The 55004-nt window shown below is 69.6% G+C and carries 64 protein-coding genes and 4 tRNA genes (1 of these 68 running past the window's edge); 66 read left to right on the top strand and 2 right to left on the bottom strand.

The window, feature by feature from the left end:
* The 8 genes from E1166_RS06625 to E1166_RS06590 all read left to right on the top strand — a co-directional run.
* On the top strand, window positions 1–391 hold the 3' portion of the coding sequence (locus E1166_RS06625) for an NADH-quinone oxidoreductase subunit I (RefSeq protein ID WP_132336664.1). 200 nt of this gene lie to the left of the window's left edge; the window shows 391 of its 591 coding nt (coding positions 201–591); its start codon lies off the left edge, out of view; it ends in the stop codon at window positions 389–391.
* Window positions 391–981 carry an NADH-quinone oxidoreductase subunit J gene (locus E1166_RS06620; protein WP_132336662.1) on the top strand — a complete coding sequence of 197 codons (591 nt, stop codon included), beginning with the start codon at window positions 391–393 and terminating at the stop codon, window positions 979–981. The genes E1166_RS06625 and E1166_RS06620 overlap by 1 nt, the downstream gene beginning before the upstream one ends.
* Entirely contained in the window at window positions 978–1403 is a 426-nt protein-coding gene (gene nuoK / locus E1166_RS06615; RefSeq protein ID WP_132336660.1) for an NADH-quinone oxidoreductase subunit NuoK, read from the top strand. The genes E1166_RS06620 and nuoK overlap by 4 nt, the downstream gene beginning before the upstream one ends.
* The gene (locus E1166_RS06610; protein WP_132336658.1) at window positions 1400–3331 is read left to right on the top strand and encodes an NADH-quinone oxidoreductase subunit L; all 1932 of its coding nucleotides are present in this window, start codon (window positions 1400–1402) and stop codon (window positions 3329–3331) included. Before nuoK ends, E1166_RS06610 begins: the two co-directional genes overlap by 4 nt.
* A gap of 40 nt (window positions 3332–3371) precedes the next feature.
* Window positions 3372–4874, top strand: a complete 1503-nt coding sequence (locus E1166_RS06605; protein ID WP_132336656.1) for an NADH-quinone oxidoreductase subunit M — start codon at window positions 3372–3374, stop codon at window positions 4872–4874.
* Window positions 4875–4917: 43 nt separating this feature from the next.
* Entirely contained in the window at window positions 4918–6378 is a 1461-nt protein-coding gene (locus tag E1166_RS06600) for a proton-conducting transporter membrane subunit (protein ID WP_132336654.1), read from the top strand.
* Window positions 6379–6524: 146 nt separating this feature from the next.
* Complete coding sequence (gene htpX, locus E1166_RS06595; protein ID WP_132336652.1) at window positions 6525–7403, top strand: zinc metalloprotease HtpX; 879 nt, start codon at window positions 6525–6527, stop codon at window positions 7401–7403.
* A 156-nt stretch (window positions 7404–7559) separates the two neighbouring features.
* Window positions 7560–8819, top strand: a complete 1260-nt coding sequence (locus E1166_RS06590) for an MFS transporter (protein WP_132336650.1) — start codon at window positions 7560–7562, stop codon at window positions 8817–8819.
* 236 nt (window positions 8820–9055) lie between these two features.
* Here E1166_RS06590 and E1166_RS06585 read toward each other — a convergent pair whose 3' ends face one another.
* Window positions 9056–9550, bottom strand: a complete 495-nt coding sequence (locus tag E1166_RS06585) for a YajQ family cyclic di-GMP-binding protein (protein ID WP_132336648.1) — start codon at window positions 9548–9550, stop codon at window positions 9056–9058.
* A gap of 147 nt (window positions 9551–9697) precedes the next feature.
* Between E1166_RS06585 and E1166_RS06580 the strand changes: the two genes are divergently transcribed.
* The 58 genes from E1166_RS06580 (at window position 9698) to truA (ending at window position 54014) form a co-directional block, all read left to right on the top strand.
* A tRNA-Tyr gene (locus E1166_RS06580) sits at window positions 9698–9781 on the top strand.
* A gap of 353 nt (window positions 9782–10134) precedes the next feature.
* A complete protein-coding gene (locus E1166_RS06575) occupies window positions 10135–10368 on the top strand; it encodes a hypothetical protein (protein ID WP_132336646.1) in 234 nt (77 codons plus the stop codon).
* 289 nt (window positions 10369–10657) lie between these two features.
* Window positions 10658–11191: a GDSL-type esterase/lipase family protein gene (locus tag E1166_RS06570; protein ID WP_132336644.1), complete on the top strand. Its 534-nt coding sequence runs from the start codon at window positions 10658–10660 to the stop codon at window positions 11189–11191.
* Window positions 11192–11990: 799 nt separating this feature from the next.
* Window positions 11991–12221 carry a zinc-binding dehydrogenase gene (locus E1166_RS06565; protein WP_279433212.1) on the top strand — a complete coding sequence of 77 codons (231 nt, stop codon included), beginning with the start codon at window positions 11991–11993 and terminating at the stop codon, window positions 12219–12221.
* Between the two features lie 424 nt (window positions 12222–12645).
* Window positions 12646–12798 carry a hypothetical protein gene (locus tag E1166_RS30775; protein ID WP_165942728.1) on the top strand — a complete coding sequence of 51 codons (153 nt, stop codon included), beginning with the start codon at window positions 12646–12648 and terminating at the stop codon, window positions 12796–12798.
* Between the two features lie 70 nt (window positions 12799–12868).
* Window positions 12869–15397, top strand: coding sequence for a bifunctional diguanylate cyclase/phosphodiesterase (locus tag E1166_RS06560; protein WP_132336640.1), 2529 nt, complete (start codon window positions 12869–12871; stop codon window positions 15395–15397).
* A gap of 96 nt (window positions 15398–15493) precedes the next feature.
* Window positions 15494–15566, top strand: a tRNA-Thr gene (locus tag E1166_RS06555).
* A gap of 26 nt (window positions 15567–15592) precedes the next feature.
* Window positions 15593–15665: transfer RNA gene (locus tag E1166_RS06550), tRNA-Met, on the top strand.
* Window positions 15666–15797: 132 nt separating this feature from the next.
* Complete coding sequence (gene rpmG, locus E1166_RS06545; protein WP_132270267.1) at window positions 15798–15965, top strand: 50S ribosomal protein L33; 168 nt, start codon at window positions 15798–15800, stop codon at window positions 15963–15965.
* 119 nt (window positions 15966–16084) lie between these two features.
* Window positions 16085–16531, top strand: a complete 447-nt coding sequence (locus tag E1166_RS06540) for a MaoC family dehydratase N-terminal domain-containing protein (RefSeq protein WP_132270270.1) — start codon at window positions 16085–16087, stop codon at window positions 16529–16531.
* A 1-nt stretch (window position 16532) separates the two neighbouring features.
* Window positions 16533–16925 carry a MaoC/PaaZ C-terminal domain-containing protein gene (locus tag E1166_RS06535; protein ID WP_132336638.1) on the top strand — a complete coding sequence of 131 codons (393 nt, stop codon included), beginning with the start codon at window positions 16533–16535 and terminating at the stop codon, window positions 16923–16925.
* Window positions 16926–17041: 116 nt separating this feature from the next.
* Window positions 17042–17114, top strand: a tRNA-Trp gene (locus E1166_RS06530).
* 213 nt (window positions 17115–17327) lie between these two features.
* Entirely contained in the window at window positions 17328–17717 is a 390-nt protein-coding gene (gene secE, locus E1166_RS06525) for a preprotein translocase subunit SecE (protein WP_132270275.1), read from the top strand.
* A 38-nt stretch (window positions 17718–17755) separates the two neighbouring features.
* Window positions 17756–18478, top strand: a complete 723-nt coding sequence (gene nusG, locus E1166_RS06520; RefSeq protein ID WP_132270278.1) for a transcription termination/antitermination protein NusG — start codon at window positions 17756–17758, stop codon at window positions 18476–18478.
* A gap of 196 nt (window positions 18479–18674) precedes the next feature.
* On the top strand, window positions 18675–19106 hold the full coding sequence (rplK, locus tag E1166_RS06515; RefSeq protein ID WP_132270280.1) for a 50S ribosomal protein L11: 432 nt from the start codon (window positions 18675–18677) through the stop codon (window positions 19104–19106).
* An 83-nt stretch (window positions 19107–19189) separates the two neighbouring features.
* Window positions 19190–19906, top strand: a complete 717-nt coding sequence (gene rplA, locus E1166_RS06510) for a 50S ribosomal protein L1 (RefSeq protein WP_132270282.1) — start codon at window positions 19190–19192, stop codon at window positions 19904–19906.
* Between the two features lie 348 nt (window positions 19907–20254).
* Window positions 20255–20800, top strand: a complete 546-nt coding sequence (rplJ, locus tag E1166_RS06505) for a 50S ribosomal protein L10 (RefSeq protein WP_132270151.1) — start codon at window positions 20255–20257, stop codon at window positions 20798–20800.
* A 55-nt stretch (window positions 20801–20855) separates the two neighbouring features.
* Window positions 20856–21242: a 50S ribosomal protein L7/L12 gene (gene rplL / locus E1166_RS06500; RefSeq protein ID WP_132270149.1), complete on the top strand. Its 387-nt coding sequence runs from the start codon at window positions 20856–20858 to the stop codon at window positions 21240–21242.
* 587 nt (window positions 21243–21829) lie between these two features.
* On the top strand, window positions 21830–25261 hold the full coding sequence (locus tag E1166_RS06495) for a DNA-directed RNA polymerase subunit beta (protein ID WP_132336636.1): 3432 nt from the start codon (window positions 21830–21832) through the stop codon (window positions 25259–25261).
* Window positions 25262–25384: 123 nt separating this feature from the next.
* A complete protein-coding gene (locus tag E1166_RS06490; protein WP_132336634.1) occupies window positions 25385–29272 on the top strand; it encodes a DNA-directed RNA polymerase subunit beta' in 3888 nt (1295 codons plus the stop codon).
* 81 nt (window positions 29273–29353) lie between these two features.
* On the top strand, window positions 29354–29722 hold the full coding sequence (locus E1166_RS06485) for a hypothetical protein (RefSeq protein ID WP_132336632.1): 369 nt from the start codon (window positions 29354–29356) through the stop codon (window positions 29720–29722).
* 646 nt (window positions 29723–30368) lie between these two features.
* Window positions 30369–30749 carry a hypothetical protein gene (locus tag E1166_RS06480; RefSeq protein WP_132336668.1) on the top strand — a complete coding sequence of 127 codons (381 nt, stop codon included), beginning with the start codon at window positions 30369–30371 and terminating at the stop codon, window positions 30747–30749.
* Window positions 30750–31221: 472 nt separating this feature from the next.
* Entirely contained in the window at window positions 31222–31596 is a 375-nt protein-coding gene (rpsL, locus tag E1166_RS06475; RefSeq protein WP_007465318.1) for a 30S ribosomal protein S12, read from the top strand.
* 1 nt (window position 31597) lies between these two features.
* Window positions 31598–32068 carry a 30S ribosomal protein S7 gene (gene rpsG / locus E1166_RS06470; RefSeq protein WP_132265321.1) on the top strand — a complete coding sequence of 157 codons (471 nt, stop codon included), beginning with the start codon at window positions 31598–31600 and terminating at the stop codon, window positions 32066–32068.
* A gap of 75 nt (window positions 32069–32143) precedes the next feature.
* The gene (fusA, locus tag E1166_RS06465) at window positions 32144–34240 is read left to right on the top strand and encodes an elongation factor G (protein WP_132265323.1); all 2097 of its coding nucleotides are present in this window, start codon (window positions 32144–32146) and stop codon (window positions 34238–34240) included.
* Between the two features lie 222 nt (window positions 34241–34462).
* The gene (gene tuf, locus E1166_RS06460; RefSeq protein WP_132265325.1) at window positions 34463–35656 is read left to right on the top strand and encodes an elongation factor Tu; all 1194 of its coding nucleotides are present in this window, start codon (window positions 34463–34465) and stop codon (window positions 35654–35656) included.
* Window positions 35657–36011: 355 nt separating this feature from the next.
* Window positions 36012–36320 (top strand): 30S ribosomal protein S10, encoded by a 309-nt coding sequence (gene rpsJ / locus E1166_RS06455; protein WP_007073037.1) that lies wholly within the window; start codon window positions 36012–36014, stop codon window positions 36318–36320.
* Between the two features lie 11 nt (window positions 36321–36331).
* The gene (rplC, locus tag E1166_RS06450) at window positions 36332–36997 is read left to right on the top strand and encodes a 50S ribosomal protein L3 (protein ID WP_132265327.1); all 666 of its coding nucleotides are present in this window, start codon (window positions 36332–36334) and stop codon (window positions 36995–36997) included.
* On the top strand, window positions 36994–37644 hold the full coding sequence (rplD, locus tag E1166_RS06445; protein ID WP_132265329.1) for a 50S ribosomal protein L4: 651 nt from the start codon (window positions 36994–36996) through the stop codon (window positions 37642–37644). The genes rplC and rplD overlap by 4 nt, the downstream gene beginning before the upstream one ends.
* Complete coding sequence (gene rplW, locus E1166_RS06440; protein ID WP_067301418.1) at window positions 37641–37943, top strand: 50S ribosomal protein L23; 303 nt, start codon at window positions 37641–37643, stop codon at window positions 37941–37943. The genes rplD and rplW overlap by 4 nt, the downstream gene beginning before the upstream one ends.
* Window positions 37944–37955: 12 nt before the next feature.
* The gene (gene rplB / locus E1166_RS06435; RefSeq protein WP_132265331.1) at window positions 37956–38795 is read left to right on the top strand and encodes a 50S ribosomal protein L2; all 840 of its coding nucleotides are present in this window, start codon (window positions 37956–37958) and stop codon (window positions 38793–38795) included.
* A 12-nt stretch (window positions 38796–38807) separates the two neighbouring features.
* Complete coding sequence (gene rpsS, locus E1166_RS06430) at window positions 38808–39089, top strand: 30S ribosomal protein S19 (protein WP_088647003.1); 282 nt, start codon at window positions 38808–38810, stop codon at window positions 39087–39089.
* Window positions 39090–39129: 40 nt separating this feature from the next.
* Entirely contained in the window at window positions 39130–39585 is a 456-nt protein-coding gene (gene rplV, locus E1166_RS06425; RefSeq protein ID WP_132265333.1) for a 50S ribosomal protein L22, read from the top strand.
* Window positions 39585–40454 (top strand): 30S ribosomal protein S3, encoded by an 870-nt coding sequence (rpsC, locus tag E1166_RS06420; protein WP_132336630.1) that lies wholly within the window; start codon window positions 39585–39587, stop codon window positions 40452–40454. Before rplV ends, rpsC begins: the two co-directional genes overlap by 1 nt.
* 3 nt (window positions 40455–40457) lie before the next feature.
* The gene (rplP, locus tag E1166_RS06415) at window positions 40458–40883 is read left to right on the top strand and encodes a 50S ribosomal protein L16 (protein WP_007465292.1); all 426 of its coding nucleotides are present in this window, start codon (window positions 40458–40460) and stop codon (window positions 40881–40883) included.
* Window positions 40883–41119 (top strand): 50S ribosomal protein L29, encoded by a 237-nt coding sequence (gene rpmC / locus E1166_RS06410; protein WP_013288628.1) that lies wholly within the window; start codon window positions 40883–40885, stop codon window positions 41117–41119. The genes rplP and rpmC overlap by 1 nt, the downstream gene beginning before the upstream one ends.
* The gene (rpsQ, locus tag E1166_RS06405) at window positions 41116–41391 is read left to right on the top strand and encodes a 30S ribosomal protein S17 (protein ID WP_091262798.1); all 276 of its coding nucleotides are present in this window, start codon (window positions 41116–41118) and stop codon (window positions 41389–41391) included. The genes rpmC and rpsQ overlap by 4 nt, the downstream gene beginning before the upstream one ends.
* 98 nt (window positions 41392–41489) lie before the next feature.
* Window positions 41490–41858 carry a 50S ribosomal protein L14 gene (gene rplN, locus E1166_RS06400; protein ID WP_007073026.1) on the top strand — a complete coding sequence of 123 codons (369 nt, stop codon included), beginning with the start codon at window positions 41490–41492 and terminating at the stop codon, window positions 41856–41858.
* A complete protein-coding gene (gene rplX, locus E1166_RS06395; RefSeq protein ID WP_207914040.1) occupies window positions 41855–42175 on the top strand; it encodes a 50S ribosomal protein L24 in 321 nt (106 codons plus the stop codon). The genes rplN and rplX overlap by 4 nt, the downstream gene beginning before the upstream one ends.
* Window positions 42175–42744 (top strand): 50S ribosomal protein L5, encoded by a 570-nt coding sequence (gene rplE, locus E1166_RS06390; protein ID WP_132265337.1) that lies wholly within the window; start codon window positions 42175–42177, stop codon window positions 42742–42744. Before rplX ends, rplE begins: the two co-directional genes overlap by 1 nt.
* A gap of 4 nt (window positions 42745–42748) precedes the next feature.
* Window positions 42749–42934: a type Z 30S ribosomal protein S14 gene (locus tag E1166_RS06385; protein WP_007073023.1), complete on the top strand. Its 186-nt coding sequence runs from the start codon at window positions 42749–42751 to the stop codon at window positions 42932–42934.
* 96 nt (window positions 42935–43030) lie between these two features.
* Window positions 43031–43438 carry a 30S ribosomal protein S8 gene (rpsH, locus tag E1166_RS06380; protein WP_013288624.1) on the top strand — a complete coding sequence of 136 codons (408 nt, stop codon included), beginning with the start codon at window positions 43031–43033 and terminating at the stop codon, window positions 43436–43438.
* Between the two features lie 16 nt (window positions 43439–43454).
* Complete coding sequence (rplF, locus tag E1166_RS06375; protein ID WP_132336628.1) at window positions 43455–43997, top strand: 50S ribosomal protein L6; 543 nt, start codon at window positions 43455–43457, stop codon at window positions 43995–43997.
* Window positions 43994–44383 (top strand): 50S ribosomal protein L18, encoded by a 390-nt coding sequence (gene rplR / locus E1166_RS06370; RefSeq protein ID WP_132265341.1) that lies wholly within the window; start codon window positions 43994–43996, stop codon window positions 44381–44383. Before rplF ends, rplR begins: the two co-directional genes overlap by 4 nt.
* A 33-nt stretch (window positions 44384–44416) precedes the next feature.
* A complete protein-coding gene (gene rpsE, locus E1166_RS06365) occupies window positions 44417–45031 on the top strand; it encodes a 30S ribosomal protein S5 (RefSeq protein WP_132265343.1) in 615 nt (204 codons plus the stop codon).
* Window positions 45031–45213, top strand: a complete 183-nt coding sequence (gene rpmD, locus E1166_RS06360; protein WP_007073018.1) for a 50S ribosomal protein L30 — start codon at window positions 45031–45033, stop codon at window positions 45211–45213. Before rpsE ends, rpmD begins: the two co-directional genes overlap by 1 nt.
* Window positions 45213–45656 carry a 50S ribosomal protein L15 gene (gene rplO, locus E1166_RS06355; protein WP_132265345.1) on the top strand — a complete coding sequence of 148 codons (444 nt, stop codon included), beginning with the start codon at window positions 45213–45215 and terminating at the stop codon, window positions 45654–45656. Before rpmD ends, rplO begins: the two co-directional genes overlap by 1 nt.
* A gap of 232 nt (window positions 45657–45888) precedes the next feature.
* Entirely contained in the window at window positions 45889–47220 is a 1332-nt protein-coding gene (secY, locus tag E1166_RS06350; protein ID WP_132265347.1) for a preprotein translocase subunit SecY, read from the top strand.
* Window positions 47221–47874: an adenylate kinase gene (locus tag E1166_RS06345; protein ID WP_132265350.1), complete on the top strand. Its 654-nt coding sequence runs from the start codon at window positions 47221–47223 to the stop codon at window positions 47872–47874.
* A 96-nt stretch (window positions 47875–47970) separates the two neighbouring features.
* A complete protein-coding gene (gene map / locus E1166_RS06340) occupies window positions 47971–48822 on the top strand; it encodes a type I methionyl aminopeptidase (RefSeq protein WP_132265352.1) in 852 nt (283 codons plus the stop codon).
* A gap of 359 nt (window positions 48823–49181) precedes the next feature.
* Window positions 49182–49403: a translation initiation factor IF-1 gene (infA, locus tag E1166_RS06335; protein ID WP_007073013.1), complete on the top strand. Its 222-nt coding sequence runs from the start codon at window positions 49182–49184 to the stop codon at window positions 49401–49403.
* Window positions 49404–49496: 93 nt separating this feature from the next.
* Window positions 49497–49610 (top strand): 50S ribosomal protein L36, encoded by a 114-nt coding sequence (rpmJ, locus tag E1166_RS06330; protein ID WP_073834917.1) that lies wholly within the window; start codon window positions 49497–49499, stop codon window positions 49608–49610.
* A 265-nt stretch (window positions 49611–49875) separates the two neighbouring features.
* The gene (gene rpsM / locus E1166_RS06325; protein WP_007073012.1) at window positions 49876–50256 is read left to right on the top strand and encodes a 30S ribosomal protein S13; all 381 of its coding nucleotides are present in this window, start codon (window positions 49876–49878) and stop codon (window positions 50254–50256) included.
* Window positions 50257–50343: 87 nt separating this feature from the next.
* Window positions 50344–50751: a 30S ribosomal protein S11 gene (gene rpsK / locus E1166_RS06320; RefSeq protein ID WP_007073011.1), complete on the top strand. Its 408-nt coding sequence runs from the start codon at window positions 50344–50346 to the stop codon at window positions 50749–50751.
* A 14-nt stretch (window positions 50752–50765) separates the two neighbouring features.
* Window positions 50766–51392 (top strand): 30S ribosomal protein S4, encoded by a 627-nt coding sequence (gene rpsD, locus E1166_RS06315; protein WP_091594961.1) that lies wholly within the window; start codon window positions 50766–50768, stop codon window positions 51390–51392.
* A 95-nt stretch (window positions 51393–51487) separates the two neighbouring features.
* On the top strand, window positions 51488–52510 hold the full coding sequence (locus E1166_RS06310; protein WP_132265354.1) for a DNA-directed RNA polymerase subunit alpha: 1023 nt from the start codon (window positions 51488–51490) through the stop codon (window positions 52508–52510).
* A 34-nt stretch (window positions 52511–52544) separates the two neighbouring features.
* Window positions 52545–53117 carry a 50S ribosomal protein L17 gene (rplQ, locus tag E1166_RS06305; RefSeq protein ID WP_132336626.1) on the top strand — a complete coding sequence of 191 codons (573 nt, stop codon included), beginning with the start codon at window positions 52545–52547 and terminating at the stop codon, window positions 53115–53117.
* Window positions 53118–53183: 66 nt separating this feature from the next.
* Window positions 53184–54014: a tRNA pseudouridine(38-40) synthase TruA gene (gene truA / locus E1166_RS06300; protein WP_132336624.1), complete on the top strand. Its 831-nt coding sequence runs from the start codon at window positions 53184–53186 to the stop codon at window positions 54012–54014.
* 55 nt (window positions 54015–54069) lie between these two features.
* Here truA and E1166_RS06295 read toward each other — a convergent pair whose 3' ends face one another.
* On the bottom strand, window positions 54070–54816 hold the full coding sequence (locus tag E1166_RS06295; RefSeq protein ID WP_207914039.1) for a hypothetical protein: 747 nt from the start codon (window positions 54814–54816) through the stop codon (window positions 54070–54072).
* Window positions 54817–55004: the final 188 nt, after the last annotated feature.

Below are 55004 nucleotides of genomic sequence, written 5' to 3'. Positions count from 1 at the left end.
CCCGGACTGGTGCATCTACATCGACTCGCACAAGGAGGAGGTGGCGGTGCCCGGGGCCGCCCGCCCCCGCCAGCGCAACGTGCTCGACAAGTTCGACATCGACTTCTCGCTCTGCATGTACTGCGGCATCTGCGTCGAGGTCTGCCCGTTCGACGCGCTCTACTGGTCGCCGGAGTTCGAGTACGCCGAGTACGACATCAAGGACCTGCTGCACGACAAGGACCACCTCGGCGAGTGGATGGGCACCGTCCCACCGCCGCCCGCGCACGACCGCAACGGCGAGCCGGCCAAGGAGGAGGCCACCGCCGCGCGCAAGGCCGCGGCCCCCAGCAGCCCTCCCACCGGGGTACGCCCCGAGCCGGGCCCCGCCGCCGACCGGGGTACGACCTGATGACCGGGGCGGACGTTCTGCTGCTCGCCCTCGGCGCGGTGGCGGTCGGCGCGGGGGTGCTCGTGGTCGCGACGAAGCACCTGGTCCGGGCCGGCCTCTACCTGGTGGTCTGCCTGGGCGCGCTGGCCGGCGACTACCTGGTGCTCACCGCAGAGCTGGTGGCCTGGGTGCAGGTGCTGATCTACGTCGGCGCGGTGGTGGTGCTGCTGCTGTTCGCGGTGATGCTGACCCGCGCCCCGATCGGCGCCTCCGACGACCTGGACCGTCCCGGCTGGCCCGCCGCCCTCATCGGCGGCGGTGCCGGGCTGGGGCTGGCCGTGCTGCTGGTGGACGCGTTCCGCTGGTCCCGGGTGGAGCTGCCCGCCGCCGGCACCGCCGAACGCCTCGGCGAGCAGGTGTTCCGCGCCTGGGTGCTGCCGTTCGAGGTGCTGTCGGTGCTGCTGCTGGCCGCTCTGGTGGGGGCGATCGTGCTCTCGCGTCCCGACATCGGCCGCCGCCCCGACGCCACGTCCGGCGGTCCGGACCGCAACGCCGCGACGCCGGCCCCCGGGGCCGTGGCCGGCGCCGTCGACGAGGGCGGTCGCGGGTGAGGCCGGTCATCCCGTACCTCACCGCCGCGTTCCTGTTCGGCCTCGGCGTGTACGGCGTGCTGCGCCGGCGCAACGCGGTGCTGGTGCTGATGGCGGTCGAGTTGATGCTCAACGCCGTCAACCTGGTGCTGGTCACCGCGGACACCACCGCGCGGGCCGTGTTGCCGCACGGCGGGCAGGTCTTCGCGCTGTTCGTGATCGTGCTGGCCGCCGCCGAGATCGGCGTCGGTCTGGCCATCGTGCTCCAGCTCTACCGGATGCGCGCCAGTGTGGCGGTCGACGAGGTCCCGCTGGCCGAGCCACCGGCACCGGTCCTCGCCGCCGGGCCGGGTGCCCGGGCGGCCACGGCGCACGGTGGCGTCGGTGTGGACGGCCCGGGCACGGACGCCGGGGCCGCCGACCGGACGGAGGAAAGCCGGTGACCGGGCTGCTCGGGGTCGCGCTGCCGACCGTACCGCTGGTCGCGGGACTGGCCGGGTTGCTGCTGCCACCGTCGCCGAAGGGCGCGACCACCGGGCAGGACCGGGCCCGGCGGGCGGCGATCGGCCTGGGTGTGGCGGGCGCGGCCGGCGCGCTGGTCGTCGCGCTGGCCCTGCTGGCCCGGGTCGGCGAGCCGGTGGAGACCTCGACCACCTGGATCGACCTGGGTGGCCTGCGGGTCACCCTGGGTGTCCGGCTGGACGGGGTGGCCGTGCTGGTGGCGGTGGCGGTGGCGGCGGTCGCCCTGGCCGTGCAGGTGTACTCGACCGCCTACCTGCGCCGGGGGCCGCACGACGACGTCGAGGTGGACCACCGCTACCCGCCGTACGCGGCACAGATCAGCCTCTTCACCGCCGCGATGCTGCTGGTGGTGGTCGCCGGTGACCTGATCCTGCTGCTGGTCGGCTGGGAGGTGATGGGGCTCTGCTCCTACCTGCTCATCGCACACGACCGGCGGCTGCCCGAGGCGCCGGCCGCCGCGATGAAGGCGTTCCTGGTGACCCGGGTGGGGGACGTCGGTTTCCTGCTCGGCATCGCGCTGCTCGGCGTCTCGGCGGGCAGTTTCCGGATCGCCGACGTGCTCGCCCACGACCACGCCACCGGCCCGCTCACCGTCGCCTGCCTGCTGCTGCTCGCCGGGGTGGCCGGCAAGAGCGCGCAGTTCCCGCTGCACACCTGGCTGCCCGACGCGATGGCCGGCCCCACCCCGATCTCCGCGCTGATCCACGCGGCCACCATGGTCGCCGCCGGCGTGTACGCGGTCGCCCGGCTCTTCCCGCTGTTCGAGGCGGCTCCGGTGGCGCTGGCCGTGCTCGGTGTGCTGGGCGCGACGACCCTGCTGCTGGGCGCGCTTGCGGCCACCGCGCAGGACGACCTCAAACGGGTGCTCGCCTGGTCGACGGTCTCCCAGATCGGGTACATGACCGGGGCACTCGCCGTCGGTGCGCCGGCCGCCGCGCTGTTCCACCTGCTCACCCACGCCGCCTTCAAGGCGCTGCTCTTCCTCGCCGCCGGTGCGGTGATCCACGCCGTGGGCACCACCCTGATGTCCCGGATGGGCGGGTTGCGGCGGGACATGCCCGTCACCTTCTGGTGCACCCTGGTCGGGCTCGGCGCGCTGGCCGGGGTGCCGCCGCTGTCCGGCTTCTGGAGCAAGGACGGCGTACTCGCGGTCGCCCGGGCCGCCGCGCTGGACGGCACCGGACCGGCCCCGGCCTGGGTGGGCTGGCTGGTCTGGCTGGCCGGACTGCTCGGGGTGGTGGTCACCGCCTGGTACGCCACCCGCCTGCTGCTGCGTACCTTCCTCGGCGAGCGCCGGCTGCCGCTGCTGCGTCCGCACGATCCGACGGCGGCGATGCGCTGGCCGGTGCTGCTGCTGGCCGTTGCGGCGGCGCTGCTGGGGCTGGCCGGCTTCGTCCAGCCCTTCGCCGACCGGTTGCTCTTCCCGGTGGCGCCGACGGTGCCGCCGGACGACGTGCTGCTCGTGCACGTCGGTCCGGAACTGGTGCTGCCCACCGTGCTGCTGCTGGTCGGGGCGGCGCTGGCCTGGGCCGGCTGGCGGCGGGCGCCGGCAGGTGACCCGGCGACCGTGCTGGGCCCGCTGCGGCCGGTGTTCGCCCGCGCGCTCCGGCTCGACGACGTCCAGCACGCCCTGGTCGTACGACCGGTCACCGCCCTGGCCCGGCTGGCCCGTACCGGGGACGAGGTCGGGGTGGACGGGCTGGTGGAGGCCACCGGACGCGCGGCGCGCGGCCTCGGTGGCGTACTCGCCGCGGGGCACCGGGCGGCACTGCCTCGCGCGGCAGGCGCGGTGCTCGCCGGAGCCCTGCTGATCGGCCTCGCGGCCGTCCTGATCGGTGGTGCGCCATGACCGTTTCGCGAGCCGCGCAGTCGCGAGCCGAGGGGAAACCGTGAGTTTCGGAGAGTTCCTGCTGGTCGCGGTGTTGGCGCTGCCGGCGGTCGGGGCGGTGCTGGTGGCGGCGACCCCCCGGGACCGGGCCGCCCGGCTGGTCGGTACGGCGGTCGCCGGACTGACCCTGGTCGCCGCGGTGCTGCTGGCCGTCGGCGACCGTGGCTGGGTCGGCTACGGCCCGGCGCCGGCCGTGCTGCCCTGGCACCGGCTCGACCTGCCCTGGGTGCCGGGCCTCGACCTGCGCTTCCATCTCGGGGTGGACGGCCTCTCCTGGCCGCTGGTGGTGCTGACCGCGCTGCTCACCGTGCTCTGCTGCGGCTACACCGTCTGGCGGGTGCCGGCGGGCGGCAGTGGCCGGGCCCTGGTGGCGTTGCTGCTGGTGGTCGAGGTCGGCATCCTCGGTACGTTCCTCGCCCTGGATCTGGTGCTGTTCTTCGTCTTCTTCGAGGTCGTCCTGCTGCCGATGTACGCGATCATCGCGGGTTGGGGCGGCGACGGGCGGCGGCGGGCGGCCCGCAGGTTCGCGCTCTACACCCTGCTCGGTTCCGTGTTGCTGCTCGTCGGCGTCTTCGTGGTGGTCGCCGACGCCGGGACCGCCGACGTGGTGGCCCTCACCGGTGGCACGGGCCTGTCCCGGGGCACCCAACTGGCCGCGTTCACCCTGCTGGCGCTCGCCTTCGCGGTGAAGAGCCCACTCTGGCCGCTGCACTCCTGGCTGCCCGACGCGCACACCCAGGCCCCCACCGTGGGCAGTGTCATCCTCGCCGGGGTGCTGCTCAAGATGGGCACGTACGGTCTGGTGCGGATGGCGGTCGGGGTGGCGCCGGAGGGGGCGCGGTGGGCTGCCCCGGTGCTCGGCGTGCTCGCCGTCGCCGCGATCATCGTGGGTTCGCTGGTCTGCCTCGCCCAGGACGACCTGAAGCGGCTCATCGCGTATTCCAGCGTCGGGCACATGGGTTTCGTGCTGCTCGGGGTGGCCACGCTGACCGCCACCGGCATCCAGGCCGCGCTGATCGGCAACATCGCGCACGGCGTGATCACCGGCCTGCTCTTCTTCCTCGCCGGCGCGATCAAGGACCGCACCGGCACCGGCTCGCTGGCCGAACTGTCCGGGTTGCGGGAGACCGCGCCCCGGCTCGCCGGGCTGCTCGGCTTCGCGGCGGTCGCCTCGTTGGGCCTGCCCGGGCTGGCCGGTTTCTGGGGGGAGGCGTTCGCCGTCGTCGCCGCCGTCCAACGCGGTGGTGGGCTCTGGACCACGCTGGCCGTCCTGGCCGCGATCGGCGGCGCGCTCACCGCCGCGTACTTTCTGCGGCTGCTGCGGCAGGTCACCCACGGGCGGCCCACCCCGGCGGTGGCCCGGGTCGCCCCCGGCCTGGCCGGGGCGGAGTTGGCCGCCTGGACGCCGCTGGTGCTGCTGGCCCTGGCGGTGGGGCTGGTACCGGCACTGGTGCTCGGCTACGCCACCGCTCCGGTGGACGCCCTGACAGCGGTGCTCCCATGAGCGCGGGCGGTGGCCTGGTGGAGGTGCGGCGGAAGTGGGCGGCATGAGTCTGGTGCAGAGCGTCGACAACGTGGCGCTGCTGCCGGCGTACCTGGCGGCCGGCACCGCCGTCCTGGTGCTCCTGGCCGACCTGCTGCTGGCCCGGGCGGGCGCGACCGTGGCGGTGGCCGCCGCGGGCGCCATCGCCACGGTGGCCGGCGCGGCGGCGGTGGGCGCGGTGGGAACCCGGCGCACCTTCTGCGTCGGGGGCGACTGCTCCTGGGTGTTCGACGCTCGTGCGGCTCTGGTCGCTGCCGTCTTCGGTCTGCTCACCCTCGGGGTGCTCGGGCTCTCCGGACCGCTGCTGGGCACGGGCCCGACCCCGGTGGGGGAGTACTGCTTCCTGCTCGCCTGCTCGATGACCGGCGGCGTGGTGCTCGGCGCGGCCGGTGACCTGATCACCCTGATCGTCGCGTTGGAGACCCTCACCCTGCCGCTGTACGTCCTGGTCGGGCTGCGTCGGGGCAGCCTCGCCAGCGCCGAGGCGGCGGTCACCTTCTTCGTGGTCAGCGTGGTGGCGACCACGCTGACCCTGCTCGGCGCGGCGCTGCTGTACGCGGTCACCGGCGCTCTGCACCTCGACCGGCTCGGTGCGCTGCTCGGCGCCGCCGGCGACCTGCCGTTGACGACCGCCGCGGTCGCGCTGGTGGTGGCCGGGCTCGGCTTCAAGGTGGCGGCGGTGCCGTTCCACGCCTGGGCCCCGGCCACCTACGACGGCGCACCGCTGCCGGTGGCGGCGTACCTCTCCACCGCCTCGAAACTCGGTGGGGTGGTCGCGCTGCTCGCCGTGGTGCAGCGGGCGTTGCCGGCCGAGGTCACCGGCCCGGTGCTCGCCGGGCTGGCCGTGCTCACCATGACCGTCGGCAACCTGGTGGCGCTGCGCCAGCGGCGTACCGTCCGGTTGCTGGCCTGGTCGTCGGTGGCTCAGGCCGGCTACATCCTGGCGCCGCTGGGCGCGCTGGCGCTGGCCACCGGCCGCACCGCGGACGCCCGTGCCACCGCCTACGCGGCGGTGGTCGCGTACGCGGTCTTCTTCGTGGCGCTGGAACTGGTCGCGTTCGCGGCGCTGGTGGCGTTGCGGCCGGTGGGCACGGACGGCGGCACGCTCGACGACCTGCGCGGCGCGGCCCGCCGGCAGCCCTGGATCGGTGCGGCGTTCGTACTGGCGCTGACCGGTCTGGCCGGGCTGCCACCGGGCCTGGCCGGCCTCTTCGCCAAGGTGATAGTGGTCCGTTCGGTGCTGGACGGCGGCGCGGGCTGGCTGGCCCTGGTGGTGGCGGTCAACGCGGTGGTCGGTCTCGCGTACTACCTGCGTCTCACCGCCGTCCTCTACGCCGACGCCGCCCACGCCGTCCCGGCCGGCCGACCGGCCTGGCCGGTGAGCGCGGCGTTGGCGGTCGCGACCGCCGTGACCGTGGTGCTCGGCTTCGCTCCCCAACTGGTCCTGGCCCTCGCCGCCGGCTGACCACTGCCCCACAGGCGGTGGCCGCGCTCCCAGCGGGCGCACAGGATGCTCCAGGCAACTCCCAGTCATGAGCAGGATGGTTGCGGGGTACCGGTGATGTTGTACGGGTCGGCGGGTCCCGCGACCCGCGCACCGAAGGAGTGACCGTGCATCACAACCGTCTGAAGACCGCCGCGCTGCTCGGCCTGCTCACCTCGCTGATCCTGGCGGTGGGCTACTGGTTCGGCGGCAGCGGTGGTCTGGTCATCGCCGTCATCGTCTCGCTGCTGATGAACGGCATCACCTACTTCTACTCCGACAAGCTCGCGCTGCGGTCGATGCGGGCGCAGCCGGTCAGCGAGGCGGAATTCCCCGAGCTGTACCGGATGGTCCGGGAGTTGGCTACCGAGGCACGGCAACCGATGCCTCGGCTGTACGTCAGCCCCACCTCGCAGCCCAACGCGTTCGCCACCGGGCGTAACCCGCAGAACGCGGCGGTTTGCGTGACACAGGGGATCACCGAGATCCTGGACTACCGCGAGCTGCGCGGCGTGATCGGCCACGAGCTGTCGCACGTCTACAACCGGGACATCCTGATCTCCAGTGTGGCGGCGGGTTTGGCCGGCATCATCACCATGCTGGCCAACATCGCCTGGTTCATCCCGTTGGGTGGCGGCGACGACGAGGACGCCCCGAACCCGGCGGTGTTGCTGCTCACGTTGATCCTCGGGCCGATCGCGGCCACCCTGATCCAGTTGGCGATCAGCCGCAGCCGCGAGTTCCAGGCCGACGCCTCCGGTGCCCAGCTGACCCGGGACCCGCTGGCCCTGGCCAGCGCGCTCCGGAAGATCCACATGGGTACGCAGATGCGTCCGCTGCCCGCGCAGGGCCAGCTGACCAGCACCGCCCACCTGATGATCGACAACCCGTTCAAGCGGGGTGGTGCCATCGCGGCGCTCTTCTCCACCCACCCCCGGATGGAGGAGCGGGTCGCCCGGCTGGAGCAGATGGCCGTCAACAGCGGCCCGGTGCGGTTCCAGCGCTGACCCCGTAGAGCCCGAATCCGCCCGGGGCCGGTTCGCCGGCCCCGGCGGATCGCGCTGCGCACAGGCGTATACCGGCATAATCGGTTCCCGGCGGCGGCACCCCGGCGTTAGGGTCGGCACGGCTTCTCACCCATTACCCCCTTCCGGAGGTCGGCCGTGGTCGCACTGCGCCAGTACCTGGGCGTCTGGCGGATTCCCGGTGCGCCGGTGCTGCTGCTCCTCGGCATCCTCGGGCGGCTCGGGATCGGCATGACGCCACTGGCGCTGCTGCTGGTGGTGGAGCAGGTGACCGGCCGATACTCGCTGGCCGCCGTCGCCGGCGGCTGCTACGCCCTCTCCGGGGCCGCGTTCAGCCCGGTCGCCGGCCGGATCGCCGACCGGCTCGGCCCGACCCCGGTCCTGCTGACCACCGCCGTGGCCCACCCGCTCGCCCTGGCCGGGCTGCTCTGGGCCAGCCGTGCCGACCGGGGCAACATCGCGATCTACCTCGCCGCCGGTCTGGCCGGCGCCACGTACCCGCCGCTGACCGCGGCGCTGCGGGGCGCCTGGAACGACCTCACCGACCCGGCCTCCGGCCGGTACCACCTGCGCAACACGGCGCTCGCCGCGGAGACCACGCTCTTCGAGCTCGTCTTCGTGCTCGGTCCCCTGCTGGTGGCCGGTTTCGTGCTGGTCGCCGACGCCGCCGCCGCACTCGTCGGCGCCGCCGTGGTCACCCTGGTCGGCACCACGGCGGTGGCACTCGGGCAGGTAATGCGTGGCTGGCGGCCACATCCGCGTGAGCACCACGCCCGAGGGCTCGGCCCGCTCCGGGTCGGCGGCTTCCCCGCCCTGCTGGTCTGCGTCGCCGGCCTCGGCATCGCGTTCGGAGCGGCCGGCGTGACGGTGCCGGCCTTCGCCGCCGACCGGTCCACCGGCGGCGACCCGGAGAGCCTCGCCGGCCTGCTGCTGGCCGTCTGGGGCGTTGGCAGCGCCCTCGGTGGCCTCTGGTTCGGCCTGCGCGAGCCGTCAACCGCCATGACCCGACAGTTCGCCTGGCTGCTCGGCGCAGTGGCCGGCAGCTTCGCGGTCTTCGCGGTGATGCCCACCCCACTGGCGCTCGGCATTGCCCTGGTGGCCGGTGGGGCCACCATCGCGCCCGCACTCACCCTGGAGAACACCCTGGTCGGGCGGATCGCCCCGACGAGCATGCTGAACGAGGCGTACACCTGGGTCGTCACCATGTCGGTCGCGGCTAGCGCCGCGGGCGGTGCCGTCGCCGGACTGATCGTCGACCACGGCGGCGGGACGACCTGGGCGTTCCTGTTCGCCGGGGCGGCGGTCGCCGTCGGGGCCGGGGTCGCCGCCCTGCCGGCCGGGCCGATCGCCCGAGCGGAGGCCGACGCGGTACGCGTCGAGCAACCGGTTGCGGTCTGACCGGTTTCTGGCCTGCCTTGCTGCTGTCGGGGTAGCCGTCAGGTGTGCGGGTCGGGGTGACGGGTACCCCGGCGATCATGTTCCTCTTCTTCTCGAACCGGATCGGCTGCCTTGGTTCGATCCTGGTGAGCGCGATCCTGACCGTGCTGCTGTTGCTGATCTTCTCGCGCTGAGCGGAGCGCGCGCCGCTGGGTCCGCCCGCCGACCGGCCCGGGGAGCCGGCCGGCGGTCGGGGCTTACCGGTAGTTGGTGAACTGGAGGGCGACGCCGAAGTCCTCACCCTTGAGCAGGGTGATGACGGCCTGGAGGTCGTCCTTCTTCTTGCCGGTGACCCGCAGCTGGTCGCCCTGGATCTGGGCCTGCACGCCCTTGGGGCCTTCGTCGCGGATCTTCTTGCTGATCGCCTTGGCTTTGTCGGAGTCGATGCCCTGGATCACCTTGGCGTCGATCTTGAAAATCTTCCCCGAGGCGCGGGGGTCACCGGCGTCCAGCGACTTCAGCGAGATGTTCCGCTTCACCAGCTTCTCCTTGAAGACCTCCAGGGCGGCCCGGACCCGCTCCTCGGTCTCTGCCTGGAGGCTGATCGCCTCCTCACCCGACCAGGAGATCTCGGCGCCGGTGCCCCGGAAGTCGAACCGCGTCGCGAGCTCCTTCTCCGCCTGACGGAGGGCGTTGTCGACCTCCTGGCGGTCGACCTTGCTCACGATGTCGAACGACGGGTTCGCTGCCATGCTCATGCTCCTGCTGTCCGGCGGTCTGTGCTCGTATGTCCCCCGCTGAGCAGCGGTGCGACCCCCTGACGGTACCCGGTTGCGACGTACCCGGGAGCAACCGCTATCCTTGGCTCCGCTGCTGCGCGACGCGCGGTGGCACGCCCTGGCGGGTTGCCCGAGCGGCCAATGGGAGCGGACTGTAAATCCGTCGCGAAAGCTACAGAGGTTCGAATCCTCTACCCGCCACCAGGTGCAGAAACGGCCCTTGACCAGCAGGAATGCTGATCAGGGGCCGTTGTCGCTCGTTCGGTGGAGTCCGGCTGCGTCCAGCGGTTAACGACTGGTTGTGGGCAGATCGTGGGCGGGTTGATCTTGCTTCTGGCGGTCTGGTGGCTCCCGCCCGGGGTCTCGGGTGGGTAGCTGCCCGGCGCGGGCGTACGGGCTGGCTGAGGGGCGTTGGCTGGCGGTCCACGGCGGCTGCGGGAGGCGGTCCGGGGGGCAAGCCAGTCCCGGGGTTGGACTGGCGCGGCAGCCGGAAGCCCCGACCACGACGGAGGCTGGGGCGACGGCTTTCGTAGCGGGCTTCGTGGTCCAATCCGTGGATGGGGTGGGACGAGCGGGTGCCGGAGTTGCTGGCGCGCCTGGGGGAGCTGGGCCTGGTTGGGATCGTCAAGATTGACGGGGAGCGGGACCACAAGCCCTGGACGGTGGTGATCTCGGGCCAGCGGCTCGGCGGGGCGTCGATCAGGTGCGACGGCAACAGCCTGGACTACTGCTTGCGGAGTGCGGTTGCCGCGCTTTGTGAACGCTACCCTGACGAGCTCGTCCTGGACTGACTGTGCCTGTTGCGGGGCGGGTCCCGGCGGCTGTCGGTGGCTGACCGCCCCGGCGCCGTGGGCGGCCGGGGCGGCTTGCCGCCGGCCGGGCTTGCCGCCCCGCACCGCGCGGAGCGCGGTGCCTTGATCATCACTAGGACAATTCAGCAAACCGTTCGGACAGGAGCCCGTGCTCCGTCGGGAGGTGCGCGACAGTCTTCCGCCAGGTGATGCGCGACAGTGGTTCATGATCGGTCAGTCTGGCCGGCCACCGAGGCTAAATGTCGGTGGCCGGGGGCAGGATGCTCGCATGACTGTTCTACTGCTCGGTGACAGCAACCTCGTGCTGCTCCAGAACCAGCACCCGGACCTGATGCCGGTCGCCTTCGGTGCCGATGTCGAGTCTCGGGCTGTTGGTGGCGCCTGGTCGGGGTCCCTGCGCGGCCAGGTCGGCGATCGGAATCCGGCGGCGTATGACGCGGTCGTGCTGTCGATCGGGAGTAGCGACAGCCATCCCGACTACTCGAGCTCCCCAGACCTCTTCCGGGAGAACGTGACCCGAGAGTTGGAACGCGGGGGTCGGTGGGTCGCCCTCGTGCCGCCGGGCGTGGCTCGCGCGCACGGGCCGTTCGACACCGGCGAGGTCAACGCCCTGATAAAGGAGTACGCCGCGGTGCTGGCCGAGTTGGTCACGACGCATGGCGGTACGGCGATCGAGGTGCGGGCGGTGACCGACCGGCTCGGGTCGGCCGCGTTCGATCCCGACGGCAGGCACCTGTCGCGCGCGACCTACGAGGCCCTGGTACCGCAGATCGCCGCAGCGCTCGACACCATGTCCCGGTGACCGGTCAGCCGGCCCGATAACGTCCTGCCGGCACACGACGACCGGCCCCGGCTCGGGAACGCCGAGCCACGGACCTTCGTCTGCGACCCACAACCGCAGCCGCGAGCCCAGCGCTATCGGCTGTCGGCGGTGTCCTACCTTGAACCAGCCGCCCCAGGGACGGCACCCTCGGCTTCCTAGACCATCTGTCGTACTTCAGGTGACGGAGATCCGTCGCACCTCTCCTGTCGGATCACAATCACAGGAGGCGATTGTCTTGTCACGGGACATGCTTGACACTCCCCGTCCCACTACATGCCTGACATGATCGATTGCGGTTGCCTTCATCGCGTGATGGTTGCGGTCATCGCGGGCTGGGGAGGTCGGGATTGGCGCTGGTGGAGTTGTCGATCGTTGAGCAGCGGTATCGGGCGGTCCTCCGTCCGGGGGCAGATGGTGGGCGGCCCTCCTGCAAATCCGTCGCGAAAGCTACAGAGGTTCGAGACCTCTCCCCGCCATCATGTGCACCAAAGGTTCCTGAACAGCAGGAATCCTGATCAGGAACTGTCGGCGTTGATCCTGCGGAGGTCCGGCTGAACCGGCGCATGCTCGGTTTCCGGCTATCCACGAGCTGTGGTGGAGGGAGCTTCCGTGTCTACATGCGCGCTTGGTCGCGGCCTACGGCCGTTCCGGCTGCGATCGTGATCACCATGGCCGCCGTGAGGACGAGGCTCGCGGTAATAGAGGTTTCGACTTCCCACCCTGCTTGTAGGGAACACAGCAGGGTGGTGGCTTGTGCCAAGGCTGGCGCTCCGCCACTGTGATCGATCCGGGGGAGGCGCGACAGCGCGGAGTGGAGGTGATCGGGATCGAGCAGCTCTTCGGGTTCGGGCCCCATATGCGGCGGTGGGCCGAGCAGATGATGTCGTACGCGGTGGCGGACCGGGTTCGGCCGGTCATCGGGCAGACCTTTCCGCTGGAGCGCGCCTCCGATGCGCATGCCGTGATCGAGGCCCGCAACGGCCTGGGTAAGACTCTGCTCCTGGTTTGACTGTGAGGCCCGGCCCGTCGTGCCGACGACTGATGCGGCGCAGGGTTGGTCGGCCGGCGGAAGAGGGTGCAGTGGTCGGGGAGGGCCTTGCGGGCCTGACTCAGGACGGCAGCGAACGGTATGGTGGTCGATGTGTCATCCAGTGGCGATCAGATGGCTCTCCGTGGGTCGACTCTTCCGTCAGGCGAGACGTGCCGCTATGCTCGGTACCACCCCTTTGCGACCTTGGTCGTTTCTCCCGCCCGGGGAGGGCTGGCCGGGCCGGGAATGACCTGGCCACACGGCCCATTGTCGGCAACCGGACGGTTCGCTCTTCCGGCGCGGGCGGTCCGACCTCGGCCGTCACGACTTCTCACGCCCGATGCGCCTGTGGCACCATCGTGGAATCTCCATCGTCTTCCCCCCTGCCGACAGGAGCGTACTGATGTCTGGTCGTCGTAGGCTTGGCCGGCTGCTCGGCACGACTCTCGCGACACTCACCCTGGCTGCGCTCGCTCTCGGGGTTCTTCCCTTCAGCGGCGAGCCGATGCTCGACTACGACTGGACGGCCGCCGTGACGCAGGCCGTCGTCAGGTGACCGTTCGTCCCTGAAGGGCCGCTCGTACACACGTGCCCGGGCGGCCCGGGCGAGCCTACGAGGGAGCGGGATGGCTCGGCGTCAACCCCCGGCACGTAGGCCGACCGACTCGGCCTGGCTGATCACCGGCCCGCTGGCCCTTTTCGCCGTCGCCTGTTGCGCCGTGCTTCTCGCCTTCCGGCCACCGGGCCCAGGCGATCTGCTGCCGGGAGCGCTCCTCCTGGTCACGATGGTCACCGCCGGGACCCAGGTCCTGCACTTCGTCGTACGGCGGCACACGTTCTCGGTCACTCTCACCGAGATTCCGCTGGTCCTCGTCTTCTACTATCTCGAACCGGCGTCGGTCATCATCGTCGTGACCCTCGCGGCGGGGATCGGTCACCTACGCCGGCGGATCAGCGCCGCGAAGACCTGGTTCAACATCGCCAAGGCGGGGGCGGCCGGTTCGTTGGCCAGCCTCGTCCTGCTCGCCCTGCCGCCCATCGACGGGGTGGGGCCGGTCACCTGGGGCGCGCTCTTCGTGGCGGTCGGCACCTACACGCTGTTCGCCCTCGCCGCGGTCAGCGGAGTGATCAGTCTGATCCAGGGTTGGCAGGCGGGCTGGGACATGGTCCGCGCGGCGGCGCCGACACTGCTCGCCCCGGCGGTCAACGTCGCCATCGGACTCGTCGTCCTGATCGTGGTGGAGAGCAACGCGTGGGCGAGCCTGCTGCTCGCGGCGGTGGCGGTCGCGGTCACCCTGGTCTATCACTCGTACTCGCGGTTCTTCCGCCAGCACCGGACGCTGAGTGACCTGTACGAACTGACCCGGGCGATGACGCAGAGCGGCCAGGACGGCACGCTCGTCGACGCTCTGCTCGGCCGGGTCCGCGGCCTGATGCAGGCGGAGTTCGCCACGCTCTGGCTCCCGCCGCAGGGCCGGCACCCGGAGGTGCTGCTCACCGCCCGGGTCGATGACCCGGGGCTGCTGGACTTCGCGCCGGCGCCGATGGAGATCCGGGAACAGGTACGCCGGACGGGGGAGACCGCGACCGCGGGCCGCCGGCTCGGCACCGAGGTCGACCAGCGGACCGTCGTCGGTGACCACCCCGTCAAAGAGTTGATCGTCGCCCCGCTGCGGTCCGGGCAGGCGGTGATCGGCACCCTCGAGGTGGTCAACCGGCTCAGCGACACCAACCACTTCACCTCCGCCGACATCCCCGTCTTCGAGACGGTCGCCGCGCACGCCGCGGTCGCGCTGGAGAATTCCCGCCTGGTCGACCGGCTACGGCATGACGCGTACCACGATGCGCTGACCAAGCTGCCGAACCGGCGGCGGATCACCGCGGCACTGGACGAGGCCGTCAAGATCAGGGCACCGGGCGAGGTGGTGGCGCTGCTGCTGTTCGACGTGGATCGGCTGCGGCGGGTCAACGAGTCGCTCGGGCACGCCGCCGGGGACAAGGTCCTGGTCGAGGTCGCCGACCGGTTGCGCGCGTACGCGCCCGCCGGCGCACTGGTCGGCCGAGCCGGCGGGGACGAGTTCCTGGTCACACTTCGGTTGGAGAGCGCCGAGGCGGCCCTGGAGTTGGCCGGGCAGATCCGCGAACAGATCCGAGACGAGATGGTTTTCGACGCGCTCACCCTGGACGTCGACACGGCCGTCGGCGTGGCGGTCCATCCGGAGCACGGCAGCGACGCGGCGACGCTGTTGCAGCGGGTGGACCTGGCGGCGACGGCGGCGAAGTCGGTGCCGGGCAGCGTGCAGCTGTTCAATCCCGCGCTGGAGTCCCGGTCGCTGCGCCGGCTGGGGCTCGCCGGTGACCTGCGCCGGGCGCTGGACGAGGGCGGCTTGGACGTCTACTTCCAGCCCAAGGTGACCCTGCGGGACCGCCGGCTGGTGGGGGTGGAGTGCCTGGCCCGGTGGGAGCATCCGGCGCACGGCACGGTCGCACCGGACGACTTCGTCCCGGTGGCCGAGCACACCGGCCAGATGGGTCGGCTGACCGAGGTCGTGCTCCGCGAGGGGTTGCGCCGCAGCCGGGACTGGGGCAACGCCGACCAGGCGCTTGCCGTGGCGGTGAACATCTCTGCCCGTACGCTCACCGACCAGCACTTTCCCGCCCGGGTCCGGGAACTGCTCGACGAGTACGGCGTGCCGCCGCAGCGACTCACGCTGGAGATCAAGGAGTCGGGGGTGCTGGACGGCACGGACCGGCCGATCCCCGCCCTGCGCCGTCTGCGGGATCTCGGGGTACGGCTCTCGGTGGACGACTTCGGCACCGGTGACTCGTCCCTGGCCCACCTGCGCCAACTGCCGGTGCACGAGGTGAAGGTGGACCGCTCGTTCGTGCAGGGCATGGCGACCGACCCCGGTGACCTGGCGATTGTCAACGCGGTGGTCACCCTCTCCCAGCAGTTCGGGCTGGCCGTGGTGGCCGAGGGGGTGGAGAGCGAGTTGACGCTGGAGTTGCTGCAGGACATCGGCTGTGAGATCGGCCAGGGTTTCCTGTTCAGCCGTCCGTTGCCGTACGAGCGACTGGAGGCGTGGTTCGGTGCCCAGGTGGACCCGGAGACGCTGCACGGCGACGAGTTGCCGCGCCTGCGGGTGGTGCCCTGACCAGGGCGGAGGCCGTACGAGGGGAGTCGATTTCGTGCCCGGCCCGAGGCCGTGTAATGTGTCTCCTGCGCGACGCCCTCCGGGGTGATCGGGTAGGCCCCCTTAGCTCAGTCGGCAGAGCGTCTCCATGGTAAGGAGAAGGTCTACGGTTCGATTCCGTAAGGGGGCTCAGAGGGTCCGGCTGGACCCGCCTGCGGCGGTGTAGCTCAGATGGCAGAGCAAGCGGCTCATAATCGCTGTGTCGCCGGTTCAAGTCCGGCCACCGCTACTCTCGTCCTCCGGGCACATCCCGGTGGTCGGTGAAACGGGCGCCATGGGCGCCCACTTTGCATGTCCGCGCATTGACCGCGTAGGCTGATGCGCTGTAGTTGTCACCCGTTAGCGAGGAAGGCACTCCGCCGTGGCGAAGGCGACCGATGTCCGGCCGAAGATCACTTTGGCGTGTGTGGAGTGCAAGGAGCGCAACTACATCACGCGCAAGAACCGCCGCAATGACCCGGACCGCATCGAGCTGAAGAAGTTCTGCCCCCGGGAGGGCAAGCACACGCTCCACCGCGAGACCCGCTGACCGTCGGGCCTCGGCCCGGTCCCGCGACAACACCCGAACGCCGATCCGTACGACGGCGTGGCGACAGCCGCGCCTCCCGTACGGATCGGCGTTCGTGCTGTGCGTGTAGGTTCGGCGGCATGTCCCTGGACCCGTCGTTCGTCGGCCGGACCTATCCGCCGACCGCCCCCTACCAGGTGGGCCGAGAAAAGATCCGCGAGTTCGCCACCGCCATCGGCGCCACCGATCCCGCCCACCACGACCCGGCGGCGGCCCGGGCGCTGGGTCATCCGGACGTGGTCGCCCCGCCGACCTTCCCCGTGCTGATCACCATGGCGGCCAGCCGGCAGATCGTCGAGGACCCGGAGCTCGGCGTCGACTACAGCCGGGTCGTCCACGGCGACCAGCGCTTCGCGTACACCCGACCGGTGGTGGCCGGGGACGAACTGGTCTGCGTCAACACCATCGAGGAGGTCACCAACCGGGGCGGGCACGGCTTCCTGACCACCCGCACCGAGGTGACCGACGCCGCCGGTGAGCCGGTGGTCGCCGTCTGGTCCAAGCTCGTCGTACGCGGAGAGGCCTGACATGGAGTTGCCCACCCAGACCTTCCGGGTCACCCGGGCGGACCTGGTCCGCTACGCGGGTGCCTCGGGTGACTTCAACCCGATTCACTGGAGCGACCGGATCGCCACCGCGGTGGGCCTGCCCGGGGTGATCGCCCACGGGATGTTCACCATGGCGCTGGTCGGCCGGGCCGTGACCACCTGGGCCGGCGCGGCCGACGCGGTGGTCGACTTCGGGGTGCGGTTCACCCGGCCGGTCGTGGTGCCGGACGACGACGAGGGCACCGAGATCGAGGTCGCCGCCGTGGTGAAGGAGGTCACCGAGGCGGGCCTGACCAGGCTCGACGTGACGGCGACCTGCCGTGGTGAGAAAGTCCTGTCGCAGGCCCGGGCGACGGTGAGGACGCCGCGCTGAGCGGTGATGGGCGGTACCGGTTGGGAAAGTCGGGGCACTACCCGTACACTGGTCCGCCGTGGGGCAAGTGAACCCTGCCCGGCCGCGTAGGTCGAGCGGGGCGAGCGTCGCCGCACAGGGGTGTAGCTCAATTGGCAGAGCAGCGGTCTCCAAAACCGCAGGCTGCAGGTTCAAGTCCTGTCACCCCTGCGCCTCAGGCCTGACCGTTCCCGTGGGTCGCGCCGCCAAACGGCGGCGTCCGGCCCGTGGTGGTGGCATCGGCGGGGTGGCTCCGAGGCATTCGGGGCACCTTCGTCCGGTCCGCCGGCCGCGGCCCGTCGCGGGACGGTTGGTCCGGCCGGCGTGACCAGCGCCGCGTACGCCGCATCGGCGTACGACCCGATACCCGCGACGGAGGGCGAAGTGGCCGACAGCAAGCGGCGCGGCGAGGACGCCGGCGACGACGGTCTGCGCGACGGCGACGAGATCGTTGACGAGGTGGCCGCCGACGACGACGCCACCGGCGCGGACGAGCCAGTCTCCCGGGGCGGTACCGCGACCCGTGAGCGGGCGGCCGACAGCAAGCCGAAGACCCGCACCGAGACCGACAAGGTGGGGCTCTTCGCCCGCATCGCGCGTTTCTTCCGCGAGGTGGTCGCCGAGCTGCGTAAGGTCATCTGGCCGACCCGCAAGGAGCTGCTGACCTACACGGCCGTGGTGGTGACGTTCGTCGCGGTGGTGCTGACGATCGTGGGCCTGCTTGACTTCGCGTTCGCGAAGGGCGTGCTGTGGGTCTTCGGCAACCCCAGCTGACCGGCCGACTGAGCCGATAGTGACGGAAGTGAGCGAGCGTGCCTGAGTACGACGAGACCGCCGAGACCACGGGCGAGCAGTCCACGGTGGCGACGGCGGCCAGTGACGAGTCGGTCGAGGCCGCCAGCGAGCCGGAGTTCCCGGCCACCGAGCCGGCGCCGGAGGAGGATTACGACCCGGTCGCCGAACTGCGCCAGAAGCTGCGCTACGCGCCCGGCGACTGGTACGTGGTGCACTCGTACGCCGGTTATGAAAACAAGGTGAAGACCAACCTCGAGACCCGGATCACGTCCCTCGACATGGAGGACTACATCTACCAGGTCGAGGTGCCGACCCGGGAAGAGGTCGAGGTCAAGAACGGCAAGCGGTCCCAGGTCCAGGCCAAGGTCTTCCCCGGCTACATCCTGGTCCGGATGGAGCTGACCGCCGAGTCCTACTCCTGCGTGCGCAACACCCCCGGGGTCACCGGCTTCGTGGGTGCGACCGATCGGGCCGACCGACCCGCGCCGCTGAGTCTGGACGAGGTGCTGAAGTGGCTGGCTCCGACGGTCGAGGCCGTGGAGAAGAAAGCCAAGCCCGAGGTCAGGGTTCTCGACTTCGAGGTCGGTGACTCGGTCACCGTCACCGACGGCGCGTTCGCGTCGCTGCCGGCGACGATCAGCGAGATCAATGCCGACCAGCAGAAGCTCAAGGTGCTGGTGTCGATCTTCGGCCGGGAGACTCCGGTCGAGCTGAACTTCAACCAGGTCACCAAGATCTGACACGCCCGGTCGCCGGCGGTGGGCAGCAGCCCTCCGCCGGCGTACTCGTTCCGGCTGCTGGCGGCGAAGCTGGACGGACCTCGACGGACGGGCGGCGGAGTGTTGCGCTAGGCTAGAACGTCGCCGTTGTCGTACCGCGTTGACCGTGCGCGTCCGCGGCCGGTGAATATTCCAGTTCCAAGCCCCAGGAAGAGACATGCCTCCGAAGAAGAAGCTCGTCAAGACGTTCACGCTTCAGCTGCCGGCGGGCCAGGCCACTCCGGCGCCGCCGGTCGGTCCCGCGCTCGGCCAGCACGGCGTGAACATCATGGAGTTCTGCAAGTCCTACAACGCGCAGACCGAGTCCCAGCGGGGCGACATCGTCCCCGCCGAGATCAGCGTGTACGAGGACCGGACCTTCACCTTCGTGCTGAAGACCCCGCCCGCCGCCCGGCTGCTGATCAAGGCCGCCGGTGTGCAGAAGGGCTCGGGCGTCCCGCACAAGGAGAAGGTGGGCTCCGTGACCCGCGCCCAGCTGCGTGAGATCGCCGAGAAGAAGATGGCCGACCTCAACGCCAACGACGTCGACCAGGCCGAGAAGATCATCGCCGGCACCGCCCGGTCGATGGGCCTGAACGTCACCGACTGACCTCGGTCATCGCTCTTTCCGATCAGTTCGTGGGAGGGTTCGCGGACGCCGCGGCCCGCCAGAGACCACAGGAGTAACCAGAGATGCAGCGCAGCAAGAGCTACCGCAAGGCCGCCGAGGTCATCGACCGGTCGAAGCTCTACACCCCCGCCGAGGCCGTCAAGCTGGCCAAGGAAACCACCAACGTCAAGTTCGACGCCACGGTCGAGGTCGCGATGCGCCTCGGCGTCGACCCCCGCAAGGCGGACCAGATGGTCCGCGGCACGGTCAACCTGCCGCACGGCACCGGCAAGACCGCCCGCGTGATCGTGTTCGCCGCCGGCGCGAAGGCCGAGGAGGCCGCCGCCGCCGGTGCGGACGAGGTGGGCACCGACGAGCTCGTTGCTCGGATCCAGGGTGGTTGGCTGGACTTCGACGCCGCGATCGCCACTCCGGACCAGATGGCCAAGATCGGCCGGATCGCGCGGATCCTGGGCCCGCGCGGCCTGATGCCGAACCCGAAGACGGGCACGGTGACCATGGACGTCACCAAGGCCGTCGCGGACATCAAGGGCGGCAAGATCACCTTCCGGGTGGACAAGCACTCCAACCTGCACCTGATCATCGGCAAGGCCTCGTTCTCCGAGGCTCAGCTGATCGACAACTACGCCGCCGTCCTCGACGAGGTGCTGCGGGCCAAGCCGTCCGCGGCCAAGGGCAAGTACCTCAAGAAGGTCACCCTGACCACCACCATGGGCCCGGGCGTTCCGGTCGACCCGAACGTGGTGAAGAACCTCCAGGAGGCCGGCGCCGAGGCCTGACCCGCGCCCGTACCGGAAGGGGCCCCGCCACGCCGTGGTGGGGCCCCTTCCGTTCGCCCGCGCACCCAGCACCGGGGTGACGTAACCTTGGGGCGAAGTTCCACCCAGAGACCGCTGGTCACCGTGCCCCGGCACGGTCGAAGGTCCCACGATGACGGGCGACCCGCGCAGGGCGGTAAGCGAAAATCGGTAGTGTACGCGGTCCGTCGACCGTGTCCATCTCGCCGGCCCTCGCCCCGTGCGCCCTGCGCCGGGGCTTTTCTCGTTGTCGTGATGCCTACGCCGCTGTCGACAGGGCCGACCGGCCCGATGACGGCGACCAGCTCCGAGTAACGAGAGAGGAGGGACATGGCGGACAAGCCGATCCGGGCCGACAAGGCCACGGCCGTCGCTGAGCTGACCGAGAGCTTCCGCAACGCGGGTGCCGCGGTGCTCACCGAGTACCGTGGTCTGACGGTTTCCCAGCTCACCCAGCTGCGGCGCTCGCTCGGCAAGGAGACCACCTACACCGTCGCCAAGAACACGCTGGCGAAGCGTGCCGCGACGGATGCGGGCATCTCCGGCCTCGACGAGCTGTTCACCGGTCCTACCGCGCTGACTTTCGTTTCGGGCGACGTCGTCGAGGCGGCGAAGGGGCTTCGCGACTTCGCGAAGGCCAACCCGAAGCTCGTCATCAAGGGCGGTGTCTTCGAGGGCAAGGCCATTTCCGCGGCCGAGGTCACGAAGCTCGCCGACCTGGAGTCCCGTGAGGTGCTGCTGGCCAAGCTGGCCGGCGCGATGAAGGGCAACCTGAGCAAGGCCGCGGCCCTGTTCCAGGCTCCGCTCTCCAAGACCGCCCGTCTGGCGGCCGCCCTGCAGGACAAGCGCGAGAAGGAGGGCGCCGAGGCGGCCTGAGGTCACCCGGCGCACCCACGTTCTTAGTTAAACCATTCAGGAAAGGACGCCAGACATGGCGAAGCTCAGCACCGAAGAGCTGCTCGACGCGTTCAAAGAGATGACGCTGATCGAGCTCTCCGAGTTCGTGAAGCAGTTCGAGGAGACCTTCGAGGTCACCGCGGCCGCTCCGGTCGCCATCGCCGGCCCGGCTGGCCCGGCTGGCCCGGCCGCCGAGGCCGAGCCGGAGAAGGACGAGTTCGACGTCGTCCTCGAGGCCGACGGGGGCAAGAAGATCCAGGTCATCAAGGTCGTGCGTGAGCTGACCGGCCTGGGCCTCAAGGAGGCCAAGGACGTGGTCGAGGCCGCTCCGAAGGCGGTTCTGGAGAAGGTCAACAAGGAGACCGCCGAGAAGGCCAAGGCCAAGCTCGAGGGCGAGGGCGCCAAGGTCACCCTCAAGTGACCTGAGTCGGCCTCTGGTCGACTCTCGGCGCGCGTCCGGCTCACGTGAGCCGGACGCGCGCCGCGTCGCAGCGGGCGGTGATCCGGAAACGGGTCACCGCCCGCTGTTGGTTGGTAGCTCACCGGCGGCAGCGGCGTGAGCAGGACTTCCGGCGCCCGACATACGGTCTGAGGGCGGGACGGGGCGGTGGCCCGCCGCTGGGAAAGAGGATGGCGGGCACGGCCGGCCCTTGACGTGACACGGGCCTGCCAGGCACGCTGACACCAGCAAGACCTTCCGCGCTTGCGACGGCCTCCTCTCGGGTAGTGCCAGCGGCAGCACCATCGTCGTGACCCGAGCGGTCCGGCAGGGACGACGCGTTCCGAGCGGCCCGGTGAGACCCGGTTTTTCAGGGTCCCGAGGCGCGTTCCGCGGCGACCTGCGGGATGGGCTGGACAGCGGTTAGCCTCTCGGCTACACTGCTAGTTTGCGCTGCCTTCCGAATTGACCCCTGCTCGGAAATGTCCGTTTATGGATATTTCTGGTGGGGTCATTGGAGTGCACGCGTACCAGCCGTTCTGCAGCACCGGTCCTCGGAAGGACGCATCTTGGCAGCTTCCCGCCCTGCGAAGACCAGTCGTACGTCGAGCGCATTCGCGCCCCGCCGAGTTTCTTTCGGCAGGATCACCGAACACCTCGAGGTCCCCAACCTCCTCGCCATCCAGAACGAGTCCTTCGACTGGCTCGTCGGCAACGAGGCTTGGCAGGGCCGGTCGGCGGACGACCCGCACGCACGCTCGGGTCTCGCGGAGATCCTCGACGAGATCAGTCCCATTGAGGACTTCTCCGGCACCATGTCGCTCTCCTTCTCGGCTCCGCGCTTCGACGAGGTCAAGGCCTCGATCGAGGAGTGCAAGGAGAAGGACCTGACCTACTGCGCCCCGCTGTTCGTGACCGCGGAGTTCACCAACAACACCACCGGCGAGATCAAGAGCCAGACGGTGTTCATGGGTGACTTCCCGATGATGACGCCGAAGGGCACCTTCATCATCAACGGCACCGAGCGCGTCGTGGTCAGCCAGCTCGTCCGGTCTCCGGGCGTCTACTTCGACAAGCAGCCGGACAAGACCTCCGACCGCGACCTCTCCAGCGTCAAGGTCATCCCGAGCCGGGGTGCCTGGCTGGAGTTCGACATCGACAAGCGCGACACGGTCGGCGTCCGCATCGACCGCAAGCGTCGGCAGGCCGTCACCGTGCTGCTCAAGGCCATCGGATGGTCCGCGGAGCAGATCCGCGAGCGGTTCGGTTGGTCCGAGCTGATGATGACCACGCTCGAGAAGGACCACATCGCCGGCCAGGACGAGGCCCTGCTCGACATCTACCGCAAGCTCCGCCCCGGCGAGCCGCCGACCCGCGAGAACGCGCAGACCCTGCTCGACAACCTCTTCTTCAACCCGAAGCGGTACGACGTCGCCAAGGTCGGCCGGTACAAGTTCAACAAGAAGCTCCAGCTGAACGTGCCGATCACCACGGGCACGCTCACCGAGGACGACATCGTCGCCACCGTGGAGTACCTCTGCCGGCTGCACGCCGGTGAGGAGGGCTACGAGGCCGACGACATCGACCACTTCGGCAACCGGCGCCTGCGTACGGTCGGCGAGCTGATCCAGAACCAGGTCCGGGTCGGTCTGTCCCGGATGGAGCGGGTCGTCCGTGAGCGGATGACCACCCAGGACGTCGAGGCGATCACGCCGCAGACCCTGATCAACATCCGCCCGGTGGTGGCGGCGATCAAGGAGTTCTTCGGCACCTCGCAGCTGTCCCAGTTCATGGACCAGACCAACCCGCTGGCGGGCCTGACCCACCGGCGGCGGCTGAGCGCGCTCGGCCCGGGTGGTCTGTCCCGGGAGCGGGCCGGCTTCGAGGTCCGCGACGTGCACCCGTCCCACTACGGCCGGATGTGCCCGATCGAGACGCCGGAAGGCCCGAACATCGGTCTGATCGGCGCGCTGTCCACCTTCGCCCGGGTCAACCCGTTCGGCTTCATCGAGACGCCGTACCGGAAGGTCGTCGAGGGTCGGGTCACCGACCAGATCGACTACCTGACCGCGGACGAGGAGGACCGGTTCGTCAAGGCGCAGGCCAACGCCCCGCTGAAGGCGGACGGCACCTTCGCCGAGGACCGCGTCCTGGTCCGTCGTAAGGGTGGCGAGACCGAGGACGTCGCGCCGGGCGCCGTGGACTACATGGACGTCTCGCCGCGGCAGATGACCTCCGTCGCGACCGCGATGATCCCGTTCCTCGAGCACGACGACGCCAACCGCGCGCTGATGGGCGCGAACATGCAGCGCCAGGCCGTGCCGCTGGTCAAGGCCGAAGCGCCGCTGGTCGGCACCGGCATGGAGTACCGCGCCGCGGTCGACGCCGGTGACGTGGTGGTGGCCGAGGTCGGCGGGGTCATCGAGGACCTCTGCGCCGACTACATCACCATCCACCAGGACGACGGCCACCGCCGGACGTACCTGCTGCACAAGTTCCGCCGCTCCAACGCCGGCTCCTGCGTGAACCAGAAGCCGGTCGTCTTCGAGGGCGACCGGGTCGAGGCCGGTCAGGTCATCGCCGACGGTCCGTGCACCGACGAGGGCGAGATGGCGCTCGGGCGCAACCTGCTCGTGGCGTTCATGTGCTGGGAGGGCCACAACTACGAGGACGCGATCATCCTGTCGCAGCGCCTCGTGCAGCAGGACGTGCTCACCTCGATCCACATCGAGGAGCACGAGGTCGACGCGCGGGACACCAAGCTCGGCCCGGAGGAGATCACCCGGGACATCCCGAACGTCAGCGAGGAGATGCTCGCCGACCTCGACGAGCGCGGCATCATCCGGATCGGCGCCGAGGTCGTCCCCGGTGACATCCTGGTCGGCAAGGTCACCCCGAAGGGTGAGACCGAGCTGACCCCGGAGGAGCGGCTGCTCCGCGCGATCTTCGGCGAGAAGGCGCGCGAGGTGCGCGACACCTCGCTGAAGGTGCCGCACGGCGAGACCGGCACGGTCATCGGTGTGCGTACCTTCTCCCGCGAGGACGGGGACGAGCTGCCGCCGGGCGTCAACGAGCTGGTCCGGGTCTACGTCGCCCAGAAGCGCAAGATCCAGGACGGTGACAAGCTCGCCGGCCGGCACGGCAACAAGGGCGTCATCTCCAAGATCCTGCCGGTCGAGGACATGCCGTTCCTGGAGGACGGCACCCCGGTCGACATCGTGCTGAACCCGCTGGGTGTGCCGTCGCGGATGAACATCGGTCAGGTCCTGGAGACCCACCTGGGGTGGGTGGCCAAGACCGGTTGGAAGGTCGACGGCGACGACGCCGAGTGGAAGCGCCAGCTCCGCTCGATCGAGGCGCACGAGTCCGAGCCGGACACCAACGTGGCCACGCCGGTCTTCGACGGTGCCCGCGAGGAGGAGATCTCCGGTCTGCTCTCGTCGACCCTGCCCAACCGGGACGGCAAGCAGCTGATCGGTTCCTCCGGCAAGGCGCAGCTGTTCGACGGCCGGTCCGGCGAGCCGCTGCCGGATCCGATCGCGGTCGGCTATATCTACATCCTGAAGCTCAACCACCTGGTCGACGACAAGATCCACGCACGGTCGACCGGCCCGTACTCGATGATCACGCAGCAGCCGCTGGGTGGTAAGGCGCAGTTCGGTGGCCAGCGTTTCGGTGAGATGGAGTGCTGGGCGATGCAGGCGTACGGCGCCGCGTACGCCCTGCAGGAGCTACTGACGATCAAGTCCGACGACGTCCTCGGCCGGGTGAAGGTCTACGAGGCGATCGTCAAGGGCGAGAACATCCCCGAGCCGGGCATCCCGGAGTCGTTCAAGGTGCTGCTCAAGGAGCTGCAGTCGCTGTGCCTCAACGTCGAGGTGCTCTCCAGCGACGGTGTGGCTCTGGAGATGCGCGAGACCGACGACGAGGTGTTCCGGGCTGCGGAGGAGCTGGGCATCGACCTGTCCCGGCGCGAGCCGAGCTCGGTCGAAGAGGTGTAAGTGGTGGAGGTTCGGGGGCCGACCGACCCGCTCTGGGCGGTCAGGCTTGATCCCGACGCGGGTCGGTCGGCCCCCGAACCCCGCCCATGATCTAGCTGTAAAGACGACGACATAGGGGACATAGTGCTCGACGTCAACTTCTTCGACGAGCTGCGCATTGGCCTCGCCACCGCCGACGACATCCGTCAGTGGTCGCACGGTGAGGTCAAGAAGCCTGAGACGATCAACTACCGCACCCTCAAGCCGGAGAAGGACGGGCTCTTCTGCGAGAAGATCTTCGGTCCGCAGCGGGACTGGGAGTGCTACTGCGGTAAGTACAAGCGGGTCCGTTTCAAGGGCATCATCTGCGAGCGCTGCGGCGTCGAGGTGACCCGCTCCAAGGTGCGCCGGGAGCGGATGGGGCACATCGAGCTCGCCGCTCCGGTGACCCACATCTGGTACTTCAAGGGCGTGCCGAGCCGGCTGGGCTACCTGCTGGACCTCGCCCCCAAGGACCTCGAGAAGATCATTTACTTCGCCTCGTACGTCGTGACCAGCGTGGACGCCGAGGCGCGTCACCGCGACCTCTCGACCATCGAGAACGAGATCCTGGCCGAGAAGCGGCAGTCCGAGAACAGCCGCGACTCGGAGATCGAGAAGCGGGCCGCCAAGCTCGAGGCCGACCTGGCCGAGCTGGAGGCCGAGGGCGCGAAGGCGGACGTCCGGCGCAAGGTCAAGGAGGGCGGAGAGCGCGAGATGCGCCAGATCCGCGACCGGGCCCAGCGCGAGATCGACCGTCTCGACGAGGTGCTGGAAACCTTCCGCAAGCTCGAGCCGAAGCAGCTGGTCACCGACGAACTGCTCTACCGCGAGCTGCGGGACCGCTTCGGCGAGTACTTCACCGGCGGCATGGGCGCCGAGGCCATCAAGGCCCTGGTCCAGAACATGGACCTCGACGCCGAGGCCGAGAGCCTGCGCGAGACCATCCGCTCCGGCAAGGGCCAGCGGAAGATCCGAGCCCTCAAGCGGCTGAAGGTCGTCGCGGCCTTCCAGAATACCCGCAACTCGCCGCTCGGCATGGTGCTCGACTGCGTCCCGGTCATCCCGCCGGACCTGCGCCCGATGGTGCAGCTCGACGGTGGCCGCTTCGCCACCTCCGACCTGAACGACCTGTACCGCCGGGTCATCAACCGGAACAACCGCCTCAAGCGGCTGATCGACCTCGGTGCGCCCGAGATCATCGTCAACAACGAGAAGCGGATGCTCCAGGAGGCCGTCGACGCGCTGTTCGACAACGGCCGTCGTGGCCGGCCGGTCACCGGTCCGGGTAACCGCCCGCTGAAGTCGCTGTCGGACATGCTCAAGGGCAAGCAGGGCCGGTTCCGGCAGAACCTGCTCGGCAAGCGCGTCGACTACTCCGGCCGTTCGGTCATCGTGGTCGGCCCGAAGCTGAAGCTGCACCAGTGCGGCCTGCCCAAGCAGATGGCGCTGGAGCTGTTCAAGCCGTTCGTCATGAAGCGGCTGGTCGACCTCAACCACGCGCAGAACATCAAGTCCGCCAAGCGGATGGTCGAGCGGCAGCGGCCGGTCGTGTGGGACGTGCTGGAAGAGGTCATCGGCGAGCACCCGGTGCTGCTCAACCGTGCCCCCACCCTGCACCGTCTGGGCATCCAGGCCTTCGAGCCGCAGCTGGTCGAGGGCAAGGCGATCCAGATCCACCCGCTGGTCTGCACCGCCTTCAACGCCGACTTCGACGGCGACCAGATGGCGGTGCACGTGCCGCTGTCCGCCGAGGCCCAGGCCGAGGCGCGGATCCTGATGCTCTCGTCGAACAACATCCTCAAGCCGGCGGACGGCAAGCCGGTCACCATGCCCACCCAGGACATGGTCATCGGCCTGTACCACCTCACGCACCTCACCCCCGGTGCGAAGGGCGAGGGTCGGGCGTTCAGCTCGGACGCCGAGGCGCGGATGGCCTTCGACAACGGTGAGCTGCACCTGCAGTCGCCGGTCCGGATCCGGCTGCGGGGCGTGACCGACGTCGACAACGGTGCCGGCGCCGAGCCGTGGATCGCGCCCGAGGGCTGGGTCGAGGGCGACCCGCTGACGGTGGAGACCACGCTCGGCCGGGTCCTGTTCAACGAGACGCTGCCGCAGGGCTACCGCTTCGTGAACTACGAGATCCGCAAGGGCCAGCTCTCCGCGATCGTCAACGACCTCGCCGAGCGCTTCCCGAAGGTGGCCCTGGCCGCCACCCTGGACGGCCTCAAGGAGGCCGGCTTCCACTGGGCGACCTGGTCCGGCGTCACCATCGGCATGGAGGACGTCATCGCTCCGCCGCGCAAGGCGGAGATCCTGGCGCGGTACGAGACGGATGCCGACAAGATCGACCGCCAGTACCAGCGCGGTCTGATCACCGCCGAGGAGCGCCGTAGCGAGCTGATCTCCATCTGGACCAACGCGACCAACGAGGTCGCCAAGGAGATGGACACCGCGCTGCCGCAGGAGAACCCGCTGTGGAAGATGATCAACTCGGGTGCCCGCGGTAACCTGCTCCAGCTCCGGCAGATCGCGGCGATCCGTGGTCTGGTGGCCAACCCGAAGGGCGAGATCATCCCGCGGCCCATCAAGGCCTCGTACCGGGAGGGCCTGTCCGTGCTGGAGTACTTCATCTCCACGCACGGTGCCCGTAAGGGTCTGGCCGACACCGCGCTGCGGACCGCCGACTCGGGTTACCTGACCCGACGGCTGGTGGACGTCTCGCAGGACGTCATCATCCGCGAGGAGGACTGCGGCACCGACCGGGCGATCCCGATGCAGATCGGGCAGCGTCTGGACGGCCGGCTGGTCACCCACGAGCACGTCGAGACCAGCGTGCACGCCCGTACCCTGGCCGACGACATCAAGGGGCCGGACGGCACCGTGGTCGCCGAGCGGGGTTCGGACCTGAACTCCATTCTGGTTGACAAGATCGTCGCGGCCGGGGTGGAGACGGTCCGGGTGCGCAGCGTGCTCACCTGCGAGTCGAAGCTGGGTGTCTGCGGTGCGTGCTACGGCCGCTCGCTGCCGACCGGCAAGACCGTGGACGTCGGCGAGGCGGTCGGCATCATCGCCGCCCAGTCGATCGGTGAGCCCGGTACGCAGTTGACGATGCGGACCTTCCACACCGGTGGTGTCGCGGGTGAGGACATCACCCAGGGTCTGCCCCGGGTCACGGAGATCTTCGAGGCCCGGGTGCCGAAGGGCAAGGCGCCGATCGCCGACACCCCGGGTCGGGTCCGGATCGAGGACGGCGAGCGGTCGCGCAAGATCATCGTGGTGCCGGACGACGGCAGCGACGAGATCGTGTACGACAAGATCTCCAAGCGGGTCCGCCTGCGGGCCCACGACGGCGACCACGTCGAGGTCGGCGAGAAGCTCACCGAGGGCACCATCGACCCCCACGAGCTGCTGCGCATCCTCGGCCCGCGCGCGGTCCAGGTCCACCTGACGCAGGAGGTCCAGGAGGTCTACCGCTCGCAGGGTGTGCTCATCCACGACAAGCACATCGAGATCATCATCCGGCAGATGCTCAAGCGGGTGACGGTCATCGACTCCGGCTCGACCGAGTTCCTGCCGGGCGTGCTGGTCGACCGGGCGCTGTTCGAGTCGGAGAACCGCCGACTCGTCTCCGAGGGCGGCGAGCCCGCCGCCGGTCGCCCGGTGCTGATGGGTATCACCAAGGCCTCGCTGGCCACCGACTCCTGGCTCTCGGCGGCCTCCTTCCAGGAGACCACCCGGGTGCTGACCGACGCGGCGATCAACTCCCGCAGCGACTCGCTCGTCGGCCTCAAGGAGAACGTGATCATCGGTAAGCTCATCCCGGCCGGTACGGGCATCAGCAAGTACCGCAACGTCCGGGTCGAGCCGACCGAGGAGGCGAAGGCCAAGGTCTACTCGATGACCGGCTACCCGGAGACCGACTACGGCTTCGGGCCGGCCAGCGGCCAGGCGGTGCCGCTGGACGACTTCGACTTCGGGTCGTACCGCTGACGTAGTTCCTGACGAGGCCCCCGGCAACCGCCGGGGGCCTCGTCGCAGGTGTGGGCGGGCGAGCCGGGGCATGATGGGAGCATGACGACCGCTCCCGGGCAGGTGCCCGTGGTGTACCAGCCGCCCCGCCATCCGCTCGACCCGGACCCGGCACCGGCGTCGAAGGCGCGCGCGGTCTTCGCCCTCGGGCTGATGGCGGCGCTCACCGGGTTGTTCGTCGGCGGTGTGGTGCCGGCGACGGTCGCGCTCCACCTCGCCCGCGAGGCCCGGCGCGAGGCGTACGCCTCCGGCGGGTACCTCACCGGGGCCGCCCGGCTGCGGCGCGGGGAACGGCTGGCCTGGACCGGCCTGGTGCTGGCCGCGCTGGCCGTGGTGACCCTGGTGGTGATCGGTGTGGTCCGCTACGCCGAGGCGCCCTTCGGGCGGGACTTCGCCCCGAACGTCGACTGATCCCGGTGACGGCCGCCCGCGCGGCGGGTCGGCCGTGCGCGCCGGCGGTAGCCTGGCCGATGTCCGCCGCGCGAGCGCTGGACCCACAGCTTCCCAGGAGGTTCACGTGACGGAACCGGCGTCGCCGTCGGGAGCCGACCCGGGCGGCCGGCCCGCGCAGTCACCGCAGGTCGTCGCTCCCGGCGCCGATGCGCCGGCTCCCACCCCGCCCGGTCCCGTGGTGCCCGCCGGTCCCGCCCCGACCGGGCCGGTCTCGCCGGGGCAGGACGGTGGCCGGTCGCCCTGGGCGGCCCCGCCGCCCGACGGCGACCAGGGCCAGGGGCGTGTCGACGAAGGTCACGCCGCTGGTGCCGGCGCTTTTCCGCAGACCCCCGCCCCCGGGTACGCTCCGCAGTTCGCTCCGTACGGGCCGCCCCCCATCTCGGCCGGCCCGCACCCGTACCAGCCGGGCGGGCTCCACCCGTACCAGCCAGGCGGGCACTTCGGGGCCTACCCGGGCCGGCAGCCGGCGGGTCATCCGGGGCAGCCGGGCGCGCCGGTCGGGGCGTACCCGGGTGGGCCGCCGGCACCCGGGTGGCCGCCACCGGCGCACGGCTTGCGGCCGCTGCCGCCGCCCCCGCAGGAGACGCCGCGCCCGCCGAAGCGGGTGGACCCGGTCCCCGGTACGCCCTTCGGCGTGGTCCATCTCGACGTGCCCGCGGTGACCTCCGGCCCGGCGGTGGGCTCGCTGGTGGCCGGCGTCGGGTCGATCGTGGTCTCCCTGGTGGTGATCTGCTTCGGGGTCGCCGGAGCGCGGCTCGGCGGGGCCTGGGCGGCCGGGGCGTTCACGGTGCCGGGTGTGCTGGCCGGCGCCGCGGCGATCGTCGCCGGACTGCTCGGCCGGCGGCAGATCCGTCGAGTCGCACCGCCGCCGGCGGTCCGGTTCACCGGCCGGGGTCTCGCCGTGGCGGGGATCAGCTGCGGCGCGGCCGGATGCCTGCTCGGCCTGTCGGGCCTGGGACTGGCGCTGCTGTTGCAGTTCGCGTGACATCGGTCCCCCGGGGCCGACGGGCCGCTTCGGCGGGCAGCCGGTACACTCGGGTGTGTAGGTGCCCATCACGGGTGAGCAGGCACGACGGGCGGGGTGACCGGCGGGATCTGAGATCCGTCGGACCGATCCGTTTTGACCTGCGAGGCTGTGATAGGTACTCTTTCCCCTTGTGCCCGGGCCTTCCTGGGCGACTCGTGCGTGCGCATGATCCGGTTCTTCCAGCGATCAGGTGGCGGCACGACACAGTCAAAGACCCGGTACGCGGCCCGCCGTGCGCCGGTGAACACATCCGGTGCGGACGCGTGAGCGACAACGCCGGGGACCGTGATCTGGGCGACACGCCCGACCGCGGGTGCTGGGACCTCCGCTAGGTGGCCCTGGTTGGAATGTAGGAGAGCCGTCCATCAGGTCGGCTAACGAGCAGACGGCGCGGTCGCCTCGCGGCGACCGAAGGGAGCGGAGAAACCCGGTGCCCACCATTCAGCAGCTGGTCCGAAAGGGCCGCCAGGCCAAGACGACCAAGACCAAGACCCCGGCGCTGAAGGGGTCCCCTCAGCGGCGCGGTGTGTGCACCCGCGTGTACACCACCACCCCCAAGAAGCCGAACTCCGCGCTCCGCAAGGTCGCGCGTGTCAAGCTCAGCAGCCAGATCGAGGTGACCGCCTACATCCCGGGCGTGGGTCACAACCTGCAGGAGCACTCGATCGTGCTCGTCCGCGGTGGCCGGGTGAAGGACCTCCCCGGCGTGCGTTACAAGATCGTCCGCGGTTCGCTGGACACGCAGGGCGTCCGTAACCGCAAGCAGGCGCGCAGCCGCTACGGCGCGAAGAAGGAGAAGAGCTGACATGCCGCGTAAGGGACCCGCTCCGCGGAAGCCGCTGGTCGCTGACCCGGTGTACAACTCGCCGTTGGTCACCCAGCTGGTGAACAAGATCCTCATGCGCGGTAAGCGTCAGCTCGCCGAGCGCATCGTGTACGCGGCCCTTGAGGGCTGCCGCGAGAAGACCGGCACCGACCCGGTCGTCACGCTCAAGCGCGCGATGGACAACGTCAAGCCGACCCTTGAGGTCCGCAGCCGCCGGGTCGGTGGCGCGACCTACCAGGTGCCGGTTGAGGTCCGCCCCGCCCGGGCGACCACCCTCGGGCTGCGCTGGCTGGTCAGCTACTCCCGCGCCCGCCGCGAGAAGACGATGATCGAGCGGCTGATGAACGAGCTGCTGGACGCGAGCAACGGTCTGGGCGCCGCCGTCAAGCGGCGCGAGGACACGCACAAGATGGCCGAGTCGAACAAGGCCTTCGCGCACTACCGCTGGTAACACCCTGGTTCCGGCGCCGGGCCGGCGCCGGAACCGCAACCAGTTGTGTCGAGACGACGATAAGTAGGGATTGAAGTGGCCGCCGCAGACGCGCTCGCCAACGTACGCAACATCGGCATCATGGCGCACATCGATGCCGGTAAGACCACTACCACCGAGCGGATCCTCTTCTACACCGGTATCACGTACAAGATCGGTGAGGTCCACGAGGGCGCTGCCGTCATGGACTGGATGGAGCAGGAGCAGGAGCGTGGTATCACCATCACCTCCGCTGCCACCAAGTGTGAGTGGAAGGGCCACACGATCCAGATCATCGACACGCCCGGTCACGTCGACTTCACGGTCGAGGTCGAGCGGTCGCTGCGGGTGCTGGACGGTGCGGTCGCGGTCTACGACGGTGTCGCCGGCGTGGAGCCGCAGACGGAGAACGTCTGGCGTCAGGCCGACAAGTACCACGTCCCCCGGATGTGCTTCGTCAACAAGCTCGACCGGACCGGTGCCGACTTCTTCCGCTGCGTGCAGATGATGATCGACCGGCTCAACGCCACCCCGCTGGTGCTCCAGATCCCGATCGGCCTCGAGGGCGACCACATCGGTGTCGTCGACCTGATCGGCATGCGCGCCCTCACCTGGCGCGGGGAGACCCAGAAGGGTGAGGACTACGCCATCGAGGAGATCCCGGCCGAGCTGGCCGACTCCGCGGCGGAGTGGCGCGAGAAGCTGATGGAGACCCTGGCCGACGTCGACGACGCGGTGATGGAGAAGTACCTGGAGGGCGAGGAGATCTCCGTCGAGGAGATCAAGGCCGCCATCCGTCGGGCCACCATCGCCAGCAAGGCCAACCCGGTGCTCTGCGGCTCGGCGTTCAAGAACAAGGGCGTGCAGCCCATGCTCGACGCCGTCGTCGACTTCCTGCCGTCGCCGCTGGACGTTCCGGCGATCGAGGGTACGGCCACCGACGGCGAGACCCCGATGCAGCGGAAGCCGTCCAAGTCGGAGCCCTTCGCCGGCCTGGCCTTCAAGATCCAGACCGACAAGCACCTCGGCAAGCTCACCTACGTCCGGGTCTACTCCGGCGTGGTCGAGACCGGTACCCAGGTGGTCAACTCCACCAAGGACCGCAAGGAGCGGATCGGCAAGATCTACCAGATGCACGCCAACAAGCGGGAAGAGCGCGGCTCGGCCCAGGCTGGCGACATCATCGCGGTGCAGGGTCTCAAGCAGACCACCACCGGTGACACGCTGTGCGACCCGGCGAACCCGGTCATCCTGGAGTCGATGACCTTCCCGGAGCCGGTCATCGAGGTCGCCATCGAGCCGAAGACCAAGGCCGACCAGGAGAAGCTCAGCACCGCCATCCAGCGGCTGGCCGAGGAGGACCCGACCTTCCGCGTCAAGCTGGACGAGGAGACCGGTCAGACGGTCATCTCCGGCATGGGTGAGCTGCACCTGGACATCCTGGTCGACCGGATGCGCCGCGAGTTCAACGTCGAGGCGAACATCGGCAAGCCGCAGGTGGCGTACCGCGAGACGATCCGCCGCAAGGTGGAGAAGATCGAGTACACCCACAAGAAGCAGACCGGTGGTTCCGGCCAGTACGCCCGCGTCATCGTGAGCGTCGAGCCGCTGCCGCTGGACAACGAGTCGCCGACCTACGAGTTCGCCAACGCCGTCACCGGTGGCCGCATCCCCCGGGAGTTCATCCCCTCCGTGGACGCGGGCGCCCAGGACGCGATGCAGTACGGCATCCTCGCCGGCTTCCCGCTGGTGGGTGTCAAGCTGACGCTGCTGGACGGCCAGTACCACGAGGTCGACTCGTCGGAGATGGCATTCAAGATCGCCGGTTCGATGGTGATGAAGGAGGCGGCCCGCAAGGCCGACCCCGCGCTCCTCGAGCCGATGATGGCCGTTGAAGTCACCACTCCGGAGGAGAACATGGGTGACGTCATCGGCGACCTCAACTCCCGGCGCGGCATCATCCAGGCGATGGAGGAGCGCAGCGGCGCTCGTATCGTCCGGGCCCTGGTGCCGCTGTCGGAGATGTTCGGCTACGTCGGCGACCTGCGGTCGAAGACCCAGGGCCGGGCTAGCTACAGCATGCAGTTCGACTCCTACGCCGAGGTTCCGCAGAGCGTGGCGAAGGAGATCATCGCCAAGGCGACTGGTGAGTGACGCTCACCTGAGTTGATCCGATGGTTCGAGGCTGGTCGTGGGAGGGCGCTCCCCGTCCGCGGCCACCTCGATCGGGTTGTGTGAGACCGGGCCTGTAGGCTTCATCGCCGCAGAACCCACCAAAGCTCTCCGGCCGCCAGGCCGGAAAGGCTGTCGACAGAGTCCTAAGCGCCAATCGGCGCGCCGGGGCGAACGAACCAAGAAGTCCACAGGAGGACACCAGTGGCGAAGGCGAAGTTCGAGCGGACTAAGCCGCACGTCAACATCGGCACCATTGGTCACATCGACCACGGTAAGACGACGCTGACGGCGGCCATCACCAAGGTCCTGCACGACCAGTTCCCGGACCTGAACCCGTACACGCCGTTCGACGAGATCGACAAGGCGCCGGAGGAGAAGGCCCGCGGCATCACGATCTCCATCGCGCACGTCGAGTACCAGACCGAGGCGCGTCACTACGCGCACGTCGACTGCCCCGGTCACGCCGACTACATCAAGAACATGATCACCGGTGCCGCCCAGATGGACGGCGCGATCCTGGTGGTGGCGGCGACCGACGGCCCGATGCCGCAGACCCGCGAGCACGTGCTGCTGGCCCGCCAGGTCGGCGTGCCGTACATCGTCGTGGCGCTCAACAAGAGCGACATGGTCGACGACGAGGAGCTCCTGGAGCTCGTCGAGCTCGAGGTGCGTGAGCTGCTGTCGAACCAGGACTACCCGGGTGACGACCTGCCGGTCGTCCGGGTCTCGGCGCTCAAGGCCCTGGAGGGCGACCCGGAGTGGACCGGGCGCCTGCTGGAGCTCATGAACGCTGTCGACACCGCGATCCCGCAGCCGGAGCGCGAGACCGAGAAGCCGTTCCTGATGCCGATCGAGGACGTCTTCACGATCACCGGTCGTGGCACCGTCGTCACCGGTCGCGCGGAGCGCGGCATCCTCAAGCCGAACGAGGAGGTGGAGATCGTCGGCATCCGTGAGAAGTCGATGAAGACCACCTGCACCGGCATCGAGATGTTCCGCAAGCTGCTCGACGAGGCTCGCGCGGGCGAGAACGTCGGTCTGCTGTTGCGCGGCATCAAGCGCGAGGACGTCGAGCGCGGCATGGTCGTCATCAAGCCGGGCACCACGACCCCGCACACGGAGTTCGAGGCCACGGTCTACATCCTCTCCAAGGAGGAGGGCGGCCGGCACACCCCGTTCTTCCAGAACTACCGTCCGCAGTTCTACTTCCGGACCACGGACGTCACCGGCGTCGTCACGCTGCCTGAGGGCACCGAGATGGTCATGCCGGGCGACAACACCACCATGACCGTGAAGCTCATCCAGCCGATCGCGATGGAGGAGAACCTCAAGTTCGCGATCCGCGAGGGTGGTCGTACGGTCGGCGCTGGTCGCGTCACCAAGATCATCAAGTGAGCTGGGTAACCCCGATTAGCGTCGCCGCCGGTCGTGCGGCATACTAGTCAGGTTGCGTAACGACGGTTAGTCGCCCGCGTCCGGTGCAAGCTGGACCTCCGGGAAGACCAACAGTCGCGCGTCGGGTGGTTGATCACCCCTGGTGATCAACCACCCTCGCACGGCGTCCAGATCGCTGTGATGCGATCGGCGCCTTGACCCACCGCGTGGTCAGGAGAGTCGCTCCGGAGTCCCGGGGCGGAGCCTGATCCGAGGGCGCGACACGCCCGACCGCGGGGGTCGGCGAAGTGGGCCTGTGCCAGCCGGTACAGGTGCCCGCAACACAGCGGCATCGAGAGAAGGAACAGAAGCCACCATGGCGGGACAGAAGATCCGCATCCGGCTCAAGGCCTATGACCACGAGGTCGTCGACTCCTCGGCTCGGAAGATCGTCGAGACGGTGACGCGTACCGGGGCGCAGGTCGCGGGCCCGGTGCCGCTGCCCACGGAGATCAACCGTTTCTGCGTTATCCGCTCGCCGCACAAGTACAAGGACTCGCGCGAGCACTTCGAGATGCGCACGCACAAGCGGCTGATCGACATCATCGACCCGACCCCGAAGACGGTCGACTCGCTCATGCGCCTCGACCTGCCGGCTGGCGTCGACATCGAGATCAAGCTGTAGGGACCGGACAGATGGACAGGCAAGTCAAGGGGATCCTGGGCGCCAAGCTCGGCATGACCCAGGTCTGGGACAACAACAAGGTTGTTCCCGTGACCGTGGTGCAGGCCGGCCCGTGCGTCGTCAGCCAGGTTCGTAGCGCCGAGAAGGACGGGTACTCCGCCATCCAGCTCGCCTACGGCACGATCGACCCGCGCAAGGTCAAGAAGCCGATCAGCGGGCACTACGCGAAGGCGGACGTGGCGCCGCGCCGGCACATCGTCGAGCTGCGCACCGTCGACGCCGCGGACTACTCGCCGGGCCAGGAGGTCACGGTCGAGGAGTTCCCGGTGGGCGTCGTCATCGACGTCACCGGCAAGACCAAGGGCAAGGGCTACGCCGGCCCGATGAAGCGGCACGGTTTCCACGGTCTGCGCGCCAGCCACGGTGTGGAGCGCAAGCACCGCTCACCGGGCTCCATCGGCGCCTGCGCCACCCCGGGTCGCGTCTTCAAGGGCACCCGGATGGCGGGTCGGATGGGCGGCGTGCGCTACACCGTCCAGAACCTGACCGTCCAGGCGGTGGACACCGAGAACAACCTCCTGCTCGTCCGCGGCGCCATCCCCGGCCCGAAGGGCGCGCTGGTCCTGGTCCGTACCGCGGCCAAGAGCAAGGTGAAGAAGGGCGGTGCGGCCAAGTGACCACCGTTGACGTTCTCAGCGTCGAAGGCACCAAGGCCGGCTCCGTCGAGCTGCCCGCCGACATCTTCGACGTCCAGGCCAACATCGCGCTGATGCACCAGGTAGTGGTGGCTCAGCTCGCGGCGGCCCGGCAGGGTACGCACAAGGTCAAGACCCGCGGCGAGGTCGCCGGTGGCGGCAAGAAGCCGTACAAGCAGAAGGGCACCGGACGGGCCCGCCAGGGTTCGATCCGCGCGCCGCAGTTCGCCGGCGGTGGCGTGGTGCACGGCCCGGTTCCGCGTGACTACAGCCAGCGGACCCCGAAGAAGATGAAGGCCGCCGCCCTGCGTGGCGCCCTCTCCGACCGGGCCCGCGCCGGCCAGGTGCACGTCGTCGAGGCGTTCGTCTCGGGCGAGAAGCCGTCGACCAAGGCCGCGCTGGCCACGCTGACGAAGCTGACCGACGCCCGGCGCGTCCTGGTCGTGCTGAGCAGCACCGACGAGCTGAACTGGGTGTCGCTGCGCAACGAGCCGCGGGTGCACCTGATCGAGGCCGGCCAGCTCAACACGTACGACGTGCTGGTGGCCGACGACGTGGTCTTCACCAAGGACGCCCTGGACGAGTTCCTCGGTGTTCCCGCCGAGACCACCGAGGAGGATGGCAAGTGAGCACGATCGCCGACCCGCGGGACGTCATCGTCGCGCCGGTCGTCTCGGAGAAGAGCTACAGCGAGCTGAACCGGAACTGGTACACCTTCCTGGTGCACCCGGACGCCAACAAGACCGAGATCAAGATCGCTATCCAGCAGATCTTCAACGTCCGCGTCCTGACGGTCAACACGCTCAACCGCCAGGGCAAGCGCAAGCGCACCAAGACCGGCTTCGGTCAGCGCAAGGCGACCAAGCGGGCGATCGTGAAGCTGGCTGACGGTGACCGTATCGAGGCCTTCGGCGGCCCGGTCAGCTGAGGGGTGTAGACAATGGCTATCCGTAAGTACAAGCCGACGACGCCGGGCCGGCGTGGCTCCAGCGTCGCCGACTTCGCCGAGATCACCCGGTCGACGCCGGAGAAGTCGCTACTGGCTCCGTTGCCGAAGAAGGGCGGTCGCAACGCCCACGGTCGGATCACCGCCCGGCACCACGGCGGTGGGCACAAGCGGCAGTACCGTCTGATCGACTTCAAGCGGGTCGACAAGGACGGCGTGCCGGCGAAGGTCGCCCACATCGAGTACGACCCGAACCGCACCGCGCGCATCGCGCTGCTGCACTACGCCGACGGCGAGAAGCGCTACATCCTCGCGCCGAAGGACCTGAAGCAGGGCGACGCGGTCGAGTCGGGCCCGAGCGCGGACATCAAGCCGGGCAACAACCTGCCGCTGCGCAACATCCCGGTCGGTACGACGATCCACAACGTGGAGCTTCGTCCGGGTGGTGGCGCCAAGCTGGCCCGTTCGGCCGGCGTCGGCATCCAGCTGCTCGGCCGGGAGGGCGCGTACGCGACCCTGCGCATGCCGTCCGGCGAGATCCGGCGGGTCGACGTGCGGTGCCGCGCGAGCATCGGCGAGATCGGCAACGCCGACCAGTCGAACATCAACTGGGGTAAGGCCGGCCGGATGCGGTGGAAGGGCAAGCGCCCGACCGTCCGTGGTGTCGCGATGAACCCGGTCGACCACCCGCACGGTGGTGGTGAGGGTAAGACCTCCGGTGGCCGCCACCCGGTCAACCCGCAGGGTAAGCCCGAGGGCCGCACCCGTCGTAAGGGCCAGCCGAGCGACCGGCTGATCGTCCGCCGCCGCTACGCCACGCGTAAGCGCGGCTGAGGGAGATAGAGCATGCCTCGCAGCCTGAAGAAGGGCCCGTTCATCGACGACCACCTGCTCAAGAAGGTGGAGACGCAGAACGACAAGGGCTCGAAGAACGTCATCAAGACCTGGTCGCGGCGCTCGACGATCATTCCCGAGATGCTCGGGCACACGATCGCCGTGCACGACGGACGCAAGCACGTCCCGGTGTTCGTGACCGAGGCCATGGTCGGGCACAAGCTCGGCGAGTTCGCGCTGACCCGCACGTTCAAGGGTCACGAGAAGGACGACCGGAAGAGCCGCCGGCGCTGACGCCGCGGGCATACGGATAGAGGAACAAGGGGTTACAGCGATGCCAGGAAAGGGCGACGCTCCGGTGCTTCCGGGCGCGCGGGCGGTTGCGCGACACGTGCGCATCTCGCCGATGAAGGCGCGCCGGGTGGTCAACCTCGTCCGCGGCCTGCCCGCGAAGGAGGCGCTCACGGTGCTGCAGTTCGCGCCGCAGGCTGCGAGCGAGCAGGTGTACAAGGTGCTCGCGAGCGCGATCGCCAACGCGGAGAACAACGAGCGGCTGGACCCCGACGCGCTGCTCGTCAGCGAGGCGTTCGTCGACGAGGGCCCGACGATGAAGCGGTTCCGGCCGCGGGCGCAGGGCCGGGCGTACCGGATCCGCAAGCGCACCTGCCACATCACCGTGGCGGTGGAGGCGGTCGCGCCGGCCGCGCCGAAGAAGTCGGCGAAGAAGGCCGAGCCGGCGAACCAGGCCGGGGCGGCTGAGGGGCAGAGCACGACGGAGGGTGCCGAGTAATGGGTCAGAAGGTTCACCCCACTGGGTTCCGGCTCGGCATCTCGACCGACTGGAAGTCCCGCTGGTTCGCAGACAAGCTCTACAAGGACTACATCGGCGAGGACGTCAAGATCCGCCGGATGATGTCCAAGGGCCTGGAGCGCGCCGGCATTTCCAAGGTCGACATCGAGCGCACCCGGGACCGGGTCCGCGTGGACATCCACACCGCCCGGCCGGGCATCGTCATCGGCCGTAAGGGTGCGGAGGCCGACCGGATCCGCGGCGAGCTGGAGAAGCTCACCGGCAAGCAGGTCCAGCTGAACATCATCGAGGTGAAGAGCCCCGAGTCGGACGCGCAGCTGGTCGCCCAGGGCGTCGCCGAGCAGCTCTCCAGCCGGGTCAGCTTCCGCCGTGCGATGCGCAAGGCGATGCAGTCGGCGATGAAGAACCCGGTCTGCAAGGGCATCCGGGTCCAGGTCTCGGGCCGCCTCGGCGGCGCCGAGATGAGCCGGACCGAGTTCTACCGCGAGGGTCGGGTCCCGCTGCACACGCTGCGGGCCAACATCGAGTACGGCTTCTTCGAGGCCCGGACCACCTTCGGCCGGATCGGCGTGAAGGTCTGGATCTACAAGGGCGACGCCGTCCCGGGCCGGGAGGCTCCGGCCGAGACCGGCCCGTCCCGCCCGCGCCGTGACCGTGGCGACCGCCCCGAGCGGCCGCGCCGTGGCCGGTCGGGTTCGTCCGGCACGACCGCCGGTGGCACCGAGGCCGGCCGGGCTGCCGCGACCACCATCGCGCAGCAGGCGGAGACGCCGGCCGGTGAGCCGGTCGACGCCGGGGCCGTGGCCGCAGCCGCGACTCAGCCGGCAGAAACGCAGCAGGAGGGCTGACAGATGCTGATGCCGCGCAAGCCCCCGAAGGGCTTCCGCAAGCCGCACCACCCGGACCGCAGTGGCGCGTCCAAGGGTGGTAACCGGGTGGTGTTCGGCGAGTTCGGGATCCAGGCTCTCGAGCCGGCGTACGTGACCAACCGCCAGATCGAGTCGGCGCGTATCGCGATGACCCGCCACATCAAGCGTGGCGGCAAGGTCTGGATCACGATCTTCCCGGACCAGGCCCTGACCAAGAAGCCGGCGGAAACCCGGATGGGTTCCGGTAAGGGCTCGCCCGAGTGGTGGGTCGCCAACGTGAAGCCGGGGCGGGTTCTCTTCGAGATGTCCTTCCCCAACGAGCAGATCGCGCGAGAGGCGATGCGTCGCGCGATCCACAAGCTCCCGATGAAGTGCCGCATTGTGACGCGCGAAGTGGGTGAATCCTGATGGCAGCGGGCGTCAAGCCTTCCGAGCTGCGTGAGCTCTCCGAGGAGGAGCTGGTCACGAAGCTGCGCGAGGCCAAGGCGGAGCTGTTCAACCTCCGCGTGCAGGCCGCAACCGGGCAGCTGGACAACAACCGGCGGCTGCAGGTCATCCGTCGGGAGATCGCCCGGATCTACACGATCATGCGTGAGCGCGAGCTGGGGCTCTCGGCCGCGCCGACTGAGGTGACTGCATCATGAGCGAGAACACCACCGCCGCCGCGCGGGCCCGCCGTAAGGTGCGTGAGGGCCTCGTAGTCAGCGACAAGATGGAAAAGACCGTCGTGGTCGAGGTCGAGGACCGGGTCAAGCACGCGCTGTACGGCAAGATCATGCGCCGGACCAGCAAGCTGAAGGTGCACGACGAGCAGAACTCGGCCGGCATCGGCGACCGGGTCCTGATCATGGAGACCCGGCCGCTCTCCGCCACCAAGCGGTGGCGGCTCGTGGAGATCCTCGAGAAGGCCAAGTAGCGAAGGCTCGAGCTCGGCCGGCATCGGTCGGGCGCAGGTTCCGCCAGGCTCCGGCCGCCCGCGGGCGGCCGGAGAACCGGCAGACATAGGAGATAGACGTGATTCAGCAGGAGTCGCGACTGCGCGTCGCCGACAACACGGGTGCCCGGGAGATCCTGTGCATCCGGGTTCTCGGTGGCTCCGGTCGGCGCTACGCGAGCATCGGCGACGTCATCGTGGCCACGGTCAAGGACGCGATCCCGGGTGCCGGTGTGAAGAAGGGCGACGTCGTCAAGGCCGTCGTCGTCCGCACCGCCAAGGAGAAGCGGCGGCCGGACGGCTCGTACATCCGCTTCGACGAGAACGCCGCCGTCATCATCAAGGACGGTGGGGACCCGCGCGGTACCCGTATCTTCGGCCCGGTGGGCCGGGAGCTGCGGGACAAGCGGTTCATGAAGATCATTTCTCTCGCGCCGGAGGTGTTGTGACCGTGAAGGTCAAGAAGGGCGACACGGTCGTCGTCATCGCCGGCAAGGACAAGGGCGCCAAGGGCAAGGTCATCGCGGCCTACCCGCGGCAGGACAAGGTCCTGGTCGAGGGCGTGAACCGGGTCAAGAAGCACACCCGCATCAGCACCACCCAGCGTGGCGCCAAGACCGGTGGCATCGTCACCCAGGAGGCCCCGATCCACGTCTCGAACGTGCAGGTCCTGGACTCCGACGGGAACCCGACCCGCGTCGGCTACCGCATCGACGACAACGGCCAGAAGGTCCGCATCGCGCGTAGCACCGGTAAGGACCTGTGATGACCACGGCTACCGAAACCAAAACCATGCCGCGCCTCAAGGAGCGGTACCGTAACGAGATCGTGGCCGAGCTGCAGAAGCAGCACAACTACGCGAACCCCATGCAGGTTCCGCGGTTGGTCAAGATCGTCGTCAACATGGGTGTCGGCGAGGCCGCTCGCGACGCCAAGCTGATCGACGGCGCGGTCCGCGACCTGGCCACCATCACCGGCCAGAAGCCGCTGGTGCGGCGCGCGACCAAGTCGATCGCGCAGTTCAAGCTGCGCGAGGGCATGCCGATCGGCGCGAAGGTCACCCTCCGCGGCGACCGGATGTGGGAGTTCCTGGACCGGCTGCTGTCCATCGCGCTGCCGCGTATCCGTGACTTCCGCGGCCTGGACGGGCGCAAGCTCGACGGGCACGGCAACTACACGTTCGGTCTGACCGAGCAGTCGGTGTTCCACGAGATCGACCAGGACAAGATCGATCGCCAGCGGGGCATGGACATCACGGTGGTCACGACCGCCACGACCGACGACGAGGGCCGGGCGCTGCTCAAGCTCCTGGGCTTCCCGTTCAAGGAGAACTGAGCGAATGGCCAAGAAGGCGCTGATCCTCAAGGCGGCCGCGAAGCCGAAGTTCTCGGTTCGCGCGTACACCCGCTGCCAGCGGTGCGGGCGTCCGAAGGCGGTCTACCGCAAGTTCGGTCTCTGCCGGGTGTGCATCCGGGAGATGGCCCACCGCGGTGAGCTGCCCGGCGTGTCCAAGGCTTCCTGGTAATAGCCCGGCGCGCTTCGCGCGTCAGCTGAACTGTCTCTTCGCCGTAGGCCCCGGGCCCTGCCCGGGGAACCCCGGCGAGAAAGGTTGACGAATTTCATGACGATGACCGACCCGATCGCAGACATGCTCACGCGTCTGCGTAACGCCAACCAGGCGTACCACGACCGGGTGACGATGCCGTACTCCAAGATCAAGGCCAACATCGCCGAGGTCCTGAAGGCCGAGGGCTACATCGCCACCTGGTCGGTCGAGGAGCCCGAGGAGGGCGCCGTCGGCAAGCGACTGGTCGTCGAGCTGAAGTACGGCCAGAACCGCGAGCGCAGCCTGGCCGGCATCAAGCGAGTGTCCAAGCCCGGTCTCCGGGTGTACGCCAAGTCGGACGGGCTCCCGCGGGTGCTCGGCGGGCTGGGCGTGGCGATCATTTCGACGTCCCAGGGGCTGCTCACCGACCGGCAGGCCCGCAAGCGGAGCGTTGGCGGGGAAGTCCTCGCCTTCGTCTGGTAACGGGAGACAGGTAGAAATGTCGCGTATTGGACGTAAGTCGATCCCGGTACCGGCCGGCGTCGACATCACGATCGAGGGCCAGACCGTCAAGGTCAAGGGCCCCAAGGGCGAGCTGTCCCACACGCTCGCGGAGCCGATCACGGCGGAGCGGGGCGAGGACGGCCAGCTGCACGTCAGCCGGCCCAACGACGAGCGCAAGGCCAAGGAGCTGCACGGCCTGAGCCGTACCCTGGTCGCCAACATGATCGTCGGGGTGACCGAGGGCTACCGCAAGAGCCTGGAGATCGCCGGCACCGGTTACCGCGTCACCGCCAAGGGCAAGGACCTCGAGTTCGCGCTCGGGTTCTCGCACCCGGTGCTGGTGCCCGCCCCGGACGGCATCACCTTCACGGTGGAGAGGCCGACGCTGTTCCACGTGGCCGGCATCGACAAGCAGCAGGTCGGTGAGGTCGCCGCCAACATCCGGAAGATCCGCCCGCCGGAGCCCTACAAGGGCAAGGGCGTGAAGTACCAGGGCGAGGTCATCCGCCGTAAGGCCGGAAAGGCAGGTAAGAAGTGAGCGCCACGCTGCTCAAGCGCCGCCGCGGCGTCGCCGCCAAGCGCGCCGTCGGGCGTGCGCGTCGGCACTTCCGGGTCCGCAAGAACATCAGCGGTACGCCCGAGCGTCCCCGCTTGGTGGTCACCCGCTCCCTGCGGCACATCGTCGCCCAGATCGTGGACGACACCAAGGGTCACACCCTGGCGTCGGCCTCGACTCTGGACGCCTCGCTGCGCGGTGCGGAGGGCGACAAGAGCGCCCTGGCCGGCAAGGTCGGCGCTCTGCTCGCCGAGCGGGCCAAGGCGGTCGGTGTGTCCAAGGTCGTCTTCGACCGCGGTGGCAACCGGTACGCGGGGCGGGTAGCCGCGCTTGCCGACGCCGCCCGCGAAGCCGGGCTCGAGTTCTAGAAACCCCGTCACGAGAGAGAAGGAAGGCTGCTGATGCCAGGTCAACAGCGCCGTGGCGGCGGGTCCGGTGGCAACGAGGGTGGTCGCCGCGACAACCGCCGTGAGGGCGGCCGCGGAAACGCGCCCGTCGAGAAGACCCCGCACCTCGAGCGGGTCGTCGCGATCAACCGCGTCGCCAAGGTCGTGAAGGGTGGTCGTCGCTTCAGCTTCACCGCCCTGGTGATCGTGGGCGACGGCGACGGCACCGTCGGCGTGGGCTACGGAAAGGCCAAGGAGGTGCCCGCGGCGATCGCCAAGGGTGTCGAGGAGGCCAAGAAGCACTTCTTCAAGGTGCCGCGGATCGGTCAGTCGATCCCGCACCCGGTGCAGGGCGAGGAAGCCGCCGGTGTGGTGCTGCTCAAGCCGGCCTCCGCCGGTACGGGTGTCATCGCCGGTGGTCCGGTGCGCGCCGTCCTGGAGTGCGCGGGCATCCACGACGTGCTCTCCAAGAGCCTCGGCTCGTCCAACCCGATCAACATCGTGCACGCCACGGTGGCCGCGCTGAAGGGGCTCGAGTCCCCGGAGGCGGTGGCGGCCCGTCGGGGTCTGCCGGTCGAGGACGTCGCGCCGGCCGCCATGCTGGCGTCGCGGGCGGGGGTGGCCTCCTGATGGCACGCCTGAAGGTCACCCAGGTCCGGTCCGAGATCGGGACCAAGCAGAACCAGCGTGACTCGCTGCGTTCGCTCGGTCTGAAGCGGATCAACGACGTGGTGGTCAAGGAGGATCGTCCGGAGATCCGCGGCATGATCTTCGCGGTCAACCACCTCGTGAAGGTCGAGGAGGTCGAGTAATGACGATCAAGGTTCACCACCTGCGTCCGGCTCCGGGCGCCAAGACCGCGAAGACCCGGGTGGGTCGTGGTGAGGCGTCCAAGGGCAAGACCGCCGGTCGCGGTACCAAGGGCTCGAAGGCCCGCAAGAACATCTCGGCGGCGTTCGAGGGTGGCCAGATGCCCATCCACATGCGCCTGCCCAAGATGAAGGGCTTCAAGAACAAGTTCAAGGTCGTCTTCCAGGTGGTCAACCTGGACCGGCTGGCCGAGCTGTTCCCCAACGGCGGCCAGGTCGGCCCGCAGGAGCTGGTGGACGCCGGCGCGGTCCGCAAGGGCCAGCCGGTGAAGGTCCTCGGCAGCGGCGACCTCGGTGGTGTGGCTCTCCAGGTGTCGGCGCACGCGTTCAGCGCGTCGGCCAAGGAGAAGATCACCGCCGCCGGTGGCTCGGTGACCGAGCTGTAAGGCACGGATTCATGGCGCCCGCCCAGTTTTCCTCTACTGGGCGGGCGCCATGGTCTACCAGGCGCGTGTGCGCCGGGTAACATCGGATTCGTTTTATGTAGCCGGGCGCATCTGCCCGGACCGGGATCGGGCTGTTAGAGTCCCTTCCCAGCCATGGATATCGGGCACTCGCCCGAAACCACCCCGACCCGCCAGGGATCACCGGCGGCCCGCCTCGCGCAGGAGGAAGAAGTTGCTGTCCGCCTTTCTCAGTGCGTTCCGTACGCCTGACCTGCGCAAGAAGCTGCTGTTCACAGTAGGCATCATCGCGGTCTACCGGCTGGGCGCGACGCTGCCCAGCCCGGGCGTCTCGTACGGCAACGTGCAGAAGTGCCTCGACAAGGTCCAGGAGGGTGGGAGCACCGGTGTGCTCAACCTGCTGGACCTGTTCTCCGGTGGCGCGCTGCTGCAGCTGTCGGTCTTCGCGCTGGGCATCATGCCCTACATCACCGCGTCGATCATCCTGCAGCTGCTGACGGTGGTCATCCCGCGGCTGGAGCAGCTCCGCAAGGAGGGCCAGGCCGGCCAGGCGAAGATCACCCAGTACACCCGCTACCTGACCCTGGGGCTGGGTATCCTGCAGTCGTCGGCGTTCGTGGCGCTGGCCCGCTCCGGGCAGCTGTTCAACAACCAGTGCGACGAGTTCCCGATCGTGCCCGAGGGCACCGGCATCCCGAACTGGCTCACCCTGAGCATCCTGGTCATGACGATGACCGCCGGCACCGGCATGGTGATGTGGCTCGGCGAGCTGATCACCGACCGCGGCGTCGGCAACGGCATGTCCGTCCTCATCTTCACCTCGATCGCCGCCCGGCTCCCCAGCGAGGGCTGGAAGATCAAGACCAACGAGGGCTGGGCCAAGTTCGCTCTGGTGCTCGCCCTGGTCCTGCTGGTCATCACCGCGGTCTGCTTCATCGAGCAGGCGCAGCGCCGGATCCCGGTGCAGTACGCCAAGCGGATGATCGGCCGACGGATGTACGGCGGCACCTCGACCTACATCCCGCTGAAGGTCAACCAGGCGGGTGTCATCCCGGTCATCTTCGCCTCGTCGCTGCTCTACCTGCCGCAGCTGGCCCTGCAGTTCTTCGACCCGAACGACCCGGGCAAGGTCCAGGCGTGGATCCAGAACCACATCGTCAAGGCGACCGCGCCCGAGCACATCATCATCTACTTCCTGCTCATCATCTTCTTCACGTACTTCTACGTGTCGATCACGTTCAACCCGACCGAGGTCGCGGACAACATGAAGAAGTACGGCGGCTTCGTGCCGGGCATCCGCCCGGGCAAGCCGACCGCGGAGTACCTCGACTTCATCCTCAGCCGGATCACCCTGCCGGGTGCGCTCTACCTGGGTCTGGTCGCGGTCCTGCCGAACTTCTTCTTCATCTGGCTGAACAGCGAGCAGTTCCTCAACTTCCCGTTCGGCGGCACCGCTGTGCTCATCATGGTCGGCGTCGGTCTGGAGACCGTGAAGCAGATCGAGAGCCAACTCATGCAGCGGAACTACGAAGGGTTCCTGCGGTAGATGCGACTCGTTCTGGTTGGCCCGCCGGGCGCGGGCAAGGGCACACAGGCGGAGTTCATCGCCGCGCACCTCGCGGTGCCGAAGATCTCGACCGGTGACATCTTCCGGTCGAACGTCTCGCAGGGCACTCCGCTGGGTGTCGAGGCCAGGCGCTACATGGATGCCGGCAAGCTGGTCCCGGACGAGGTCACCATCAACATGGTCCGGGACCGGCTCGCCGAGCCGGACGCCGCCGACGGCTTCCTGCTCGACGGCTTTCCCCGGACCACCCCGCAGGCCGCCGCGCTGGACAAGCTCCTCGCCGACCTCGGCAGCGCGCTGGACCTGGTGCTGGAGCTGGTCGTCGACGACGACGAGGTGATTCGGCGGCTGTCCGGGCGGCGCACCTGCCGGGGCTGCGGCAAGATCTGGCACGTCGAGTTCGACGCCACCACGCGTGAGGGTGTCTGCGACCGCTGTGGTGCCGCGTTGTTCCAACGGGACGACGACAAGCCGGAGACCATCGCGGCCCGGTTGCGGGAGTACGCCGACAAGACCGCGCCGCTGGTGGACTACTACGGCGCCCAGGGCAAGCTGGTCGGCATCGACGCCACCGGCCCGGTGGAGGACGTCACGGTCCGCGCCATCGACGCGCTGCGCTCGTACGGCGGGTGACACCTCCGCCGGGAGCCGGCGGATAGAGTGGCAACAGCGGGGTACGTGCCGACGTGCCCCGCTGTTCGCTGTCCGGTAACGAAAGGTGATCGCTCGATGCGCCGTCCCCAGCTGGACATCCAGCTGAAGACCCCCGACCAGATCGAGAAGATGCGGGCCGCCGGTCTGGTGGTCGCCGAGGCCCTGCGTCGGATGCGGGAGGCGGTGGCTCCCGGGGTCAGCACCGCCGACCTGGACGCGATCGCCGAGGCGACCATCCGTGAGGCGGGTGCGGTCCCGTCGTTCAAGGGCTACCACGGCTTCCCCGCCTCGATCTGCTCCTCGGTCAACGAACAGGTGGTGCACGCCATCCCGTCGCCGCAGCAGGTGCTCCGCGACGGTGACCTGATCTCGATCGACTGCGGGGCGGTGCTGGACGGATGGCACGGCGACGCGGCGATCACCGTCGGCGTGGGTGACGTCGCCCCGGCGCTGCTGAGAATGGCCGCTGTCGCCGAGGACGCGATGTGGGCGGGCATCGCGGCTGCCGCGCGTGGTGCCGCCAGTGGGAAGGGTCGGCTGACCGACATCTCTCACGCGGTGGAGGTCGCGGTCCGCAAGGGCGGCCGGTACGGCATCGTCGACGGCTACGGCGGGCACGGCATCGGCACCGAGATGCACCAGGATCCGCACGTGCTGAACCATGGCCGCCCGGGCAAGGGCCCCCGACTGGTGCCCGGCATGGCGCTGGCCATCGAGCCGATGATCACCATGGGTTCGCCGCGTACGGTCGAACTGGCCGACGGCTGGACGGTCGTCACCCGGGACAGGTCGATGGCCGTACACGTCGAACACTCGATGGCCCTGCTGCCGGACGGGGTCTGGGTGCTCACCGCGTTCGACGGCGGCCGGGCCCGCCTCGGCGATCTGGTCACCGCCCGCCAGCCCGCCGACTTCCCGGCGGCCTGACCGCGCCGCCGGGTGGAGGATCGGCTCCGGTTGCGGACGCTTGGAGTCCCCGGCAGTGGGGACGCCGCGGTTTGCGGCAGCTTGTGAAGGCGTGCCGGCGGAAGCGCTCTCGGGCGGCGGGGGAGTGGCGTGGGTCACGCGAAATCCTCCGGCCGGGCGACCGACCGGGTGGCCGGTTTGGCGAGCGCCGCCGGCCGGCGTACACTTTCTGATCGGCGCACAGCGTCCACTCCGGCATGCCCACTAGCGCTTCAGTGGGAGCCGGAGCCGCGGCTGGCGCGGGCTCTCGATCATGATCGGAAGCCCGTGTAAGACGTTGTGGGCCGTCCGGAGTAACCGACGTCAGGACAGCGGAGGACATGCCGAAAAAAGACGGAGCCATCGAGATCGAGGGTCGGGTCATCGAGCCCCTGCCGAACGCCATGTTCCGGGTGGAGCTCGCGAACGGCCACAAGGTGCTGGCTCACATCAGCGGCAAGATGCGGCAGCACTACATCCGTATCCTGCCGGAGGACCGGGTCGTCGTCGAACTCTCGCCGTACGATCTGACCCGCGGGCGCATCGTCTACCGCTACAAGTAAGCCTGACGACGGCCGGGACGTCCCCGTGTCCGTCTTCGACGTCCGGCGTCGCGCGTCGTCGCGACTCCGGGCCAGATGGGAAGTAAGGCAACCGTGAAGGTCAAGCCGAGCGTCAAGAGGATCTGCAACAAGTGCCGGGTGATCCGCCGGCACGGCCGGGTCATGGTCATCTGCCAGGACCCGCGCCACAAGCAGCGCCAGGGCTGAGTCGTCCCCGCCGACCGTGACGAGCGGCGGCGGAGCCTCACCCGGCGGGCAGATCCCCACCGCACACATCATCAGCTCGTCCCAGCCGCGAGCGGTACGCAGGGCGTACTCGATCGTGGCTGACCCCCGGTCGGAGGCCGGGGCCCGCTTGGGCAGCGACCATCCCCGGTCGGCGGCGCGAAGGCGCCGGAGGGACAGGGCGGTCGGTAGCGGGGTGGGACGGGTCCACACCTCCGCCACAACATCACGAGGAGTACGCCCGCACATGGCACGTCTAGTCGGCGTGGACCTCCCCCGCGAGAAGCGGATGGAGATCGCGCTCACCTACATCTTCGGGGTCGGCCGCACGCGCGCCCTGGAGACGCTCGCCGCCACCGGCATCTCGCCGGACAAGCGCGCTCGGGACCTCACGGACGAGGAGCTGGTGCAGCTCCGCGACCACATCGAGGCGAACTACAAGGTTGAAGGTGACCTGCGCCGCGAGGTCGCCGCTGACATCCGCCGCAAGGTTGAGATCGGCTGCTACGCCGGCATCCGGCACCGCCGGGGCCTGCCTGTGCGTGGCCAGCGGACCCGGACCAACGCGCGGACCCGCAAGGGCCCGAAGCGGACCGTGGCCGGCAAGAAGAAGCCCGGCAAGAAGTAAGACGTAGACCGGAATACGGGTCTAGGTCCGCCGAGCAAGGCCAGGCCGCAACCTGTATCGGGAAGTCAACTAGGAGCGCACAGACTTATGCCACCGAAGGCTCGTGCCGGAGCCGCTGTCAAGAAGGTCCGGCGCAAGGAACGCAAGAACGTCGCCCACGGGCAGGCGCACATCAAGAGCACCTTCAACAACACCATCGTGTCCATCACGGACCCGACCGGTGCGGTCATCTCCTGGGCCTCCGCGGGCCAGGTGGGTTTCAAGGGCTCCCGCAAGTCGACTCCGTTCGCCGCGCAGCTGGCCGCCGAGGCCGCCGCGCGTCGGGCCATGGAGCACGGCATGCGCAAGGTCGACGTGTTCGTCAAGGGCCCCGGCTCCGGTCGGGAGACCGCCATCCGTTCGCTGCAGGCCGTGGGCCTCGAGGTCGGGCAGATCTCCGACGTCACCCCGCAGCCGCACAACGGCTGCCGTCCGCCGAAGCGTCGCCGGGTCTGAGAGGTTAGAGAGAGATGGCTCGTTACACCGGTGCTGACTGCCGCCGTTGCCGGCGGGAGAAGATGAAGCTGTTCCTCAAGGGCAGCAAGTGCGATGGACCGAAGTGCCCGTTCGAGTCCCGGCCGTTCCCGCCCGGGCAGCACGGCCGCGGCCGCACCAAGGAGACGGAGTACCTGCTCCAGCTCCGTGAGAAGCAGAAGGCCCGTCGCGTCTACGGCGTGCTGGAGAAGCAGTTCCGCGGTTACTACGAGGAGGCTGTGGCCAAGCAGGCCAAGACCGGTGAGGTCCTCCTGCAGATCCTCGAGTCGCGGCTGGACAACGTGGTCTACCGGGCCGGTTACGCCGGTTCCCGGGACATGGCCCGCCAGTTGGTCAAGCACGGACACTTCACCGTGAACGGCAAAAAGGTCGACATCCCGTCGTACCGGGTCAAGGAGCACGACATCATCGAGGTCCGGGAGAAGAGCAAGCAGCTCACCCCGTTCCTGGTGGCGCAGGCTCAGGCCGGTTCGCGGTCGGTGCCGGCCTGGCTGGAGGCGATCCCCAGCCAGATGAAGATCCTCGTGCACTCGCTGCCGGCCCGCCAGGTGATCGACACCCAGGTGCAGGAGCAGCTGATCGTCGAGCTCTACTCGAAGTAGGGGCTCGTTGCGGTGGTCCGCCCTTCGGGGCGGACCACCGGAACAGTTTTGTCGTGGGCGTCATATAGCGGGCGTCCCGGAAGAGAAGAGAAGAAATGCTCATCAGCCAGCGACCGACCCTCTCCGAGGAGTCGATCAACGAGACCCGGTCCCGGTTCACCATCGAGCCGCTGGAGCCCGGCTTCGGCTACACCCTGGGCAACTCGCTGCGGCGTACGCTGCTGTCGTCCATCCCGGGTGCGGCCGTCACCTCGATCAAGATCGACGGCGTGCTGCACGAGTTCACCACCATCCCCGGGGTCAAGGAGGACGTGGTCGAGCTCGTCATGAACATCAAGGAGCTCTGCGTCAGCTCCGAGCACGATGAGCCGGTCAGCATGTACCTGCGCAAGCAGGGTCCGGGCGACGTGACCGCGGGTGACATCCAGCCCCCGGCCGGCGTCTCGGTGCACAACCCCGACCTCAAGCTCGCCACCCTCAACGGCAAGGGCCGGCTCGACATGGAGCTGACCGTCGAGCGGGGGCGTGGCTACGTCACGGCGGCGCAGAACAAGCAGGCGGGCGCCGAGATCGGCCGGATCCCGGTCGACTCGATCTACTCGCCGGTGCTCAAGGTGACCTACCGGGTCGAGGCGACCCGGGTCGAGCAGCGGACCGACTTCGACCGGCTGATCATCGACGTCGAGACCAAGGCGTCGATGGGGCCGCGTACCGCGCTGGCCTCGGCCGGTTCGACGCTGGTGGAACTCTTCGGCCTGGCCCGGGAGCTGGACGAGACCGCCGAGGGTATCGACATCGGGCCGTCTCCGCAGGACGCTCAGCTCGCGGCGGACCTGGCCCTGCCGATCGAGGAGCTGGACCTCACCGTCCGCTCCTACAACTGCCTCAAGCGCGAGGGCATCAACTCCGTTGGTGAGCTGATCGGGCGCACCGAGGCCGACCTCCTCGACATCCGCAATTTCGGTCAGAAGTCGATCGACGAGGTCAAGATGAAGCTCGCCGGGATGGGTCTGGGGCTGAAGGACTCGGCCCCGAACTTCGACCCGGCGCACGTCGTGGACGCCTTCGGCGAGGCCGACTACGACACCGACGACTACCGCGAGACCGAGCAGCTCTAGTCCGCGCTGCCGCCACACCTGAGGAGCACCAACAATGCCCACGCCCACCAAGGGCCCCCGCCTCGGCGGCAGCCCCGCGCACGAGCGGCTGATGCTGGCCAACCTGGCCACCGCGCTGTTCCAGCACGGCAAGATCCAGACCACCGAGACGAAGGCCCGGCGGCTGCGTCCGCTGGCCGAGCAGCTCATCACCAAGGCCAAGCGGGGCGACCTCGCGTCGCGGCGGCGGGTGCTGGGCGTCGTCAAGGACAAGGACGTGGTCTACGCCCTGTTCGACCAGATCGCGCCCCGGTACGCCAACCGCAACGGTGGCTACACCCGGATCGTGAAGACCGGTCCGCGCAAGGGTGACGCCGCTCCCATGGCGATCATCGAGTTGGTCGAGGAGCTTCAGGTCGCCGAGCCCAAGGCGAACAAGAAGACCGCTGCCCGCAAGACCGCCCAGCAGGACAAGGTCGAGGCGCTCGCGCCGGCGGAGGAGACCCCGAAGTCGACCGACGACGACCAGGACGCCGAGGCTCCGGTGTCGGCGTCCGGCGACACCGCCGCGGCGCGCGAGGACAGCGACCTCGCCGTCGAGGAGAACAACGAGCAGAACAAGGCCTGAGCAAGGTCTTCGTCGGGCCCGGCATCCCTGTGGGTGCCGGGCCCGACCCGTGACTGGAGGTACGCGGTGGACGGACGGACCCGGCTGCGGCTGGACGTGTCGTACGACGGCACCGACTTCTCCGGCTGGGCGGTCCAGCCGACCCGCCGTACGGTCGCCGGGGTGCTCACCGAGACGCTGGACCTGGTGCTCGGGGCGGGCGCCGCGACCGGCCTGACCGTGGCCGGCCGGACCGACGCCGGGGTGCACGCCACCGGGCAGGTCTGCCACCTCGACCTGCCCGCGACCGTGTGGCGGGAGCACGAGGGACGGCTGCTGCGCCGGCTGGCCCGGCTGCTCCCCGGCGACGTGCGGGTCCGGGCGATGACCGAGGTGCCGGCCGACTTCGACGCCCGGTTCTCGGCGACCTTCCGGCGCTACGAATACCGGGTCACCGACGCGCCCTGGGGCGTCGAGCCGCTGCGCCGACGGGACACCCTGGCCTGGCCCAGGCCACTGGACCTGGCCGCGGTGAACGCGGCGGCGGCGGGCCTGGTGGGGGAACACGACTTCGCCGCGTACTGCCGGCGCAAGGAGAACGCCACCACGCTGCGCGAGGTGACCCGGCTGGACTGGCGACGCGACCCGGACGGCATTCTGGTCGCCACCGTGCAGGCCGACGCCTTCTGCCAGAACATGGTGCGCAGCCTGGTCGGCGCGATGCTGGTCGCCGGGGACGGCCGCCGCCCGGCGGCGTGGCCGGCCAGCCTGCTGACCCGGCGGGAACGGTCCAGCGAGGTGACCGTCGCGCCCGCGCACGGGCTGGCCCTGGTCGAGGTCGGCTACCCGGCCGACCCGGCGGAGTACGCCCGCCGTGCCGACCTCACCCGTCGGCTGCGGGTACCCGCCGAGGCGTGAGCCGGGCGAGGCCCGGCCCGCTGCGCGGACCGGGCCTCGCCCGCTGTCGGCCGGTTCAGTCCTGCGGCGGGTCCTCCCCGCCGTGGCGGTCGGCGCCCTCCCGGGTGGTGGGCTGTCCGGCGTAGCCGCCGGTGGTGCGCCGCTGGAGCACGCTCTGGTCGAGGTGCAGTTCCAGCATGTCGTACAGGATCTCGCGGGCGGTGGTGTCGTTGGCCGGCAGCGGCTCGCCGTCGGCCCGTACCACCAGGCAGTAGGCGACGTAGTGGCCGCGTACCTGCCAACCGACCCGGGCAGCGGCGGTGCTGACCGCCTCGGTGCCGTCGCCGGCGGCCATCCCCCGGAAGCGGCCCTGTCGCTCGTCGAGCAACTCCCGGATCCGCCCCTGGACCTGCTGGGCGGTGCCCCGGTCGGGGAGGTTGAACAGGCCGACGGTGGCCAGGCGCCGGCGGTCGGCGGTGCGTACCGTCGCCCGGACCACCTGGCTGCATCCGAGCCGGACCAGCAAATCACCGAGCTCCCCGGTGGCCGCCACCGCGCAACTGCCGCTGGAGTGGGTCTTCAGTACCTCGTACGCGGGCTCGCCGGCGGTGATCACCAGCGTCTTGCCGGGAAACACCTCCTTGGCGGTCAGCGGCTGTCGGTCGGTGTCCCGGGAGTCGAGGTCGCCTCCGGCCGGCTCGGCACCGGGGACGGTCGTGCCCGGCGATGGGTCCGGCGCGGCCTGCTCGGTACGTTCGATCAGGACGGCGGCGGCGCCGATGCCGCAGAGTGCCAGCAGCACCAGCACCGCGGCGCCGCCCACGACGGCCTGCCAGAACCGGCTGCCGGCGCCGCCACGTCCGGCGGCGGAACGACGGGTCGGTTGTGGTTCCGGTGCGGCGCCCGGGGCGGACCCGTGGGTGTGCGGTGGGTCTGGAACCGGGACCGACTCGGTCGCCGGGGGCGGGTCCGGGGTTGGCGGTGGAGCGGGTGCCGGCGGCGGTGCGGGTG

This window comes from Micromonospora sp. KC213 (assembly GCF_004348325.1).
In the GTDB taxonomy this organism is placed as follows: domain Bacteria; phylum Actinomycetota; class Actinomycetes; order Mycobacteriales; family Micromonosporaceae; genus Micromonospora.
Note: the sequence above shows the minus strand (reverse complement) of the source record. Positions and strands in the feature narration are given on the sequence as shown.

Excerpts from the sequence above, each read along its gene's own strand:
- E1166_RS06620 (WP_132336662.1), top strand. The coding sequence starts at position 391 with ATGACCGGGGCGGACGTTCTGCTGCTCGCCCTCGGCGCGGTGGCGGTC.
- E1166_RS06600 (WP_132336654.1), top strand. The coding sequence starts at position 4,918 with ATGAGTCTGGTGCAGAGCGTCGACAACGTGGCGCTGCTGCCGGCGTAC.
- E1166_RS06585 (WP_132336648.1), bottom strand. The coding sequence starts at position 9,550 with ATGGCAGCGAACCCGTCGTTCGACATCGTGAGCAAGGTCGACCGCCAG.
- E1166_RS06575 (WP_132336646.1), top strand. The coding sequence starts at position 10,135 with ATGGGGTGGGACGAGCGGGTGCCGGAGTTGCTGGCGCGCCTGGGGGAG.
- E1166_RS06570 (WP_132336644.1), top strand. The coding sequence starts at position 10,658 with ATGACTGTTCTACTGCTCGGTGACAGCAACCTCGTGCTGCTCCAGAAC.
- E1166_RS30775 (WP_165942728.1), top strand. The coding sequence starts at position 12,646 with ATGTCTGGTCGTCGTAGGCTTGGCCGGCTGCTCGGCACGACTCTCGCG.
- E1166_RS06560 (WP_132336640.1), top strand. The coding sequence starts at position 12,869 with ATGGCTCGGCGTCAACCCCCGGCACGTAGGCCGACCGACTCGGCCTGG.
- E1166_RS06540 (WP_132270270.1), top strand. The coding sequence starts at position 16,085 with ATGTCCCTGGACCCGTCGTTCGTCGGCCGGACCTATCCGCCGACCGCC.
- E1166_RS06535 (WP_132336638.1), top strand. The coding sequence starts at position 16,533 with ATGGAGTTGCCCACCCAGACCTTCCGGGTCACCCGGGCGGACCTGGTC.
- rplK (WP_132270280.1), top strand. The coding sequence starts at position 18,675 with ATGCCTCCGAAGAAGAAGCTCGTCAAGACGTTCACGCTTCAGCTGCCG.
- rplA (WP_132270282.1), top strand. The coding sequence starts at position 19,190 with ATGCAGCGCAGCAAGAGCTACCGCAAGGCCGCCGAGGTCATCGACCGG.
- rplJ (WP_132270151.1), top strand. The coding sequence starts at position 20,255 with ATGGCGGACAAGCCGATCCGGGCCGACAAGGCCACGGCCGTCGCTGAG.
- rplL (WP_132270149.1), top strand. The coding sequence starts at position 20,856 with ATGGCGAAGCTCAGCACCGAAGAGCTGCTCGACGCGTTCAAAGAGATG.
- E1166_RS06485 (WP_132336632.1), top strand. The coding sequence starts at position 29,354 with ATGACGACCGCTCCCGGGCAGGTGCCCGTGGTGTACCAGCCGCCCCGC.
- rpsG (WP_132265321.1), top strand. The coding sequence starts at position 31,598 with ATGCCGCGTAAGGGACCCGCTCCGCGGAAGCCGCTGGTCGCTGACCCG.
- rpsJ (WP_007073037.1), top strand. The coding sequence starts at position 36,012 with ATGGCGGGACAGAAGATCCGCATCCGGCTCAAGGCCTATGACCACGAG.
- rplC (WP_132265327.1), top strand. The coding sequence starts at position 36,332 with ATGGACAGGCAAGTCAAGGGGATCCTGGGCGCCAAGCTCGGCATGACC.
- rplB (WP_132265331.1), top strand. The coding sequence starts at position 37,956 with ATGGCTATCCGTAAGTACAAGCCGACGACGCCGGGCCGGCGTGGCTCC.
- rpsS (WP_088647003.1), top strand. The coding sequence starts at position 38,808 with ATGCCTCGCAGCCTGAAGAAGGGCCCGTTCATCGACGACCACCTGCTC.
- rplV (WP_132265333.1), top strand. The coding sequence starts at position 39,130 with ATGCCAGGAAAGGGCGACGCTCCGGTGCTTCCGGGCGCGCGGGCGGTT.
- rpsC (WP_132336630.1), top strand. The coding sequence starts at position 39,585 with ATGGGTCAGAAGGTTCACCCCACTGGGTTCCGGCTCGGCATCTCGACC.
- rplP (WP_007465292.1), top strand. The coding sequence starts at position 40,458 with ATGCTGATGCCGCGCAAGCCCCCGAAGGGCTTCCGCAAGCCGCACCAC.
- rpmC (WP_013288628.1), top strand. The coding sequence starts at position 40,883 with ATGGCAGCGGGCGTCAAGCCTTCCGAGCTGCGTGAGCTCTCCGAGGAG.
- rpsQ (WP_091262798.1), top strand. The coding sequence starts at position 41,116 with ATGAGCGAGAACACCACCGCCGCCGCGCGGGCCCGCCGTAAGGTGCGT.
- rplE (WP_132265337.1), top strand. The coding sequence starts at position 42,175 with ATGACCACGGCTACCGAAACCAAAACCATGCCGCGCCTCAAGGAGCGG.
- E1166_RS06385 (WP_007073023.1), top strand. The coding sequence starts at position 42,749 with ATGGCCAAGAAGGCGCTGATCCTCAAGGCGGCCGCGAAGCCGAAGTTC.
- rpsH (WP_013288624.1), top strand. The coding sequence starts at position 43,031 with ATGACGATGACCGACCCGATCGCAGACATGCTCACGCGTCTGCGTAAC.
- rplF (WP_132336628.1), top strand. The coding sequence starts at position 43,455 with ATGTCGCGTATTGGACGTAAGTCGATCCCGGTACCGGCCGGCGTCGAC.
- rpsE (WP_132265343.1), top strand. The coding sequence starts at position 44,417 with ATGCCAGGTCAACAGCGCCGTGGCGGCGGGTCCGGTGGCAACGAGGGT.
- rpmD (WP_007073018.1), top strand. The coding sequence starts at position 45,031 with ATGGCACGCCTGAAGGTCACCCAGGTCCGGTCCGAGATCGGGACCAAG.
- rplO (WP_132265345.1), top strand. The coding sequence starts at position 45,213 with ATGACGATCAAGGTTCACCACCTGCGTCCGGCTCCGGGCGCCAAGACC.
- E1166_RS06345 (WP_132265350.1), top strand. The coding sequence starts at position 47,221 with ATGCGACTCGTTCTGGTTGGCCCGCCGGGCGCGGGCAAGGGCACACAG.
- map (WP_132265352.1), top strand. The coding sequence starts at position 47,971 with ATGCGCCGTCCCCAGCTGGACATCCAGCTGAAGACCCCCGACCAGATC.
- infA (WP_007073013.1), top strand. The coding sequence starts at position 49,182 with ATGCCGAAAAAAGACGGAGCCATCGAGATCGAGGGTCGGGTCATCGAG.
- rpsM (WP_007073012.1), top strand. The coding sequence starts at position 49,876 with ATGGCACGTCTAGTCGGCGTGGACCTCCCCCGCGAGAAGCGGATGGAG.
- rpsK (WP_007073011.1), top strand. The coding sequence starts at position 50,344 with ATGCCACCGAAGGCTCGTGCCGGAGCCGCTGTCAAGAAGGTCCGGCGC.
- rpsD (WP_091594961.1), top strand. The coding sequence starts at position 50,766 with ATGGCTCGTTACACCGGTGCTGACTGCCGCCGTTGCCGGCGGGAGAAG.
- E1166_RS06310 (WP_132265354.1), top strand. The coding sequence starts at position 51,488 with ATGCTCATCAGCCAGCGACCGACCCTCTCCGAGGAGTCGATCAACGAG.
- rplQ (WP_132336626.1), top strand. The coding sequence starts at position 52,545 with ATGCCCACGCCCACCAAGGGCCCCCGCCTCGGCGGCAGCCCCGCGCAC.